The sequence below is a fragment of the Rhodococcus sp. MPR-R1B genome, from assembly GCF_058793255.1.
Window position 1 is genome coordinate 170,843 of sequence record NZ_JBXAFO010000001.1, and the last position, 56,813, is coordinate 227,655.

Annotated in this window: 56 protein-coding genes (2 of these 56 running past the window's edge); 23 read left to right on the forward strand and 33 right to left on the reverse strand. The window is 61.6% G+C overall.

Annotated features, from left to right (window positions below):
• Window positions 1–14 carry the beginning of a TetR/AcrR family transcriptional regulator gene (locus AC1Q61_RS00820; RefSeq protein WP_030536987.1) on the reverse strand. Its footprint begins 613 nt before the window's first position, so only the first 14 of its 627 coding nucleotides appear in the window; the start codon lies at window positions 12–14; the stop codon falls past the left edge of the window.
• Window positions 15–167: 153 nt separating this feature from the next.
• Between AC1Q61_RS00820 and AC1Q61_RS00825 the strand changes: the two genes are divergently transcribed.
• Window positions 168–1,700: an FAD-dependent oxidoreductase gene (locus tag AC1Q61_RS00825; protein ID WP_037128865.1), complete on the forward strand. Its 1,533-nt coding sequence runs from the start codon at window positions 168–170 to the stop codon at window positions 1,698–1,700.
• 79 nt (window positions 1,701–1,779) lie between these two features.
• On the opposite strand, the gene AC1Q61_RS00830 is transcribed toward AC1Q61_RS00825, so the two are convergent.
• From AC1Q61_RS00830 to hsaA, 7 genes are all read right to left on the reverse strand, one after another.
• On the reverse strand, window positions 1,780–2,331 hold the full coding sequence (locus AC1Q61_RS00830) for a pyridoxamine 5'-phosphate oxidase family protein (RefSeq protein ID WP_003939780.1): 552 nt from the start codon (window positions 2,329–2,331) through the stop codon (window positions 1,780–1,782).
• A gap of 30 nt (window positions 2,332–2,361) precedes the next feature.
• Window positions 2,362–3,378, reverse strand: coding sequence for a TIGR03617 family F420-dependent LLM class oxidoreductase (locus AC1Q61_RS00835; RefSeq protein ID WP_118606679.1), 1,017 nt, complete (start codon window positions 3,376–3,378; stop codon window positions 2,362–2,364).
• Between the two features lies 1 nt (window position 3,379).
• On the reverse strand, window positions 3,380–4,261 hold the full coding sequence (locus AC1Q61_RS00840) for an SMP-30/gluconolactonase/LRE family protein (protein ID WP_007732692.1): 882 nt from the start codon (window positions 4,259–4,261) through the stop codon (window positions 3,380–3,382).
• Between the two features lie 81 nt (window positions 4,262–4,342).
• The gene (locus AC1Q61_RS00845; RefSeq protein WP_007732694.1) at window positions 4,343–4,804 is read right to left on the reverse strand and encodes an SRPBCC family protein; all 462 of its coding nucleotides are present in this window, start codon (window positions 4,802–4,804) and stop codon (window positions 4,343–4,345) included.
• Window positions 4,797–5,156, reverse strand: coding sequence for an ArsR/SmtB family transcription factor (locus AC1Q61_RS00850; protein ID WP_007732695.1), 360 nt, complete (start codon window positions 5,154–5,156; stop codon window positions 4,797–4,799). The genes AC1Q61_RS00845 and AC1Q61_RS00850 overlap by 8 nt, the downstream gene beginning before the upstream one ends.
• 65 nt (window positions 5,157–5,221) lie before the next feature.
• A complete protein-coding gene (locus AC1Q61_RS00855) occupies window positions 5,222–6,514 on the reverse strand; it encodes a type I glutamate--ammonia ligase (protein WP_118606682.1) in 1,293 nt (430 codons plus the stop codon).
• Window positions 6,515–6,552: 38 nt separating this feature from the next.
• Window positions 6,553–7,719 (reverse strand): 3-hydroxy-9,10-secoandrosta-1,3,5(10)-triene-9,17-dione monooxygenase oxygenase subunit, encoded by a 1,167-nt coding sequence (hsaA, locus tag AC1Q61_RS00860; RefSeq protein WP_042448427.1) that lies wholly within the window; start codon window positions 7,717–7,719, stop codon window positions 6,553–6,555.
• 237 nt (window positions 7,720–7,956) lie between these two features.
• On the opposite strand from hsaA, the gene AC1Q61_RS00865 reads away from it, so the two are divergent.
• Genes AC1Q61_RS00865 through AC1Q61_RS00880 form a run of 4 tightly spaced genes read left to right on the forward strand, consistent with a single transcriptional unit; the run spans window position 7,957 to window position 10,723 of the window.
• Window positions 7,957–9,120 (forward strand): 3-ketosteroid-9-alpha-monooxygenase, oxygenase component, encoded by a 1,164-nt coding sequence (locus AC1Q61_RS00865; RefSeq protein WP_492650761.1) that lies wholly within the window; start codon window positions 7,957–7,959, stop codon window positions 9,118–9,120.
• Complete coding sequence (locus AC1Q61_RS00870; RefSeq protein WP_003940353.1) at window positions 9,098–9,394, forward strand: hypothetical protein; 297 nt, start codon at window positions 9,098–9,100, stop codon at window positions 9,392–9,394. Before AC1Q61_RS00865 ends, AC1Q61_RS00870 begins: the two co-directional genes overlap by 23 nt.
• 30 nt (window positions 9,395–9,424) lie before the next feature.
• Window positions 9,425–10,213 carry an SDR family NAD(P)-dependent oxidoreductase gene (locus AC1Q61_RS00875; protein ID WP_020909164.1) on the forward strand — a complete coding sequence of 263 codons (789 nt, stop codon included), beginning with the start codon at window positions 9,425–9,427 and terminating at the stop codon, window positions 10,211–10,213.
• 51 nt (window positions 10,214–10,264) lie between these two features.
• Window positions 10,265–10,723 (forward strand): nuclear transport factor 2 family protein, encoded by a 459-nt coding sequence (locus AC1Q61_RS00880; RefSeq protein ID WP_003940631.1) that lies wholly within the window; start codon window positions 10,265–10,267, stop codon window positions 10,721–10,723.
• A gap of 1 nt (window position 10,724) precedes the next feature.
• Here AC1Q61_RS00880 and AC1Q61_RS00885 read toward each other — a convergent pair whose 3' ends face one another.
• Entirely contained in the window at window positions 10,725–11,519 is a 795-nt protein-coding gene (locus AC1Q61_RS00885; RefSeq protein ID WP_192712209.1) for an SDR family NAD(P)-dependent oxidoreductase, read from the reverse strand.
• Window positions 11,520–11,733: 214 nt separating this feature from the next.
• On the opposite strand from AC1Q61_RS00885, the gene AC1Q61_RS00890 reads away from it, so the two are divergent.
• Window positions 11,734–12,312: a GNAT family N-acetyltransferase gene (locus AC1Q61_RS00890; protein WP_042924843.1), complete on the forward strand. Its 579-nt coding sequence runs from the start codon at window positions 11,734–11,736 to the stop codon at window positions 12,310–12,312.
• Here the strand turns inward: AC1Q61_RS00890 and AC1Q61_RS00895 are convergent.
• The 6 genes from AC1Q61_RS00895 to AC1Q61_RS00920 form a co-directional block, all read right to left on the reverse strand.
• Entirely contained in the window at window positions 12,303–12,809 is a 507-nt protein-coding gene (locus AC1Q61_RS00895) for a ClbS/DfsB family four-helix bundle protein (RefSeq protein WP_007732702.1), read from the reverse strand. The two genes, AC1Q61_RS00890 and AC1Q61_RS00895, sit on opposite strands and share 10 nt — an antisense overlap.
• 87 nt (window positions 12,810–12,896) lie before the next feature.
• Entirely contained in the window at window positions 12,897–13,832 is a 936-nt protein-coding gene (locus tag AC1Q61_RS00900; protein ID WP_007732711.1) for an alpha/beta fold hydrolase, read from the reverse strand.
• 32 nt (window positions 13,833–13,864) lie between these two features.
• Entirely contained in the window at window positions 13,865–14,944 is a 1,080-nt protein-coding gene (locus AC1Q61_RS00905) for a dipeptidase (RefSeq protein ID WP_007732718.1), read from the reverse strand.
• A 92-nt stretch (window positions 14,945–15,036) separates the two neighbouring features.
• Entirely contained in the window at window positions 15,037–16,431 is a 1,395-nt protein-coding gene (locus AC1Q61_RS00910) for a serine hydrolase domain-containing protein (protein WP_003940270.1), read from the reverse strand.
• A 217-nt stretch (window positions 16,432–16,648) separates the two neighbouring features.
• Window positions 16,649–17,404: a histidine utilization transcriptional repressor HutC gene (gene hutC, locus AC1Q61_RS00915; RefSeq protein WP_024487384.1), complete on the reverse strand. Its 756-nt coding sequence runs from the start codon at window positions 17,402–17,404 to the stop codon at window positions 16,649–16,651.
• A 109-nt stretch (window positions 17,405–17,513) separates the two neighbouring features.
• Window positions 17,514–22,160: an NAD-glutamate dehydrogenase gene (locus AC1Q61_RS00920; protein ID WP_252194537.1), complete on the reverse strand. Its 4,647-nt coding sequence runs from the start codon at window positions 22,158–22,160 to the stop codon at window positions 17,514–17,516.
• A 234-nt stretch (window positions 22,161–22,394) separates the two neighbouring features.
• Here AC1Q61_RS00920 and AC1Q61_RS00925 point away from each other — a divergent pair, with 234 nt between their 5' ends.
• From AC1Q61_RS00925 to AC1Q61_RS00985, 13 genes are all read left to right on the forward strand, one after another.
• Window positions 22,395–23,564, forward strand: a complete 1,170-nt coding sequence (locus AC1Q61_RS00925) for an acyl-CoA dehydrogenase family protein (protein WP_007732726.1) — start codon at window positions 22,395–22,397, stop codon at window positions 23,562–23,564.
• 11 nt (window positions 23,565–23,575) lie between these two features.
• Window positions 23,576–24,718, forward strand: a complete 1,143-nt coding sequence (locus AC1Q61_RS00930) for a CaiB/BaiF CoA transferase family protein (RefSeq protein ID WP_003940060.1) — start codon at window positions 23,576–23,578, stop codon at window positions 24,716–24,718.
• 37 nt (window positions 24,719–24,755) lie between these two features.
• On the forward strand, window positions 24,756–25,418 hold the full coding sequence (locus AC1Q61_RS00935) for an IclR family transcriptional regulator (RefSeq protein ID WP_003939923.1): 663 nt from the start codon (window positions 24,756–24,758) through the stop codon (window positions 25,416–25,418).
• 119 nt (window positions 25,419–25,537) lie between these two features.
• Window positions 25,538–26,329: an IclR family transcriptional regulator gene (locus tag AC1Q61_RS00940; RefSeq protein ID WP_047270693.1), complete on the forward strand. Its 792-nt coding sequence runs from the start codon at window positions 25,538–25,540 to the stop codon at window positions 26,327–26,329.
• A gap of 109 nt (window positions 26,330–26,438) precedes the next feature.
• A complete protein-coding gene (hutH, locus tag AC1Q61_RS00945; protein WP_007732730.1) occupies window positions 26,439–28,007 on the forward strand; it encodes a histidine ammonia-lyase in 1,569 nt (522 codons plus the stop codon).
• Window positions 28,004–29,077 (forward strand): histidinol-phosphate transaminase, encoded by a 1,074-nt coding sequence (locus AC1Q61_RS00950; protein WP_042926104.1) that lies wholly within the window; start codon window positions 28,004–28,006, stop codon window positions 29,075–29,077. The genes hutH and AC1Q61_RS00950 overlap by 4 nt, the downstream gene beginning before the upstream one ends.
• 16 nt (window positions 29,078–29,093) lie before the next feature.
• Window positions 29,094–30,458, forward strand: a complete 1,365-nt coding sequence (locus AC1Q61_RS00955) for an FAD-binding oxidoreductase (protein ID WP_003940494.1) — start codon at window positions 29,094–29,096, stop codon at window positions 30,456–30,458.
• Window positions 30,459–30,661: 203 nt separating this feature from the next.
• Window positions 30,662–32,098, forward strand: a complete 1,437-nt coding sequence (locus AC1Q61_RS00960; RefSeq protein WP_003940251.1) for a purine-cytosine permease family protein — start codon at window positions 30,662–30,664, stop codon at window positions 32,096–32,098.
• Window positions 32,099–32,140: 42 nt separating this feature from the next.
• A complete protein-coding gene (gene hutU, locus AC1Q61_RS00965) occupies window positions 32,141–33,814 on the forward strand; it encodes a urocanate hydratase (RefSeq protein WP_007732742.1) in 1,674 nt (557 codons plus the stop codon).
• A 37-nt stretch (window positions 33,815–33,851) separates the two neighbouring features.
• Window positions 33,852–35,042, forward strand: a complete 1,191-nt coding sequence (gene hutI / locus AC1Q61_RS00970; RefSeq protein WP_042926102.1) for an imidazolonepropionase — start codon at window positions 33,852–33,854, stop codon at window positions 35,040–35,042.
• Between the two features lie 23 nt (window positions 35,043–35,065).
• The gene (gene hutG / locus AC1Q61_RS00975; RefSeq protein WP_042926100.1) at window positions 35,066–36,034 is read left to right on the forward strand and encodes a formimidoylglutamase; all 969 of its coding nucleotides are present in this window, start codon (window positions 35,066–35,068) and stop codon (window positions 36,032–36,034) included.
• 121 nt (window positions 36,035–36,155) lie between these two features.
• Window positions 36,156–36,314 (forward strand): hypothetical protein, encoded by a 159-nt coding sequence (locus tag AC1Q61_RS00980; RefSeq protein ID WP_155277930.1) that lies wholly within the window; start codon window positions 36,156–36,158, stop codon window positions 36,312–36,314.
• A gap of 391 nt (window positions 36,315–36,705) precedes the next feature.
• Complete coding sequence (locus AC1Q61_RS00985; RefSeq protein WP_157770388.1) at window positions 36,706–36,873, forward strand: hypothetical protein; 168 nt, start codon at window positions 36,706–36,708, stop codon at window positions 36,871–36,873.
• On the opposite strand, the gene AC1Q61_RS00990 is transcribed toward AC1Q61_RS00985, so the two are convergent.
• From AC1Q61_RS00990 to AC1Q61_RS01015, 6 genes are all read right to left on the reverse strand, one after another.
• Complete coding sequence (locus AC1Q61_RS00990) at window positions 36,837–37,745, reverse strand: ABC transporter substrate-binding protein (RefSeq protein ID WP_003940460.1); 909 nt, start codon at window positions 37,743–37,745, stop codon at window positions 36,837–36,839. The genes AC1Q61_RS00985 and AC1Q61_RS00990 overlap by 37 nt on opposite strands.
• 11 nt (window positions 37,746–37,756) lie before the next feature.
• Complete coding sequence (locus AC1Q61_RS00995; protein ID WP_030536962.1) at window positions 37,757–38,497, reverse strand: ABC transporter permease; 741 nt, start codon at window positions 38,495–38,497, stop codon at window positions 37,757–37,759.
• A complete protein-coding gene (locus AC1Q61_RS01000) occupies window positions 38,494–39,144 on the reverse strand; it encodes an ABC transporter permease (protein ID WP_003940005.1) in 651 nt (216 codons plus the stop codon). Before AC1Q61_RS01000 ends, AC1Q61_RS00995 begins: the two co-directional genes overlap by 4 nt.
• Window positions 39,141–40,256, reverse strand: a complete 1,116-nt coding sequence (locus tag AC1Q61_RS01005; protein WP_003940114.1) for an ABC transporter ATP-binding protein — start codon at window positions 40,254–40,256, stop codon at window positions 39,141–39,143. Before AC1Q61_RS01005 ends, AC1Q61_RS01000 begins: the two co-directional genes overlap by 4 nt.
• 99 nt (window positions 40,257–40,355) lie before the next feature.
• Window positions 40,356–41,828, reverse strand: a complete 1,473-nt coding sequence (locus tag AC1Q61_RS01010; RefSeq protein WP_042926097.1) for an aromatic amino acid ammonia-lyase — start codon at window positions 41,826–41,828, stop codon at window positions 40,356–40,358.
• A 198-nt stretch (window positions 41,829–42,026) separates the two neighbouring features.
• Entirely contained in the window at window positions 42,027–42,701 is a 675-nt protein-coding gene (locus AC1Q61_RS01015) for a TetR/AcrR family transcriptional regulator C-terminal domain-containing protein (RefSeq protein ID WP_149357910.1), read from the reverse strand.
• A 110-nt stretch (window positions 42,702–42,811) separates the two neighbouring features.
• On the opposite strand from AC1Q61_RS01015, the gene AC1Q61_RS01020 reads away from it, so the two are divergent.
• Complete coding sequence (locus AC1Q61_RS01020; protein WP_042926095.1) at window positions 42,812–43,186, forward strand: nitroreductase family deazaflavin-dependent oxidoreductase; 375 nt, start codon at window positions 42,812–42,814, stop codon at window positions 43,184–43,186.
• Window positions 43,187–43,195: 9 nt separating this feature from the next.
• Here the strand turns inward: AC1Q61_RS01020 and AC1Q61_RS01025 are convergent, their stop codons facing one another.
• The 4 genes from AC1Q61_RS01025 to AC1Q61_RS01040 all read right to left on the reverse strand — a co-directional run bounded on the left by AC1Q61_RS01025 (window position 43,196) and on the right by AC1Q61_RS01040 (window position 46,681).
• Entirely contained in the window at window positions 43,196–43,747 is a 552-nt protein-coding gene (locus tag AC1Q61_RS01025; RefSeq protein WP_007732757.1) for a TetR/AcrR family transcriptional regulator, read from the reverse strand.
• A 27-nt stretch (window positions 43,748–43,774) separates the two neighbouring features.
• A complete protein-coding gene (locus tag AC1Q61_RS01030; RefSeq protein ID WP_003939803.1) occupies window positions 43,775–44,461 on the reverse strand; it encodes an ABC transporter ATP-binding protein in 687 nt (228 codons plus the stop codon).
• On the reverse strand, window positions 44,458–45,588 hold the full coding sequence (locus tag AC1Q61_RS01035) for an ABC transporter permease (RefSeq protein WP_003940527.1): 1,131 nt from the start codon (window positions 45,586–45,588) through the stop codon (window positions 44,458–44,460). The genes AC1Q61_RS01030 and AC1Q61_RS01035 overlap by 4 nt, the downstream gene beginning before the upstream one ends.
• A gap of 142 nt (window positions 45,589–45,730) precedes the next feature.
• Window positions 45,731–46,681 carry a TauD/TfdA dioxygenase family protein gene (locus AC1Q61_RS01040; RefSeq protein WP_042926093.1) on the reverse strand — a complete coding sequence of 317 codons (951 nt, stop codon included), beginning with the start codon at window positions 46,679–46,681 and terminating at the stop codon, window positions 45,731–45,733.
• Window positions 46,682–46,856: 175 nt separating this feature from the next.
• On the opposite strand from AC1Q61_RS01040, the gene AC1Q61_RS01045 reads away from it, so the two are divergent.
• The 3 genes from AC1Q61_RS01045 to AC1Q61_RS01055 all read left to right on the forward strand — a co-directional run bounded on the left by AC1Q61_RS01045 (window position 46,857) and on the right by AC1Q61_RS01055 (window position 50,137).
• Entirely contained in the window at window positions 46,857–47,624 is a 768-nt protein-coding gene (locus AC1Q61_RS01045) for a MerR family transcriptional regulator (protein WP_030536956.1), read from the forward strand.
• Between the two features lie 78 nt (window positions 47,625–47,702).
• Window positions 47,703–49,259: an alpha/beta fold hydrolase gene (locus AC1Q61_RS01050; RefSeq protein WP_042926109.1), complete on the forward strand. Its 1,557-nt coding sequence runs from the start codon at window positions 47,703–47,705 to the stop codon at window positions 49,257–49,259.
• 92 nt (window positions 49,260–49,351) lie between these two features.
• A complete protein-coding gene (locus AC1Q61_RS01055; RefSeq protein ID WP_042926091.1) occupies window positions 49,352–50,137 on the forward strand; it encodes an IclR family transcriptional regulator in 786 nt (261 codons plus the stop codon).
• A 5-nt stretch (window positions 50,138–50,142) separates the two neighbouring features.
• Here the strand turns inward: AC1Q61_RS01055 and AC1Q61_RS01060 are convergent, their stop codons facing one another.
• The 8 genes in view from AC1Q61_RS01060 to AC1Q61_RS01095 are tightly spaced (at most 58 nt apart) and all read right to left on the reverse strand, a layout consistent with a single transcriptional unit that may run on beyond the window.
• Window positions 50,143–50,898 carry an SDR family oxidoreductase gene (locus AC1Q61_RS01060; RefSeq protein WP_007732761.1) on the reverse strand — a complete coding sequence of 252 codons (756 nt, stop codon included), beginning with the start codon at window positions 50,896–50,898 and terminating at the stop codon, window positions 50,143–50,145.
• On the reverse strand, window positions 50,885–52,615 hold the full coding sequence (locus tag AC1Q61_RS01065; RefSeq protein ID WP_215516092.1) for an IlvD/Edd family dehydratase: 1,731 nt from the start codon (window positions 52,613–52,615) through the stop codon (window positions 50,885–50,887). The genes AC1Q61_RS01060 and AC1Q61_RS01065 overlap by 14 nt, the downstream gene beginning before the upstream one ends.
• Window positions 52,608–53,501 (reverse strand): beta-keto acid cleavage family enzyme, encoded by an 894-nt coding sequence (locus AC1Q61_RS01070; protein ID WP_007732764.1) that lies wholly within the window; start codon window positions 53,499–53,501, stop codon window positions 52,608–52,610. Before AC1Q61_RS01070 ends, AC1Q61_RS01065 begins: the two co-directional genes overlap by 8 nt.
• The gene (gene dhaL / locus AC1Q61_RS01075; protein WP_007732765.1) at window positions 53,498–54,127 is read right to left on the reverse strand and encodes a dihydroxyacetone kinase subunit DhaL; all 630 of its coding nucleotides are present in this window, start codon (window positions 54,125–54,127) and stop codon (window positions 53,498–53,500) included. The genes AC1Q61_RS01070 and dhaL overlap by 4 nt, the downstream gene beginning before the upstream one ends.
• 32 nt (window positions 54,128–54,159) lie before the next feature.
• Window positions 54,160–55,155, reverse strand: coding sequence for a dihydroxyacetone kinase subunit DhaK (locus AC1Q61_RS01080; RefSeq protein WP_042926089.1), 996 nt, complete (start codon window positions 55,153–55,155; stop codon window positions 54,160–54,162).
• Window positions 55,152–55,586, reverse strand: a complete 435-nt coding sequence (locus tag AC1Q61_RS01085; protein ID WP_042926087.1) for a hypothetical protein — start codon at window positions 55,584–55,586, stop codon at window positions 55,152–55,154. Before AC1Q61_RS01085 ends, AC1Q61_RS01080 begins: the two co-directional genes overlap by 4 nt.
• Window positions 55,586–55,942 carry a hypothetical protein gene (locus tag AC1Q61_RS01090; protein WP_128638072.1) on the reverse strand — a complete coding sequence of 119 codons (357 nt, stop codon included), beginning with the start codon at window positions 55,940–55,942 and terminating at the stop codon, window positions 55,586–55,588. The genes AC1Q61_RS01085 and AC1Q61_RS01090 overlap by 1 nt, the downstream gene beginning before the upstream one ends.
• 58 nt (window positions 55,943–56,000) lie before the next feature.
• On the reverse strand, window positions 56,001–56,813 hold the 3' portion of the coding sequence (locus AC1Q61_RS01095; RefSeq protein WP_215516093.1) for a beta-keto acid cleavage family enzyme. The gene runs 108 nt beyond the window's last position; the window shows 813 of its 921 coding nt (coding positions 109–921); its start codon lies beyond the right edge, outside the window; the stop codon is at window positions 56,001–56,003.

A 56,813-nucleotide genomic window follows, 5' to 3' on the forward strand; every position in this document is an offset into this window, starting at 1 on the left:
GTCGCCCCCATCATCGATTCTGTGTCCCGGTCGCGAACGACCTCGCCAATTCTCTCATCTCGACCACCCATCTCGGCATATTGCCCGCTCAGTGGGACCTGGCATGGCCTTCTCTCCCCGTGCGGTATTCCGTGGACACCCCACCCTCTTGGAGTTAGGACGCAATGATGCAGGACTGGACCACCGAGTGCGACGTGTTGGTAGTCGGCTCCGGCGGCGGCGCGCTGACCGGCGCATACACCGCGGCAGCTCGAGGATTGACGACGATCGTCCTCGAGAAAACCGATCGCTTCGGCGGAACTTCCGCGTACTCGGGCGCATCCATCTGGCTGCCGGGAACCCAAGTACAGGAACGTGCGGGACTCCCCGACTCGACGGAGAACGCACGCACCTATCTGCGCGCATTGCTCGGCGACGCCGAGTCCGAGCGCCAGGATGCCTATGTCGAGACCGCTCCCGATGTCGTCGCACTACTCGAGCAGAACCCGCACATCGAATTCGAGTTCCGTGCGTTCCCCGACTACTACAAGGCCGAAGGCCGGATGGACACGGGACGCTCCATCAACCCTCTCGATCTCGATCCCGCCGACATCGGTGACCTCGCCGGCAAGGTGCGTCCGGAACTCGACCAAGACCGCACCGGTCAGGATCATGCTCCCGGCCCGATGATCGGTGGGCGCGCACTGATCGGCCGACTGCTGGCCGCAGTCCAGAGCACCGGTAACGCAGAACTTCGTACCGAATCCATCCTCACCTCCCTGATCGTGGAAGACGGTCGGGTTGTCGGCGCCGAGGTCGAATCCGGCGGCGAAACCCAGCGAATCAAGGCGAACCGCGGTGTGCTGATGGCAGCGGGCGGCATCGAAGGCAACGCCGAGATGCGTGAGCAGGCCGGCACCCCCGGCAAAGCGATCTGGAGTATGGGTCCCTTCGGCGCCAACACCGGTGACGCGATCTCCGCCGGAATTGCTGTCGGTGGCGCAACCGCTTTGCTCGATCAGGCGTGGTTCTGCCCCGGCGTCGAGCAGCCGGACGGCAGCGCCGCATTCATGGTCGGCGTTCGCGGCGGACTCGTCGTCGACAACGCGGGCGAGCGTTACCTCAACGAGTCTCTCCCGTACGACCAGTTCGGCCGGGCCATGGATGCGCACGACGACAACGGTTCTGCAGTGCCGTCGTTCATGATCTTCGACTCGCGCGAGGGTGGCGGACTACCTGCCATCTGCATCCCGAACACGGCGCCCGCCAAGCACCTCGAGGCCGGAACCTGGGTCGCCGCCGACACTCTCGAAGAACTCGCCGCCAAGACCGGACTGCCGGCCGACGCATTGCGCAGTACTGTCGAAAAGTTCAACGATGCCGCAAAGCTGGGAGTCGACGAAGAGTTCCATCGCGGCGAAGACCCGTACGACGCATTCTTCTGCCCACCCAACGGCGGCGCGAATGCGGCACTGACGGCGATCGAGAACGGTCCGTTCTACGCGGCCCGCATCGTCCTCAGTGACCTCGGCACCAAGGGCGGATTGGTCACCGACGTCAACGGTCGAGTCCTGCGTGCCGACGGCAGCGCCATCGACGGCCTGTACGCCGCCGGCAACACGAGCGCGTCACTGAGCGGCCGCTTCTACCCCGGTCCTGGCGTTCCGCTCGGCACGGCCATGGTCTTCTCGTACCGAGCAGCCCAGGACATGGCGAAGTAACCAGCACAACGAGGACGTGGGGCAGGCAATGTCAGAATCACCTGCCCCACACTCTTTCGCACGGCGACGCGATTTTGTATCACTCCAGGTCGATGCCAGGTAAACCGTCCACACTCTTCGCGTTCTTCTCGGCGCGATAGGCGATGAGCCGCTCCGGGCCCTTCTTCTCCGCCACGCGGTCGAGCACGTCACGATCGGATTGGTAGTCCATCAGCGGTACTGCGTATCCGCACGAATCCGAAATGCGCGTCAGATCGACCACGACGATCGACCGCAGCCCCGGGTGCTCAGGGAACCTACCGACAAGCTCGTTGAACGGTTCCGACCCTGCAAGCAGAACGTGTCCGTGACCGTGCAGTCGTACGATCTTCGGTGGTCCGTCAAACGCCATGAACATCAGTGTTATTCGGGAGTTCTCGCGCACGTGCGCGATGGTTTCCACACCGCTGCCGGTGAGGTCGAGGTACGCCACCCGGTTGGATGTCAGCACCACAAACGATCCGACTCCCCCTTTGGGTGAGCAATTGACCAACCCGTCAGCAGACAACGGTGCGGTGGCAACGACGAACAGCGGTTGAGCCTGCAACCACGTGGTGAGCTTTTCATCGATGCCTTCGTAGACGCGCCCCATGTCGAGAGTGTAGTTCGCGCCGACTGGACGTCACGGGGCAGACGCTGCGGCGGCTCGAATCTCCTCACACATCGCTGCGAAGACGCGGTCGTCGGTGGGATTCGCCGGCACCGCCAGTGCAATGCCGTCGCAGAGACTCGCGTATTTCGAACTCAGCACCTCGGGGAGTTCGGCGTAGGTGCATTGCGTGACCAGCCTGTCGAGAACATCGTCGGTGAGGACGGCAGGTAGTCGAGCCCAATCACCTGCCCGCGCCATCACTGTCAGTTCTTCCCCGACCTCGGATAATCCGAGGACCTCCAGCGCGACTCGGTACGCCGGAGTGGAGTAGAGAAAGGCAAGTTCACTGCGCACCGCTTCTCGTTGAGCAAGTATCGCGGCAGGATCTTTGCCGGTGATCATCTTCGGAACGGCAATCAGTCGCGGCTTCCTTCCGCCCGCCGTCAACGATGGAATGATCCTCTCCGCGAGCACCTTCGGATGGGAGCTGGTGGGGTGAGAAACAAAACCGTCGGCGACGGCTCCCGCCAGTGAGCACATGCGCGAGTTCACTCCCCCGGTCCAGATCTCCGGAGCCGGAACATCGAGCGGCCCCGGATTGAAGTAGGGCTGCAGCCGGTCGAAGGTATAGTGCGTTCCCGCATGGTCGAGTTCACCGCCCTCCTGAAACACTCGGAAGATCTCGCGTACAGCGCTGACGTAATCACGCAGTTGCGCAACAGGATCCGTCCACGGCATCGAGTACCGCCCGACGATGTTCCCACGCACCTGCGTCGCAAGCCCCAGTTGAAATCGCCCACCCGAGAAACCCGCAAGATCCCAGGCAGCCAAAGCCGTCACCATGGGACTGCGCGCAAACGCGACAACCATCGACGTCCGGACAGTGAGAGTACTGCTGTGCTCGACGGCCAGGGCCGCCACCGCAAACGGATCACGAATGGTTTCGGAGATGTGCACCGTGTCGAAACCAAGGTTCTCGATGCGTCGGACGTGCTGAGCTACCTGCCGCAGCGGAGTGTCGGCAGGTAGCGAGGTCACCAATTCCATATCAGATCAAAGGCTCCAGGCGAATCGACAGCAGCTTTCCTTCGGTAGCCACCTTGCGAGCGTGTTCATTGAAATCCGGTGCGGCACAAACGAACAGGGTACGACCGTCGGAACCGCCGAGTCCGCAAGCGAAGACACCGCTGTCGAAGGCAATTTCGTCGACTATCTCCCCGCTGGCGCCCACATGAAGAACACGGCTTCCGAGGGCATCGGCCACCCACATCGAATCGTCTCCGTCGATACAACACCCGTCCGCCGCAACGACGATCTGAGCGAGGGTGGTCTCCATCTCGGGTCCACCAGGCACCGGCCCGAACGACGCCCAGTCGCGGCGTTCACCCAGAGAGCCGTCGGCCTGGACGGCAAACGCACTGATTCGATTTCCCAGCGTTTCGTCCACGAGCAGATCTCCGGTCGACGTCAGAGCCATTCCGTTGGGGAAGTGGAGATCTCGCGCGACGACGTGCACCGATCCGTCCGGGTCGACGCGGAGGAGATCTGCCGTCTCGACGGGGGCCAGGTTCATCAGATCGAACCCGAAGTTGCCCACGTACGCTCGTCCCTGTGCGTCGACCAGCATGTCGTTGACGTTGGCACTGACGTACCCGGACAAGTCTGCGTGCACCACCAACTCGCCATCGGATTCTCGCCGCAGAATCTTCTGGTCCCGCATGGAGACGACCAGTAATCTGCCGTCCGGAAGCCACCCCAGCCCGGACGGCTGCCCTGGAACCTCCGCCTCGACGCGTATGTCTGTCCCGTCCTCGCAGGCCGAAATCACCTGGTAGGTGTAGAAGTCCGATACCCAGATCCGGTTCTCGTGCCAGCGCGGGCATTCGAAGTAGGTGTATCCCTCGAGAACTACCGCAACTTCTGGTGCCATCAGGCTCTCCTGCGTCGGTGACGAATGGACTATCAGCCCCATTCAATCACCGGCACCGCTGTCGCGGTGTCCGATTCCCGACTAGTCGCCGGCGCGAACTTCGTCCAACACGTCGAAAGCGGATTCCCATCCGTCGTACGCATTCCCGTCACCCTTGAATCCCGGAATTCCTACCAGGTGGAAGGTCATTTCGGTCTTGTCACCCCGTTCTGCGAGCGTGACCGTTATCCGAGGTGCGGCATCCACTGGATCACTCGGATTTCCCCAGGTGAAGACCAGCCTCTTCGGCTCGTCGACCTCGAGATAGGTTCCGCCGGTGGGGTACTCGGCTCCGTTCTCGTCGTTGATCATCAGGTAGCGGTACGTTCCGCCAACCCGGGGGTCGATCGTGACGTACTCCCGAGGACTGCTGACACCCTTCGGATGCCACCAGCGCGCCGCCTCGTCGGGGTCGGTCCACGCCTGCCAGACAAGGTCGCGCGGCGCATCGAAGATCCGGGTGATGGTGAATTCTGCAGTGGCATCGACGTTCTGGTCACTCATTGTCCTTCTCCTTCTTCGGTCGAGGTTGCTTCAGCTCACGTAGACGCTCGTCGAGGAGGTCGAAGCGTTCGTTCCAGCCTCGCCGGTGTTCGTCGACCCAGGCGCTGGCGTCGTCGAGACCCTCTGCGCGAAGGGTGCACGTGCGCCATTGCGCGGTGGCGGTTCGTTCGATGAGACCGGCTCGCTCGAGCACCTTCAGATGCTGAGAGATGGCGGGTCGACTCATTTCGAACGGCTCGGCCAACTCACCGACGGTCATCGAACCATCAGTGAGGCGAGAGAGCATTTCACGCCTCGTCGGGTCGGCCAATGCGCTGAACACTGCATCGAGTCGGCCACTTCGCTCGTCCATGTAAGCAACTCCTTAATTAAGGAATAGCTTAAACATAGGACTCGACATCTTGCGCGTCAACCCTTTCAGCTCCAGGTATATCGAAGCCGCTCGACGGTTGTCGCCTCGTCCATCTGGGAGAAAGTCTCGCGCTCAACTCCCTTCACTGACACCATCGCTTCGATGATCGACTCCCCGAAGATTTCCTTCGCCACCGAGGAGGAGTTGAACTTCTGCACTATCTCGCGCAGATCGGTGGGGACTCGGGTCACCCCGCGCTCATCACGTTCCGCCTCCGTGAGAGTCGACGGGTTCACCACAATTTCCGGCGGCAATGGCGAGGCATTGCCGATACCGATATGCGAAAGGCCAAGTATCGCAGCGGTCGCCAGATACGGGTTGGCCGATGGATCGACGATTTTCACTTCGGCGTTGGCGCCGTGTGGATTCGACGGTGACTCTGCGCAGAACCTCAGTGCCGCTTCCCGGTTCTCGAGCCCCCAACAGACGTAGGCCCCCGACCAATTGTCCGGTCGCAGCCTGACCCCGGAGAGCGGTGAGGACGCAAAGACGGCCGTGAATTCCGTGAGGTGAGAGAGGATTCCACCCAAAGCTGATGATCCTTTGTCGGTCATCCCGTACTCCTGCCCGCCACCGGAGAAGACGGGCCGCCCACCTGAGTTCAACGAAAAGTGCTGGTGTGCACCGTTCCCTGCACCTCCGATCGTAGGTATCGGTGAAAACGAGGCCGCCAATCCATGGGCTCTGGCAGTGCGGCTGATCAAGATCCGGGCCAGTATCACCAGGTCGGCAGCCTGAACAGGAGTTGCCGGAGCGATGGAGATCTCGAATTGTTCCGGTCCGTACTCTGCATGAACTTGCTCGATATGAAGTTGTGCGCGTTCGGCATTGCGCAGAAGGTCCTTGAGGAAGTCCTCGCGGCGCAGGACTGCACCTAACCCGTACGCCGACCACGCTCCGTTGCACGCATCACCGAAAAGAGCGAACTCGATCTCGTGACCCACCCGAGCTTCCAGTCCGTCGGCGGCAAGCCGCGCCACGACGGCAGTGAGTGCGGACCGAGTACACACGGCAGCCGTCGCACCGTCTTGCTCGTGCAACGTCGCCGGCGCCCACGACACGCCCCCTCCGAGATCACGGAGGTCGGAGCGGTCGATACGCAACCGGAGATCACCCACGACGGAAAAGGAATCGGTGAAGGCAATCCGATCGTCGCTACAGAAGACGTTCCAGCTCGGTGAGACTCCCGCACCGGCTTTCTCGAAGACACCGGTTCGGCCGGCCGGCATCACCTTCGCGCGCGCGACACCCGCCATGTCGACGATCGAGCCGATGGTCAGAGCCGGTACTTCCCTCATCCAAAGGCAAATACCCCACCCGGTGACGCGCCAACCCGTCAGATCAGGTTGTCCTCCACCGGCAGTCCGAACGCCGCCCGGCCGTAGAGCGCCAACGCGCGCTCGGGTTCGTTGGCAACGTGAACGCTGCCCGCATGAACGTCACGCCACGCACGCTCGATCGGGTTTCCGCGAGAGAGGGAGTTCCCGCCTGCCGTCTTGAAAAGCATGTCGATCGCTTCCACCGAGCGTTCCGTCGCACGAACCTGATCACGACGCGCACGCAGCCTCATCGAGAGTGGGAGCTCCTGACCGGCCACAGCAAGTTCGTACATCTCCCGGATATTGCGATCCATCTGCAGAATCGCAGCATCGATCTCCGACGACGCACGTGCGACGGCGACCTGAGCGAACTGATCCTCACTGAACCGTCCACCACCCAAACTCAGACGGACGCGCTCACGCATCACGTCCAGGTACCCCTCGTAACAACCGGCGACGATGCCCACACACGGAGCGGCAACCGTCGAGGTGAAGATGCTCCCGAACGGAAGCTTGTACAGCGGACCAGGATTGACTGCTTGGCCTGGGCCGCGAAGTTGTGCGGTCTCGTAGTTGCGCTTCAATCGGTGCTCGGGAACGAAGGCCTTGTCGACCACGATCTCGTTGCTCGCGGTGCCGCGCATCCCCACGACATCCCAGACATCTCGGATCTCGTAATCCGTACGCGGCACCAACACCGTCATGAAATCGACGGGACGACCATCCATGCCGACCACCATCGCGCCCAGCAATGCCCAACTCGCGTGATCACAGCCGGAAGAGAAGCCCCACTGGCCCGACAGTTCGTAACCACCGTCCACCGCCGTCAGTCGACCGACCGGCGCGTAGGCGGACGAGATGAGCGTCGTCTGATCCTCTCCCCACACGTCGGCCTGCGCTCGGTCGTCGAAAAGTGCAAGATGCCACGGGTGCACCCCCACCACCGACGCGACCCAACCGGTCGAGCCGCAGGCAGCCGAGATGGCCCTGACCACTTCGTAGAACTGAACCGGGTCGCTCTCGGCACCTCCGTATCTTTTCGGCGCCAGCATGGAGAAGACGCCGGCTTCGGACAGCTCCCGGATGGTCCGTTCGGAGATCTTGCGCGAATCGTCGACCTTCTGAGCGCGGGCCGCGATCTTCGGAAGCAGATCACGGACTGAACTCAGAACCTTGTTGACCATGGGAGACACTCCTCGCACCGAACCGTGAGGGAGCGGATCGGCAGATAGACATAACGGCTGCCCCGTCACGATATGTCGGTCACGCGTTCCGGTGATCGGAAGTCCCGGAGGCCGGGATCAGCCGCCGGATCCTCGCGCTCGCCGCTGGTCCCGGCCAGTGAGACGAGACCCCAGAGGCAATTCACGCTCCCCTAGCGTCGGGCGTCGACACTGCCCCTGGAAAGGACGGGACTCATCGTGACGATCACTCAGTCCGACAACGACGAGGTTCGCGAGATCCAAGCTGGAACCGCGCCTACACGCTTTGCGCGTGGATGGCACTGCATTGGACTCACGGAGTCCTTCAAGGACGGCCAGCCGCACTCCATCGAGGCGTTCGGCACCAAACTGGTCGTCTTCGCCGACAGTGAAGGCAACGTCAAGATCCTCGACGCGTACTGCCGTCACATGGGTGGCGACTTGAGCCAGGGCACCATCAAGGGCGACGCCATTGCCTGTCCGTTCCACGATTGGCGCTGGGGCGGCAACGGCAAGTGCCAGAAGATTCCGTACGCACGCCGCGTCCCCCCGCTGGCCAAGACGCGCGCCTGGCAAACCCTCGACCAGGACGGCATGCTCTTCGGCAGGCATGACCCCGAGGGCAACCCGCCGACCGACGACGTGGCTATCCCCCGCATCGAAGGCGCGCTCAGCGACGAGTGGAGCGACTGGGTCTGGTACACCACGACCGTCGACACCAACTGCCGTGAAATCGTCGACAACATCGTCGACATGGCGCACTTCTTCTACGTGCACTACTCCTTCCCGACGTACTTCAAGAACGTCTTCGAAGGCCACGCCGCAACGCAGTACATGCGCGGCGTCGCTCGCTCGGACATGCGTCCCCACGCAGCCGGCACCCCGAAGATGGTCGGCAGCAACTCGGTTGCCACGTACTTCGGCCCCTCCTTCATGGTCGACGACCTGACCTACGAGTACGAGGACTACAACGTCGACTCTGTGCTCATCAACTGCCACTACCCGGTCAGCGCTGACAAGTTCGTGCTCCAGTACGGCATCATCGTCAAGAAGTCGGATCGCTTCCAGGGTGAAGCCGCCGACGCGATGGCCGCGAACTTCGGCACGTTCATCGCCAAGGGCTTCGAGCAGGACGTCGAGATCTGGAAAAACAAGACTCGCATCGAGAACCCGCTCCTGTGCGAAGAAGACGGCCCGGTCTACCAGCTCCGTCGCTGGTACGAACAGTTCTACGTCGATGTCGCGGACATCGCTCCCGAGATGACCGAGCGCTTCGAATTCGAACTCGACACCGCGCGACCCGTCGCAGCCTGGCAGAAGGAAGTCGAAGACAACCTCGCTGCAAAGAAGGCAGACGAAGATGCAGCCTCTTCAGTGCGCTGAGTGCAAGGCTCAGGTCCTGGTCCAGAAGAACAGTTGGGAACACACCACCGTTCAGTGGAGTGACCAGGCCCGCGCCCAGTGCCTCGAAATCGCCGACGACCGTGAATTCGGGCAGCGAGAGGGACGACCCGGTGCCCCTCGCAAGCAGTGCGGCGCCTTGATCGCGTCCATCGTGAACGCTGCAACAGCGGGCGAACTCGAGATCCTCAACGACGAGCCGGTGCCTCAGCCGATCGTCGACGACAGCGAACCCGTACCGACTCCGTTTCACTAGTCAAGCCAACATCTTTCGAAGAAGGTAGTAATGATCGATCCTCAGTACTACGGCCCGTGGGCAGTCATCGCCGGCGGTTCAGAAGGTGTCGGCGCAGGGTTCGCCGACGAGCTCAGCAAGATCGGCATCAACCTCGTTCTCATCGCCCGCAAGCCGGGCCCGCTCGAGGAGACCGCGGCCAAGGCACGCGCCAACGGCGTCGAAGTACGCACTCTCGCATTGGATCTGCTCGTTCCGGACGCGCTCGATCAGATCAAGGCTGTCACCGACGACGTCGAGGTTGGTCTCCTCATTTTCAACGCCGGCGCCAACAGCTACGGCCACGAGTTCGTCACCGGAGATCTGACGGGATTTGCCGGAGTCATCGAGCTGAACATCAACAAGCAGCTCGAACTCTCGCACCACTTCGGCGGATTGATGAAGGATCGCGGACGCGGCGGCATCATGCTGCTCGGTTCGCTGGCCGGATTCATGGGCTCCGAGCACCAGAGCATCTACGCGGCGTCCAAGGCATTCGGGCGCATCTTCGCCGAAAGCCTGTGGCTCGAACTCCAGCCGTACGGCGTTCACGTCGTCGAGTTCATTCTCGGTGTCACTCGCACACCCGCTATGATTCGCGCGGGACTGAACTTCGACATCCCGGGCATGAACGTCGCAGAGCCCGAAGATGTTGCACGTGAAGGTCTCGAACACCTTGCCGACGGCCCGATCTGGGTGGCTGCAGGAAACTACGAAGGCGCCAAGAAGCGCAGTGGCTTCCCCCGAGACAAGATGGTCAAGGGCGCTGCCGAAGCGATGCGCAAGCTGCTCAACCGCTGACATCTGCTGTGCGCCTTTATTAACCCCCCGACGTTAAGAAAGGCGCACAGCATGAGCATCGACATCACCACTCTTCTCGACGAACGCGAGATCACCCGCTCCATCTTCGAGTTCGCCCGAGCCATGGATGCGCGAGAGTGGGATGAACTCCACCGGATCATGACGCCGGACGCTACGGCAGAATTGGGCACCGGAACTCTGCGCGGACCCGCCGAGGTAGTGGCGTCCATCCGCTCGTTCCTCGACGAGTGCGGTCCCACCCAACATCTGATCGGTAACGTGCTGGTCGAGGTGGTCGGCGATCTCGCCACCAGCCGCTCCTATGTCAGCGACATGCATGTGGGCACCGGGAGCAAGGCTCACCTGAACTTCTTCACCCTCGGCGACTACCACGACTCATGGGCGCGGATCGACGGAAAGTGGCGAATGACGCACCGCACCAAGCATTCACACGCCAGTCAGGGATCCATCGAGGTTCTGGGCGCCGGCCCCAGCGGTTGGCGGAGCTGATTCAGCTCAACATCGACGAACGGCCGGTCGCGAGCGGACTCTTGCTGGTGAGTCCGCCGTCGACCACCAGGGTCTGCCCCGTCATGTAGCGAGATTCGTCCGAAGCCAGGTAGACCATGGCATGCGCGATGTCTTCGGGTTCGCCGAGGTAAGGCAGGGCGTTTGCCTGCTTCATGCCGTCGATGACATCAGCGGGGATGTTGTCCACGAGAGCGGGTGTCATGATCGCGCCCGGCGCTACGGCATTGCACCGAACACCGTTTGCTCCGTACTGGACTGCGATGTACTGCGTCAGACGAATGACTGCCGCTTTGGCGGATCCGTAGGCAGACTGCAGGGAATCCCCGATCAATCCACCTACCGAGGCCGTGTTGACGATCGATCCTCCACCGGCACTGTTCATGTGCGGAATGGCAAGTCGTGAAGCGACGACAGTGCTGCGGACGTTGAGCGACATCACGCGATCCCACTCGTCCAAGTCCATCCGGAGCAGGTCGAGATCCTTGCGCGGGTTACTACCGCCCACGTGATTACACAGGACGTTGATGCCGCCGAATTCGGCGACCGCCTTTTCGATCATCGCTGCCAGAGAGTCCTCGTTCATGACATCGACGCCGAAACCCAGTGCATTGCCACCGGTCTCGCGAATCGCCACCGCCGCTTCCTCTGCACGCGCAGGATCGAGGTCGGCGACCAACACCTTGGCGCCCTCTGCCGCCATGAGTTGTGCTGCTGCACGCCCGATTCCACTGGCGGCGCCTGTGATCACTACACTCTTGCTTTCGAGCCTGTTCATATCTGTTCCTTTCGCGGAGAATCGCCGTACCCGGATCTCACGTGCCCGGAGTTGACAGCTCGGCGATTGCCCGATCACTACCAGTCAACGCAGGATCGACAGCCTCGTCCAACTTTCTTGAATGAACTCACAAGTACGTGACCACGGCCCGCGCACCTGCTACACCGCCGAAATCGAGTGGCGACGGAAGACCTCACTGTGCTGAAGTGGCACTATGCAGAATTCTGTTCGACCGCTGTCCATCGACGACCTCGACCGTGCCGCCGAGGTTCTCGGCGAGGCGTTTGCCGACTACCCCTGGACGAACTGGTGCGTCGCCGAAGACTCCCACGTGGAACGCGTCGCGACTCTGCAACGGATCTACCTCGAACACCTGGCACTACCGTTCGGGCGTTCCTACATAGACGATTCCGGCAACGGCGTCATCGCAGTCCTGCCGCCGGACGCTCCAGAGCCTGATGAAGCGACCGTCGAGAAGATCGTCGAACTGCACGGAGATCGGTTCGAGCGCGTTCTTCAGGCTTACGAACAACTGTCTGCGCTTCCCGTCCCCGACAACGCGTGGTCGTTGGCAACGATCGGTACGACGCCGCGCTCACGCGGAACCGGATTGGGTTCTGCGCTACTGAAACATGCTTTGGCGGAACTGGATCGAACCGAACAGAATTGCTGGCTCGATACGTCGACCGAACGAAATCTACCGCTGTACCAACGGTTCGGTTTCACGATCGTCGGCCAGACCTCGCTCCCCGACGGACCGGACGTATGGCGGATGCATCGACTTCAGAGCTGATTGTTCGACTTCAGCACTCGCCGAATCATTTTCGACAACGACGCGTATTGGGTGATCGTGTTGACGGCGATCCACCTCGAGACCGGCCACGTCCGGGTCCACGAGAAAACCCCGACCGACAGCAGTTGATCATCGTCAAGGGTCTCGATGTAGTTGCGCAACATCGCAACAGCAGCTCCCAAGCGGTCACGAAGCTCCTGAGCCGGAATGTCGATGCTCGCGTCGACAACCGACTGGTTCAGTGCGGGTGTTTGCGTCCACTTGTAACCCGCCGCCGGCGTCTGCGGAGCCTCGTCTCGCAGCCCGGCACCTATCCACTCTGCGACGGCCTCTGCCCACCAGACACGCACAGCGAGTACGTCGTGCACCGTCCACGCGTCGACGGCAACGGCGTCGAACGCATCGGCCTCGGCGACGCCGTCGAGTAACGCCTCGAGTTTCGAATACGCCGAGTCCAGCTCGCTCACCAGTTCTTCGCGTGACCAGGTCTGCGCCACAATGCCTCCGAACGATCAGTGGAGAAGAAAGAAGCGGGACCATCTCGACTCGATGGCCCCGCCTCCAACTTTAACGTCCTCCCGGATTCAGTTCAGCTCACCCAAGAACCTTCCGAGGTTCTCGGCGATTTCCTTCGACCTGGTGTGGTGCAGGTAGTGGTCTCCGTCCAGCAAGATCACCTCTCCGTGATCGACGGAGGCTGCCTGCCCCTCGTGCAGCTCTGTCCAGCCCTGAACTTCTGAATTGTTCACGGCGAACAACAGAATCGGAAGATCGGCTGGGAACGTCTTGCCGATTGCTTCAGCGAAGTTACTGGAAAGATGATCCATCTCGTTGAGATAGGTATCGCTGAAGTTGTTCTTCGCAGTCAACTGTCGCATCTCGTCCTTTGCGGCGGGATCGAGGTACTCGTCCGAGGCTTCACCACCGACGACCTTGGACAGCAATTCCGCCAAGCCCAATTGCCTTCCAACTCGGAGTGCGTCGATCGGGAATTTGGTATCCATGTTCGGCTGCCCTGGAACACTGCTGTCGATACCCACGAATGCGGTGACCTCGTCACGGTACTTCGCGGTGTAGTCCAGCGCATAGAGACCAGTGATCGAGTGCCCCATGAGGATGTATTCGTCAATTCCCAGCGACTGTACTGCCGTATGAATCTCTTCGACGATGTTCGCAGTCGTGCGGTCCTTGTCCGTTCCGTCACTGTAGCCGTAACCGAAGGGCTCGATCGTGACGACGCGGTAGTCGGGTGCGAGCTCGTTGACAAGCGGTGTGAAGTCGAGAATCGGTGCGGACGTTCCGAACCCGGGTAACAGCACTATGGTCTGATCGCCGTTGCCGCGGATCGAGTAGCTCATGTTCTTTCCGTCGACGGACACGAACTGGTTGCCCGTCTCCCCGGCCGGAACGCTCGCTTTGCTGGAGCCGACATTGAATACGAGCGCTATCGATACCAGCACAACCAGAACTACGGACACCGAAGCAACCAGCTTCAGTGCAACGGTACGAATCTTCTTCATTCTCATCCTCATCTTCTCGGGCGTCGATACGGCTAGGAAAGGCTCGACATCGAGGCCGCACTGGTCTCGTCGAGCACACGCAACACGTTGTTGCCCATCAGCTTTGCCAAGTCCTCCGCGGACCAACCGCGTTCCGCCAGACGGTCTATCAACACCGCGAAACCGGATACGTCCTGCATACCGTCCGGAAAGTCGTCGAACCCATCGTAGTCACTGCCCAAACCGATGTGGTCGATGCCCGCGACGTCTCGGGCATGCTCGACGTGGTCGGCGAGATGGTCCACTGTCATCGCCGGTCGTGGGCCGACTCGCCCGCCTTTGAACCACTCGTTGTACTCGGCAGAAAGGAACATGGGTACAAAGGCGATCATGATGACCCCGCCGTTGTCCGCGAGCAGTCGCATGACGTCGTCGGGAACATTACGGGGGTGACCGCATAGCTGAGAGCACGACGAATGGCTGAAAATCACCGGCGCCGAAGACGTCTCGATGGCATCTCTCATCGTTTCCACCGAGACGTGCGACAGGTCGACGAGTACGCCGAGCCGATTCATTTCGCGCACGATCTCGCGACCGAAGTCGGTCAGCCCGCCGTGTACTCGAGTGTCCGTCGCGGAGTCCGCCCACCCGGTGTTGTCGTTGTGCGTCAGCGTCATGTACCGAAGACCAAGGCGCGCCATCATTCTCAGGACACCGAGCGAGCTGCCGATGCTGTGACCGCCCTCCGCGCCCAACAAGGACGCGACCTTGCCCTCGCTCCAGATGCGACGCACGTCGTCACCTGTACGCGCGAATTCGAAAGTATCCGGATATCGCTCGATCATCCGGTACACGTAGTCGATCTGTTCGAGTGTGTACTGAACCGCCTCTGGCTCCGTCCGGTCACACGGGGTGTAGACCGACCAGAACTGCGCACCGACGCCGCCGCGACCGAGTTTGTCGATGTCGGTTTGGAAGATGGAATCCTTCTCGAGATTCTCCACCGAGTATGCGGCAGTTTCGCGAGCCGTCCAGGCCAGATCGTTGTGACCGTCGATGACCGGCGCAAGGCCGTAAGCATCGAGTGCCGCGGGGTGATTCACGTCCGGAAAAGGAGCGAGAGGTTTCATCATGAGTTTTCCTCGAAAAGTAGTGCGGGCAGGTCGAGGGCCCTCATCGCCTTCGACCTGCCCGAGATTTCATTCAGCGGAGAGAATCGCCGCGACTAGTCGGAAATCTTCTTGAAAAGCCTTGTCATGTACAGATATTGCTCGCCATCGATCGTGAGATGAGCCATCTCACCCGAAGCGCTCTCGTTACTGATCAAGAACCTGGAGGCGGACAGAGGTACGACCTTGGTGGGCGGAGCCGGCGGCTCGCCGTCGATCTCGACCTTGGCGAAGTTCTGCACCTGGAATCCGCCGTCCTCGCCGCGCGTGAGTTCGATTCGCACGGTTGTCGATTCATAGGTTCCGAGAATGTGCGACAGGTCGATGTCTTCCGCATTCGGCTCGGACTTCGGTTCCGGCAGAACGAGATCGAGCTCCTGGGCGATCTCCTTCTCGATGTCGTGGGCCAGGGCGCCGCCGCCACGCGAGTTGGTCACCACGGCCATGGCGAGACCGAGCTCGGGGAAGGTGTGAAAACGAGTGATCTGGCCGATTGTCGCACCACCGTGCTGCGCGGACGTCACGCCGCCCCAGTCGGACAGGATCCAGCCGAGACCCCAGGCCTGATCGACGCTCGAGACCGCGGTCAGGTCGAATTGCGGAGTGCGCATCAGGCGCGCGGATTCTTCGGACAGAATGCGTTCACCCGTCAATGCGAGTCCGTCACGCATGTGTGCAGCACCGAAGGTCAGGAGCGAGCTGACCGATCCGGTGATGATCCCGGCCGGACCGATACCGCGCGGAAGCAGCCACTGCTTGGTCGGAATCACCTTGTCCGGCGACGTCCGATCCGGGTTGGCCACATGGCCGACGGCCGTGCGGAACAGCGGCGCGTCCTTGGCCTTGGTGATGATGTGCGTCAATCCGAGTGGCTTCCAGAGATATTCGACCAACGCCTCGTCCCACGTCATCTCACGAAGGACCTCGACGATGCGGCCGGCAACGGCAAAACCCGCGTTGCTGTAACTCAGATGCCCGCCGGGCTCGGTGACGCTGATCGCGGTCGCGAGTTCGTCGACGTACTTCTCGACGCAGTCGTCACCGTCACCGGTGTCGTTGAACAGGTCTCCGTCGATACCGCTTGTGTGCGTGAGCAACTGGCGGATCGTGATTTCCTTCGTGTTGGAAGGATCCGCGATCGTGAACTCCGGAAGCACCTCCACCACCAGGGTGTCCAGCGTCAGCTTGCCCTCGTCGACGAGCTGCATGATCAGCGTCGTCGTCCAGATCTTGCTCGCGGATCCGTACTGGAACAGGGTGTCTGCGTCGACGTCGACGCGCGTGTTCAGGCTCGTCACTCCGGTGGTGATGACACGGATGTCCGCCGCGCCGTCTTCGCCCAGCGCGATCACACCGACCTGCGCGCCCGGTACCGAATGCTTGGCTGCCAGTTCGTCGAGGCGTTCCTGCCACTTCGGGGCGACAAGTAGGTCCTTGGGCAAGTCGGTCACAGGTCGAACTCCTTCGATCATGGAAGCGAGCGGCGTAGACGGCGTTGCTGGGATCCGCTCAGGTCTCACTCGTCGGGAAGTGAGGTTGCGGAAGCAATAACCGTCCACCCATGATCTCAGTGTGCTCGCAGTCACGTCCTGGTCGATTGCACCGAAGTCGGCCCCGAAAATGGTGCAATCGGACGAGCGAGTGTTCAGGATTCGCCATTCGAAACGATCAGCGCTCGAAGGTTCCTTCCAAGCGATTGCGTGAACCCGGATGGATCAAGCGCGCCGCGCTGACCAATCCGTTAGCCGACCAGGTGCGGCGGCGAATCAGCAGGCACGGTTCCCCGCGATCGATGCGTAACAGCTCGCATTCGTCCGGGCTACCCAACACCGCTTCCACGACATGCTCGCCGCGAACCAGAGGCGCAACGTCACTCAAGTAGTTGTTGGGGGTGATCGCGGTGAAGTCCTGGCGCAGATAGTCGGGCGCCTCGTTCGGATTCACGAATCGGTCTTCCACCTGAATCGGAGTTTCGTCCTCGAAGTGCACCATCAGCGAATGGAACACCCGTTTGCCCACCGATTCACGAAGGAACGTCTGCCCGTGGTCGGTTTCTTCCTCACGAACGAAGACGACCTCGGTTCGATGACGGTGGCCGCGGCGCTGAATCTCGTCGGCGATGTTCTTGACTTCGAACAGCGGGGACGCGGTCTTCGTGGCGGCGACAAAAGTACCGACCCCCATCATCCGCACGATCAGACCGTCGCTGGTGAGTTCGCGAAGCGCTCGATTGATCGTCATTCGTGACAACCCCAGCGCACTGACCAGTTGATTCTCCGAAGGCAGCTGATCGCCTTCGGTCCACCGACCCGAGTTGATCTGCGAGACCACGAGGTTCTTGACCCGTTCGTAGGCAGGGGCGGACTCGCCGCCTGCCTCGTTGAACAGCACGGCGAGTTCTGCGTCCACTTCGGCAATCGCCATCGCCACCACCCGTTCGTCGAAAACCACCGAGTCGGTTCTCCCGTTCGGCCTCCGAAGTCTATCCGCCTCGTGCACCTTTCCGATCCATCCGCGAGCGTCCGCGCCGGACCTAACCCACCATGCGCCGCAATTGGCTCGTCGCAACCGAAAGCGCAGCAAGATCGTGTTGCCCGGACGCCTCGATCTCTGCGAGCGCGAGAGTGGACCTCTCGATTCTCGACGCATTCCTTTCTTCCCACCTCGAGAGTTTTTCCGCTGTCGTGTCACCCGCTTCCGCGTCGGCCAAGACGTCGAGGGTCAGGGCCCGCACCGTCGAGTACAACTCGTCCCGCAACGACAACCTCGCCAACGCGTTCCATTTTCCGTCCTTGCTCAATGCCGACACTCGATTGAGCATCGGGACGAGCCCAACATGCTCACCGAGCCGGAAATAGAGTTCGCCGGTCTCCGAGATCGTCCGATCGGCGAGGTCCGCGATCTCCACCACGTCGAGCAGTCCGAACTGATCGAGCAATATCTCCACTCGCCTGACCAGGTTCTCCGGCGCGCCTTTGTCCGTGATGAGGACCGTTCGCGCAGCCAGGTTCCGCTGATCTGCGCCTACCAGCCAGCCATCGAGCTCGGCCGACGCCTCCGCGATGCGATCACCGAATCTGCTGATCTCGGCCCCGACGGCCAGCGGTTGCGGACGACGTGTCAGCATCCACCGTGACGCCCGGTCGAGCAGTCGCCTGGTGAGCAGGATCAACTCGTCGGACACTGCGGTCGAGATCGAGGCTTCGCTGATGTCGTGCCACAACTTCCACAGTCCGAACACCTCGGAGACCACAGTGAAGGCACGTACTGCGTCTTCCGGATCAGCGCCGACTTCTTCACCGAGCCGATGCGCATAGGTGATGCCGCCTCGATCGATGACGTTGTTCGTCAGCACTGTCGCGACGATCTCGCGACGAAGTGGGTGCCGGTCGAGGGCGTCACCCCCTGCAACTCGAACGCCCTCCGGAAAATAGTTCGCCAGCACCTGGCGGTAGATCTGGTTGTCGATCGAGCTTCCTTCCAACAGCGTGGATTTCAGATCGAGCTTGACGTGGGCCATCAGTGTGGCGAGTTCCGGCGACGTCAGCCCCGTTCCCGACTTCTCGGCCGCGGCGAACTGCTTCTTGGTCGGAAACCCTTCGATGACACGGTCGACGATCCCGCGCGATTCGAGGTTGGAAATCACTCTGCCGTGCACACCGATCATCGCCCCCGCATCCGCCCGCGTGGTACCCATCAGTTCGTTCTGCGAACGGTTGTCTGCGAGAACGAGTTCTGCGACCTGGTCGGTCAGCGATTCGAGTAGTGCGTCACGACGTGAGTCCGTGACGACGCCTGAGCTGATCAGGGAGTCGAGAAGGATTTTGATGTTCACCTCGTGGTCGGAACAATCGACTCCGGCCGAATTGTCGAGGGCGTCTGTGTTGATCCGTCCACCGCGGCGTGCGTATTCGATCCGTCCGGCCTGGGTGAGGCCGAGATTGCCTCCTTCACCGATCACTCGGGCACGCACTTCGTTGCCGTTCACCCGAACGGCGTCGTTGCTCTTGTCGCCGACTTCGAGGTCGGACTCACCGGAGGCCTTGACGTACGTTCCGATGCCGCCGTTCCACAACAGATCTGCCGGGGACCGCAGAATCGCCCGAACCAGTTGCGGTGGAGTCAGTTCGGTGACGTCGCCCTCGAGGCCCAGGGTTTCTCGCATCTCGTCACTGATCGGAACGCGCTTCGCCGAGCGTTCCCACACTCCGCCGCCGGCACTGATCAAGGTCGGGTCGTAGTCGGCCCACGAGGATCGGGGGAGCGCAAAGAGACGTGATCGCTCGTCGTACGAGCGCTCAGGCGACGGGTCCGGATCGACGAACACGTGCCGATGATCGAACGCCGCGATCAGGCGAATGTGCTTGCTGCACAACATACCGTTGCCGAAGACGTCGCCACTCATGTCTCCGATCCCCACCGCGGTGAAGTCATCGTGCTGGGTATCGACGCCGAGCTCACGGAAGTGCCGCTTGACACTTTCCCAGGCGCCCTTCGCCGTGATACCCATGGCTTTGTGGTCGTAGCCGACCGACCCGCCGGACGCGAAGGCGTCGCCGAGCCAGAATCCGTACTCCGCGGCAACCTCGTTCGCGATGTCGGAGAACTTCGCAGTTCCCTTGTCCGCGGCGACAACAAGATACGTGTCGTCCCCGTCGTGGCGAACGACCCGCCGCGCCGCGACAACGGCCCCGCTCTGCTTGTCGACGTTGTCGGTCAGATCGAGTAGTCCGCGAATGAAGGATCGGTAGCAATCGATCCCGGCCGCCAACGCAGCTTCTCGGTCTGCGTCTGCGCCCAGCCCTGGAACCGGTGGGCGTTTGACGACAAATCCGCCCTTCGCTCCGACAGGCACGATGACCGCGTTCTTGACTGCCTGCGCCTTCACCAATCCCAGTACCTCGGTGCGAAAGTCCTCTTTCCGATCCGACCAGCGCAAGCCGCCGCGAGCCACCGTACCGAAACGAAGGTGCACACCTGCTACATCGGGTGAGTACACGAATATCTCGAACTTCGGTCGAGGGAAAGGCAATACGGACAGCTTCTCCGAATCGAACTTCAACGAGAGCGCGCCGAGCGATTGAGTCGGATACACGAAATAGTTGGTACGCAACGTGTTACGGACCAGTTCGGACAACGCGCGCAGGATCCGATCGGCGTCGAGTCCTTGCACCTGCGCCACGGCCGTTTCCACGTCCGCTGCTGCACGTGCACCTCGATCTCCGTCGACGACGTCAGGATCGAAACGGCTCTCGAACAATTCGCACAATCTGCCGGCGATCTCGGGATGATCGGCAAGTACCTCGGCGACGCGACCGGTGCTGTAAGGAAATCCCGCTTGCTGCAAGAACTCCGCGTATGCCCGCAGCACCACTACCTGTTTCCAGCCGAGTCCCGCGATCGCGACCAATTCGTTGAACGAGTCCGGCTCGGCGTCACCGTTTCGAACCGCGGCAAACGTCGCCGCGAATCGCGCGGCAAAGTTGTCGAAGCCTTCGACCGGAGCACTCGGATAGTCGAGCGTGAACTCGTAGATCCTGGACTGTTCGGTTCCCGCCGGTGCGATCTCGTACGGACGCTCGTCGACCACTTCGACGCCCAGGCTCTGCAATACGGGCAGCACCTCGCCCAGCGAGAGCGGATCACCCGAGACGTACAGCCCGAGACGGTGAGTACCCGGTCCGTCGACAGAACGGGCCAACCTTGGACTTACTTCTCCGGGCGCGAGGCCCTCGAACACCGCCATGTCCTCGGCGGCTCGGACAGCGTCGAAATCCTGCTTGTATGCCACCGGAACGCGCTCGGCGAACCGAGCACGCCTGCGCCGCTCGTCGTAGTGCGAAGCATCCAGAACGAATCGTTCGTCCCACGTCAGGCACGCGTCGACGACGAGGTCCCGAATCTCCCGTGCTTGTCGCGCCGACGCGAAGTTCGCGCCGCCGCCGACTGTGGCCGTGAAATGTACGACGGCCAAGGGGGATTCCGAGACTCGACTGGAGAACTCGATATTGTGGGCACCGAGTGCGTCGGCGAGTACCGACTCGGCCGTTGTTCTGATCGTCGTACTGAATTTCTCGCGCGGAACGAAGAGCAAAGCCGACAACTCTTGATCTCGCCCTGTCACCGGGGAACTTCCCACCGGTTGCAAGAACAGATGGATCGATGTGCGGCCGTCCACGGAAGTGAGTTCGTCCAGCGCGTCCGCGATTCGGGCCGGCTCGGCCGCCAGGAGCACTGTGACCGGAATCGACTGAATCACTGCCAGCATCGATTGTCCGACAAACGAATCGACGGTGGATCCTGAGGCCTCGAAGATGTCTGCGACGCGTCCTCGCACGAGCGGGGTTCGCCTGACGTCGGCGACGATACCGGTCGCGGTGAAGAACCCGACGAATCGGTACGCACGGTCGCCGACGGACACGTCGATCTCGGTGGCGTATTCGGATCCACCGAACCCTTGCCGGAGGTACACCACTGCAATCGCGAGGGGCGCCGCTTTCGAATCCGAAGAGCCGGTTGGATCGGGGAGCACGCCGATGGCGTACGGCTCGTCACTGTCGACAGTTCGCGCACCACCGATGACACTGAAGTTTCCGGCGCTGCACCACCGGAGAAAGTCAGCTTCTTCGGCGTAGCCGTTCGAGTCCAGTTGCTCGCGCGCCTCGTCGACGAGGTCCCGCAGGGGCACGGAATCGCGGAAGGCACGCGCGATACGGTCGAGGATTCCGGCGACGTCGTCCGCGATCACCTGCGCCTGCGCGTCCGAACAGTGTGCGGGTAGTCCTATGTGGATCCATGATTCGGTGTGCTCCCCGGCCCGGGCGTCTTCGGTGCTGTGCGCCGGTTGTACGGCTGTGCGAAGCACGGGGTGCACCACGAATTCAGGTTCCACGCGGGCACGGGCAAGTGTCGCCAAGACCGCTTCGACGAGCTGCGGCATGTCGTCGCCGACGTATTGAATCGCGGGGCCATCCCCTAACTCCCCGGCCGGCGCGAGTCGCGAGATCGACGAGTTGTGTCCTCGTCGACGCGAAAGGTCCATGTGCGCGGCGACAATCGCCAGCTTGCGGTCTTCGGCGAGCGCAGCGTATCGATCCGCCGACAAGCCCTCGAAATACGTACTGGACACCCTCCTCACATTCTCGGAGTCCGGTGTCGTGTCGACTGAAACGAGGCTCATGTCAGCACCTTCCGTCGAAAGCCACGCTGCTTCCGACTTGTAGTGGGTTCGATCCGCAATCAACTTGTCTATACAGGCTTAGACAAGTTGATCATTGCAGAACGTGAGCCGCGACACAACAACTTCACCCCTGGACAAATTCGCCACCCTCGGCCATAGTCAGTCCATGCCAACTAGTGGCAATTAGATTTCATTAGATGAAATTCGTAACTATTCCGCCTCGAAGGAGCCCCCGTGACTACCCAGACCGCGCCCGACACCGACAGCGTCGATCTCGCAGAGTTCCGCAGCACTGTCCGAGCCTTCGCCAACGCCGAGATCCACCCAGGAGCAGCCGCACGCGACGAGTCCAAGGAGTTCCCGGCGCAGCTGGTCAAGCGCCTCGGGCAGCAGGACCTCATGGGCATTTCCGTGCCCGAGGAATTCGGCGGGCTGGGTCTGTCGACACGAACCCAACTGGTCGCCATCGAAGAAGTTGCACGCACCGACGCCGCGCTGGCATCGATCTACACCGCCCACTACCTGGGCCTCGAGCCGATTCTCGTCGGCGGCTCCGAAGAGCAGAAGCATCGCTGGTTGCCCCAGCTCGCGTCGGGCGAACTACTGGCCGGCTTTGCACTCACAGAACCCGATGCCGGCTCCGACATCGCCTCGATGCGTACCGTCGCCCGACGCGAGGACGACGGCTGGCATCTCTCCGGATCGAAGACGTACATCTCCAACGCCAAGGAAGCCGACCTGGTCGTGCTCTTCGCCAAGACGGACCCGAGCGCAGGATTCCGAGGCATCACCGCCTTCGTCGTCCCCAAGGGAACTCCGGGAATCAGCTACTCGGAGCCGCAGGACAAGATGGGAATTCGTTCGGCCCCGACGTACACCGTCTACCTCGACGACGTCGTTCTGCCGCTCGACTCCGTGATCGGCACCGAAGGTCGCGGCGGCAACATTGCCTTGACCGCCCTGAACCGAGCACGCATCGACGTAGCGGCAATGGCAAACGGCATCGCTCTGCGCGCTTGGGAACTGGGACGCGAGTACGCAACGGAGCGAAAGCAGTTCGGCACGCCGATCTTCGACTTCCAGGCAATCCAGCTACTCCTCGGTGGCTGCGACGCGCAACTTGTCGCATCACGCGTCACCGCAGACTGGGCCGCCGACGTCAAGGACGCCGGTCAGGACATCCGCCGCGCCGCATCGATTTCGAAGTACGTCGCCACCGAAGCCTGCTTCTCGATCGTCGATCAAACCGTACAGATCCACGGTGGCGCAGGTTTCATGCGCGAATCGGAAATCGAACGCCTGTACCGCGATTGCCGCATTCTCCGCATCTTCGAGGGCACCTCGCAGATCCAGTTGCTCACCATTGCCGGCAATGCTCCGTCGCCGCGTTCCACCGAGTTCTGAAAGGCGCGGACATGACTGCACTTCCCCCACTCGACGGCATCCGGGTCATCGACCTCTCGCGCGTCCTTGCCGGACCCTACTGCACCGCACTGCTTTCCGACGCCGGTGCGGACGTCGTCAAGATCGAATCCGAACACGGTGAAGACTCTCGGCACCTCGGCCCGTTCCGCGACGGCGAGAGCATCTACTTCAACGTGCTCAATCGTGGCAAGCGTTCGGTGGCACTCAACCTCAAGAACGACGAGGACCGTGAGGCGCTGCTGACGCTCATCGAGACCGCCGACGTCGTCGTCGAAAACTTTCGCCCCGGCGTCACCAAGCGCCTGGGAATCGACTACGAGGCTGCGCGGGCTCGCAATCCGCGCATCGTGTACGCGTCCATCTCCGGTTTCGGACAGGACGGGCCCATGTCCGGAGCCGCCGCCTACGACCTTGTAGTCCAGGCTCTTTCGGGAATCATGAGCATCACCGGTTCGGAGGAATCCGGGCCGACACGGTTGGGTGAGTCGTTCGGCGACCTGGTCGCCGGGCTGTTCGCCGCCTGGGGAATCAGTACCGCCCTGCTGAGTGCACGGGCGAGCGGACTCGGGCAGCACCTTGACGTCGCGATGTTCGACAGCATGCTCGCCATGCTGCCGACAGCACACAGCCAACTGCAATCCACCGGGCTCACTCCCCCACGCGTCGGCAACCGTCATCCGGTGTCAACACCGTTCGACACCTACAAGGCCGACGACGGACTCTTCGTCCTCGCAGTTGCGAGCCAGTCGGGTTTCGAGAAGCTGGCGCAGACGATGAATCGCGTCGACCTGATCGCAGATCCCCGATTTGCCGACGACACCGCCCGGACCGAGAACGAACCGGCACTGCGCAAGGAGATCGAAAACTGGGCTGCCGGAAAGACCGTCGCCGACGTGGTCGGTATTCTCGGCGACGCGGGCCTCGCCGGCTCGGAAATCTGGGACGTCCAGCAGGCACTCACCTCCGCGCAGGCCGAGTATCGCGGAGTCGTCGAATCGTTCGAGCACCCGGTAGCAGGAAAAATCTCCTACGTACGACAACCCGTCGTGTTCGGTGATAGCCGACGCCCCGATGTCCGCCGCAGTCCCCTGCTGGACGAGCACCACGGTGAGGTACTGCCGGGCTCGCGATAGATTCAGCGCAGACATCCCTCGGCACTTGGAGTAGGACATGGCCCCCGGCGACGTGACCCGCAGCGCGAATCGCACGTTCGAACTTCTCGGTGCGATCGTCGAGCACGGCGGGTTGACGCTCGGCGACGCCGCCAAGGCAACCGATCTGGCAACCAGTACCGCGCTTCGCCTGATCAGAAGCCTCGAACAAACCGAGTTCGTCGTCCGCGGCGAGGACAACGTCTATCGCGTCGGCCCGCGGCTACTACAGATCGGGGCTCGCGCACTCGGTGACAATCAACTGTTGCCGAGAGCGCGGCCCGCGATGAAGGCCATCGCCGAAACCACGAGAGAGTCGACCTACCTGTCGACGAAGGGACCGAAAGACACTGCGCTGTATCTCGATCAGATCGAGGGCACGCACGCGATCCGCCACATGGGGTGGGTGGGCCAGAGCGTTCCCCTGGACGGCACCGCCGTCGGCGCAGCGTTGAGCGGCAAGGTAGGCGAGAGCGGGTACGCCATTGCGCACGACACCATCGAGGATCACTCGACCGGAGTTGCCGCGCCGATCTACAACGCGGTCGGTCAGATAGCCGGAGCGCTCAGCGTCGTCGGCCCGACATTCCGTCTGACGGACGAGGTCTGCGCCAGCCACGGTCGTGTCTTGGTGGAGCACTGCGCCCGGTTGTCCGCGGAACTCGGCAGCCAGACACCCTGACCACCCCGAGCACTTGGCGATTCAGTCTCGTATCCGAGCACTTGGCGATTCAGTCTCGTATCCGAGACAATGTGGTTCCCCGCTCCCACCTCAGCCCTACCCGTAAGGACACACCCCACATGACGACGAGCCGCGTGAAATCTGCTGAGCGCGTGCTCGACGTGCTCGATCTCCTGGCCCGCCGGGGTGTGCCGCTGGCGACGGCAGAAATCTCCAGCGCCCTCGAGCTGCCGAAGAGTACGACGCATCACCTCCTCAATGTCATGCGGGATCGACGGTTCGTCTCGTACTGGGCTGATCAACGCGCCTGGACCCTGGGTGTCTCGGCGTTCGAAGTCGGTGCGTCGTACATGCGGTCCGGCCCACTTCACCGTGAGGGCCAACGATTCATGCTGGCACTCACTCAGTCGACCGACGAGACCTCCCATCTGGCGGTACTTCAGGGTTCTGACGTCATCTACCTCGACAAACGTGAACCACTGAAGCCGGGCGTGCGATTGGTGACCGAAATCGGGACTCGCCTTCCGGCGCATCTCACCGCAGTCGGGCGCGCGATTCTGAGCCGTCTGGACGTGGAACAGATCAGCGCGCTCTACGAGGGATACACCTGGCCGACGCGGACCGGAACGGGACCGTCGACGCTCGCCGAACTGCGAGAACTGCTCGCCGCAGCACGTGATAGCGGGTACGCGGTCGAAGAGAATGCGACGACATCCGGGATCAATTGCATCGCCAGCCCCGTGATCACACGGGACGGTCGTCCGGTCGCAGCTCTCGGCGTCACCTTCCTCTCCGGCTCCAAATCGGCCGAGGAGAGTGCCCTGATCGCCGACCGAGTGCGCGCCGTCAGCGCCGAGTTCTCCGCCGATCTCGGAGATCGAATGGTGGAGACCCCGACCGCAGACATGTAGCAAAATTCTCCGTTCCGTACTCTGCGGGCCTTGTTTTCGTCTCATATTCAAGACTAGAGTCTCGTATACAAGACTTGTTGGATCACCACCGCATCATCATTGGAGTCCCATGAACGCCACCCCTGCCACCCAGACAGCCACCCGAACCATCGAGGTCGGAATCGGCGCTGTCACCATCGCCGACGTCGTCGACGTCGCGCGCAACGGATACGGCGTTGCATTGACCGCGGAATCACTGGCCGCGATCGCCGAAAGTCGTGCACGCATCGAAGCGCTGGCCGCAGACCCCACACCGGTCTACGGAGTTTCCACCGGATTCGGCGCACTTGCCACCCGGCACATTCCGGCGCATCTGCGGACACAGTTGCAGCGCAGCCTGATCCGCTCACATGCGGCAGGTTCGGGACCGGAAGTCGAACGCGAAGTGATCCGGGCCTTGATGCTTCTGCGTCTGTCGACGCTCGCCACCGGGCGAACCGGAGTGCGCCCTGTAGTCGCACAGGCGTACGCCGACCTACTCACCGCAGGCATCACCCCGGTGGTGCACGAATACGGCAGCCTCGGATGCTCGGGAGATCTGGCACCACTGGCGCATGTGGCGATGGCAATCATCGGTGAAGGTTCCGTCCGCACCGCCGACGGTGAACTCACCGATGCGGCAACGGCATTGGCTGCCCATGGTCTCGAACCGGTGGTTCTGGCCGAGAAGGAAGGCCTCGCACTGATCAACGGTACCGACGGGATGCTCGGTCAACTGGCCCTTGCGATCACCGATCTCGATCATCTGCTCAAGTTGGCCGACATCGCTGCCGCCATGAGCGTCGAGGGCTTGCTCGGCACCGATCAAGTGTTCGCCGCCGATCTTCAGGCGCTTCGCCCCCACCCCGGACAGGGCGCGGCCGCCTCGAACATGGTGCGCTTGCTTGCCGACTCCCCGATCGTCGCCAGCCATGCGGGCCCTGACTGCACCAGAGTTCAGGACGCGTACTCACTGCGGTGCGCACCGCAGGTTGCCGGCGGCGCACGCGACACCGTCGATCACGCCCGACTGGTTGCCGGGCGCGAATTGGCCAGTGCTGTCGACAATCCCGTCGTCACTCTCGACGGAAGGGTTCGGTCGAACGGTAACTTCCACGGAGCTCCCGTGGCCTACGTCTTGGACTTTCTCGCCATCGTGACCGCGGATGTCGCGGGGATCAGCGAACGCCGCACCGACCGCTTCCTCGACGTAGCACGCAATCACGGTCTGACCCCCTTCCTCGCCGACGACCCCGGTGTCGACAGCGGACTGATGATCGCGCAGTACACACAAGCTGCCATCGTGTCCGAACTCAAGCGACTCGCGAGCCCGGCCAGTGTCGATTCGATTCCCTCCTCGGCCATGCAGGAAGATCACGTCTCCATGGGATGGTCGGGTGCACGCAAGCTCCGCCGGTCCATCGACGGTCTCACCCGAGTTCTCGCGATCGAGATACTGACTGCAGCAAGAGGAATCGATTTGCGCTCCCCACTCGAGCCCTCCCCCGCCACCGGAGCCGTCCTTCGGACCCTGCGCGAGAAGGTGCAGGGGCCGGGTACCGATCGCTTCCTGTCCCCCGAGATCGAGGCCGCGGTGGACTTGGCGGCATCGGGTGCACTTGTTGCGGCTGCAGAGAACGCGATCGGCGCCCTGGCATGAGCGCGCCCGGTGCGCTGAGGCCTCGCCCCCGACCCGAAATCGAAGCGCTTCCTCGATACTCCAAAGCCGCCGGCCTCGAGCAGGTTCGGTGGCGGGCGTCGAGCAACGAGTCGACGGTTGCACCCTCGGCGGCCATTCTCGAGGCCGTCAATCTCGCGGCCTCACACTCACACTTGTATCCGTCGCTGTTCGGCGACACACTGATAGCCCGGTTGAGCGACCGTCTGGGCGTGGGCGACGACCAGGTACTGGTCGGCGCCGGGTCGTTGGCACTGCTCCAGCAGGTATTGACCGCATACACGGGCCCTGGCACCGAAGTCGTCTACCCGTGGCGCAGCTACGAGGCGTACCCGATACTGATCGGAATCGCCGGGGCGAGCGGTGTACCCGTCGCACTCGATTCCGAACATCGGCATGATCTGAGTGCAATGGCGGCAGCCGTGACGCCGCAGACCCGCGCAGTACTCGTCTGCAACCCCAACAATCCGACCGGAAGCGAGTTCTCGACCGCGGAGTTCGTCTCGTTCGCCCGCTCGATCCCGAGCGACGTCCTCATCCTTCTGGACGAGGCTTACCGGGAGTTCGCGACCAGCGACGTCGACGGCGTCGACCTGCTTCGAGCCTTTCCCAACATAGTCGTCTTCCGAACCTTCTCCAAGGCTTACGGATTGGCCGGACTTCGTGCCGGCTATGCCGTCACCAACTCGGCGATCGCAGCGGATCTTCGCAGCGCTGCACCGCCCTTCGGGCTCAGCGCCGTTGCCGAGGCCGCGGCCTGCGCGGCCCTGACCAATCCGGCACACACCGATTCGATAGTCGAAACGGTGACCGAGGGTCGTTCTCACCTACGTGAGCAATTGGCTCTGCGCGGCGTCGAGACGGTCCCGAGCGGTGCCAACTTCGTGTGGATCCCTCTCGGCAAGAGAGCTTCTGCACTCGAAGCGGCCTGCGTCGCGCAGGGTGTCTCGGTCCGGATGTTCCCCGGCGAGGGAGTGCGGGTGACCGTAGGTGAGCGGGCAGCAGAAGACGCCGTGATCTCCGCTGTGGATGCACTCGCACACAACCTTTGACCGACTGGAGAAAAGAATGTCCGTCCACGAACTTGCTCGGTCGATCGGTTCGAGTCGCCTGATCACCGACCCTGCGGTAATGGACTCGTACCGCCGTGACGAGGCCCATCTCGCCGAACCCGGCCATCCGGCAGCCGTCATGCTCGCCGAAACTGCGGCCGACATTTCCGAGGCGCTGAAATGGGCTACTGCTCACCGTGTCCCGGTGGTAACCCGCGGTGCGGGAACCGGTTTGGCGGGCGGCGGGGCAGCCGTCGAGGGCTGCCTGGTCATCTCGACCACTCGCATGCGCTCGATTCTCGAGGTCAATCCGGACGATCAACTCGCTGTCGTGGAAGCCGGGGTGATCAACGCCGACATCAGTCGAGCAGCAGACGAGTACGGGCTGATGTACGCCCCTGATCCGAGCAGTTTCGAGATCTCCACGATCGGCGGAAACATCGCCACCAACGCCGGTGGACTGCGTTGCGTGAAGTACGGCGTCACCCGCGATTCAGTCCTGGGTCTCGAGGTTGTGCTCGCCGACGGTCGGATCGTGCGGACAGGCCGAAGGACCGTCAAAGGTGTTGCGGGATACGACTTGACCAGTCTTCTCGTCGGTTCGGAAGGAACACTCGGAGTCGTCACGAGTGCCACGCTCAAGTTGCAGCCCAAGCCCAAGAGAGCACCGGTCACCGTCGTCGGCAGTTTCGATTCTCTCCGCTCCGCAGCGGACGCGGTTGCCGCGGTCGTTCGCGACGGAATCGGGCCGAGCCTGCTGGAGCTGATCGATCGAGCAACGCTGCGCGCCGTCGACGACTGGAAACGAATCGGATTGGAAGACAACACCGCCGCGATGCTGATCGCACAGGCCGACGGGGTCGATGCCGACGCAGCAGCCGCGGCGATGCAGAAACACTTCGAGAGGGCGGGCGCCGATTTTGTCGCCGTCTCGCAGGACGCGGCAGAAGCCGCACAGCTACTCGAGATTCGCCGACTCGCCTATCCGGCTTCCGAACGACTCGGGCAATGTCTCGTGGAAGACGTCGGGGTCCCGCGGTCGAAACTGCCCGACATGCTCGAGAGTATCGACCGAGCGGCCGCCGAGCACATGGTCAAGATCATGACCGTCGCGCATGCTGGTGACGGCAACGTCCATCCGACCTTCGTCTTCGACCGCGCTGCCGACGGCTCGGTCCCCGAAGCCGTGTGGACCGCCGCGGACGAGGTCTTCCGGCGTGCTCTCGAACTCGGCGGAACTCTGACCGGAGAGCACGGCGTCGGCGTTCTCAAGCGTCGCTGGCTCTCTCTCGAGCTCGGTGAGGACAGCATGCAACTGCACCGATCGATCAAGGCTGCCTTCGACCCGCTCGGAATCCTCAACCCGGGTAAGGGTTTCTGATTTCTCGCGCGGTGTTACACAGCATTTACGCGAAAACGGGTCCCGGGTATTGACGCCTGTATATACAGGCATATACATTTATCCGCAGTGACAGTGACCCAGCGCACAAAGCACAAGGCGCAAAGCACCAAGCACGAAGAAGGTGGGCAATACCCCGACGTCGATTCCGTCGCTCGACGGGCTCGCAGCAGAAAGACAGGCCTATGACTCACGATGGACCGGCCGAGGTCATCCTCACTCCGGAACGACGCACTATCGACGTCGTCCCGGATGCAGAACGACACGGCACCCCGCGCAGCCAGTTCACTCTCTGGTTCGGCGCCAACATGCAGATCACTGCAATCGTCGACGGCGCTCTCGCCGTCGTATTCGGCGCGGACGCCATCTGGGCGATCGTCGGACTTCTGATCGGCAACATCTTCGGTGGCGCTGTCATGGCGCTTCACTCCGCACAGGGCCCGCGTATGGGTCTCCCCCAGATGATCTCGAGTCGCGCCCAGTTCGGCGTCAAGGGAGCAGTCGTACCGCTTGTTCTCGTCATCCTGATGTACCTCGGCTTCGCTGCCACCGGCACCGTGTTGGCCGGACAGGCCGTCAACAAGATCCTGCACATCGACAGCCCCACCGTCGGCATCGTCGTCTTCGGTCTCCTCACCGCATTCGTCGCGGTCACCGGCTACAAGCTGATCCACATCGTCGGCAGGATCGCCACCGTCGTGGGCATCGTCGGATTCTCCTACCTGGCCGTTCGACTGTTCCTCGAGTACGACGTCGCCTCGTACGTCGGCATCAAGGGCTTCGACATAGTCACCTTCCTGCTCGCGATCTCGCTGGGTGCCGGTTGGCAGCTCACCTTCGGCCCGTACGTCGCCGACTACTCGCGTTACCTGCCGCGCAGCACTTCCGAGAGCACCACGTTCTGGTCGACGTTCCTCGGTAGTGTCATCGGATCGCAGTGGTCCATGACCTTCGGCGCTCTCGTCGCGGCCTGCGCCGGCGACGCGTTCCTGGGTAACCAGGTCGGCTTCATGGGAGATCTGGCCGGACCCGCTGCCATCGCCTTCCTGATCTACTTCGTCATCCTGGTCGGCAAGCTGACGGTGAACGTGCTCAACGCCTACGGCGGATTCATGTCGATCCTGACCACCGTCACCGCCTTCAACGGACAGTCTCGAATCTCGAGCACCGCGCGCACCCTCTACATCCTCGGTTTCACTGCGGTCTCGGTCTTGATCGCCATCGCCGCCAGCGCCGACTTCCTGGACAACTTCAAGAACTTCGTCCTGGTGTTGCTGATGGTGTTCACGCCGTGGAGTGCGATCAATCTGATCGACTACTACCTGATCTCCAAGGAACGCATCGACATTCCGGCGCTGTACGACGTCAACGGTCGATACGGAGCATGGAACTTCACCGCATTGGCTTGCTACGCCGCCGGCGTTCTCGCCCAGATCCCGTTCCTCGCCCAGAAGATGTACACCGGCCCCGTCACGGACATGCTCGGCGGCGCCGACATCTCGTGGCTCGTCGGCATCGTGTTCACCGGGCTGATCTATTACCCACTCGCCAAGCGCACGAGCAATCCCCCTTCGTCGATGATCTACCCCGATCACACCGCGATGACCGACTCTCGCGTCTGATCCCCCAACGTCTTTCGAACTTCAGCAAGCTAGGAGAACACAATGGAAATCAGCACCCCCGGCCACGAGCCGCGCCCCGTCCGCGCTCCCCGCGGCCCCGAGCTCACGACGCTCGGTTGGCAGCAGGAGGGTGCCCTGCGCATGCTCATGAACAACCTCGACCCCGATGTTGCCGAGCACCCGGACAGCCTCGTCGTCTACGGCGGAACCGGTCGCGCAGCGCGTAGTTGGGCTGCCTTCGACGCCATGGTCGCCACGCTGAAGACGCTGAAGAACGACGAGACCATGCTGGTGCAGTCCGGCAAGCCGGTCGGTGTCTTCCGCACCAACGAGTGGGCACCGCGAGTGCTGATCGCCAACTCCAACCTGGTCGGTGACTGGGCGAACTGGGAAGAGTTCCGCCGTCTCGAAGACCTCGGCCTGACCATGTACGGCCAGATGACCGCAGGCTCCTGGATTTACATCGGCACCCAGGGAATCCTGCAGGGTACGTACGAGACCTTCGGCGCCATCGCGAAGAAGCGCTACAACGGCTCACTCGCCGGAACGATCACCCTCACTGCGGGTCTCGGCGGCATGGGCGGCGCTCAGCCTCTCGCCGTCACCATGAACGACGGCGTCGCGATCTGCGTCGACTGCGACATCACCCGCATCGACCGTCGTATCGCCCACAAGTACCTCGACACCAAGGCAGACAGCATCGAGCACGCGCTCGAACTGGCGACCGCGGCACGCGATGCCAAGAAGCCACTCTCCATCGGCCTCGAAGGCAATGCGGCAGAGATCTTCCCGGCGCTGCTGGAGATGAAGGCCCCCATCGACATCGTGACCGACCAGACCTCGGCGCACGATCCCCTCGCCTACCTGCCGATCGGCATCGACTTCGGCGACATGAAGACCATGTCGGAGAAGGATCCGCAGAAGTTCACCGAAGATTCCCGCAACGCGATGGCCGCACACGTCAAGGCCATGGTCGGATTCATGGACGCCGGCGCCGAGGTATTCGACTACGGCAACTCCATCCGCGACGAGGCCCGCAAGGCCGGCTACGACCGTGCATTCGACTTCCCCGGATTCGTTCCCGCCTACATCCGTCCGCTCTTCGAAGAAGGCCTCGGCCCCTTCCGCTGGGCAGCGCTCTCGGGTGATCCCAAGGACATCGAGGCCACCGACAAGGCCATCCTCGAACTCTTCCCCGAGAACGAGCACCTGCGCCGCTGGATCACCATGGCCGGCGAAAAGGTTGCCTTCGAAGGCCTTCCGGCTCGTATCTGCTGGCTCGGATACGGTGAGCGCCACCTCGCCGGCCTCAAGTTCAACGAGATGGTGGCCTCGGGCGAGCTCTCCGCACCGATCGCCATCGGCCGCGATCACCTCGACTCCGGATCGGTCGCCTCGCCGTACCGCGAAACCGAATCGATGATCGACGGGTCCGACGCGATCGCCGACTGGCCGCTGCTCAACGCCCTGGTCAACACCGCGTCCGGCGCTTCGTGGGTTTCACTCCACCAAGGCGGCGGCGTCGGGATGGGGCGCTCCATCCACGCGGGACAGGTGTGCATCGCCGACGGCACCGAACTCGCAGCCAAGAAGCTCGAAGCAGTTCTCACCAACGATCCCGGGATGGGTGTCATCCGGCATGCGGATGCAGGATACGACCACGCCATCGACACGGCAGCCACCCGCGGCGTCCGCATCCCGATGACCGAGAACTGAAACAGCTCCACGACCTCACCCTGAGTTAGGAATTACATTGACCACGAATGGTTCTCGAACCACCGTTCTGACCAACATCGGAACCCTCGTCACCAATGACCCGACTCTGGGTGAGGGCAAACTCGGCGTACGACACGACGCGGCAATCGTTTTCGACGAGGGCGTTGTTGCTTGGGTCGGCGATTCCGCCGACGCCCCGGCTGCCGATATCGGTCAGGATATCGGCGGTCGGGCCCTGCTCCCCGGATTCGTGGAGAGTCACTCGCACCTGGTGTTCGGTGGCGAGCGGGCCGAGGAATTCGCAGCTCGCATGGCGGGCGAGAAGTACGCGGCGGGCGGTATTCGCAACACCATCGAAGCGACGCGCTCGGCCACCGACGAACAATTGCAGGCCAATGTTCGACGCCTACTCGACGAATCCCTGCGCTCGGGCAGCACAACCGTCGAATGCAAGACCGGATACGGGCAGAACACCGAGAGCGAACTACGCAGCGCACTGATCGCCGGACAGTTCACCGACGAGGTCACACTGCTGGCCGCCCACGTTCCACCACCCGAATATGCCGGCCGCGCCGATGACTACGTCGCCATGGCGTGCGACGAGATGATCCCTGCCTGTGCGCCACACGCGAAGTGGATCGACGTCTTCTGCGAACGAGGGGCGTTCAACCGCGAACAGGCACATGCAGTCCTGAGCGCAGGCGTCGCCGCTGGACTGATCCCCCGCGTCCACGGCAATCAACTCGGCGAAGGGCCAGGAGTTCAGCTCGCCGTCGAGATGGGAGCCGCGTCCGTCGATCACGTCACCTACGTCACCGCCGAGGACATCGACGCCCTGGCTCAGAGTTCCACCGTCGCAACACTGTTGCCAGGTGCCGACTTCTCCACCCGCAACAAGTACCCCGACGCCCGCGCACTGCTGGACGCCGGCGTCACAGTAGCTCTCGGCGCCGACTGCAATCCCGGCACCTGCTACACCACCAGCCTCCCGTTCTGCATAGCAATTGCGGTGCGAGACATGCACATGACACCCGCCGAGGCAGTCTGGGCAGCCACTGCAGGAGGCGCCCGGGCGCTGCAGCGCACCGACGTCGGAACCCTTTCTCTCGGAACACGTGCCGACGCCATCGCGCTCGATGCACCGTCGTACCTCCACCTCGCCTACCGCCCGGGCGTCCCTCTGGTGCGCGAGGTCTGGAAAAACGGCGCACTCGCCACAAGCTACTGAAATACACTCACCGGGAGGCCGTCGTGGCTCATCAGATCGCAGTCGACATCGAACCCAAGCCGTGGACCGGGCGCTCCGACGGCACCACTGCCGAGCATCTGCGGTGGCATCATGCCGTGCAACCGTATTCAGCCGAAACAGCTCCCGGCGACTGTGTTCTGATCGGATTCTCCAGCGACGAAGGAGTCCGCCGCAACAAGGGCCGCCGCGGCGCCGCGGATGGCCCGGACGCGTTGCGAGCCGGGTTGGCTTCCATGGCGCTGGCCGAACCACTGCAGATTCAGGACGCCGGAACCGTTGCCGTGTCGGGTGAAGAACTCGAGGCCGGTCAAGCCGCACTCGGGAACGCCGTCAGCGCTGCGCTTGATTCGGGACACTTCCCCGTGGTTCTCGGGGGAGGACACGAAATCGCCTACGGCACGTATCTCGGCGTCGCGGGCTCCGAGTTGCGAACCGCTGGAGCCAAACTCGGAATCCTCAACTTGGATGCGCACTTCGACCTGCGGGGCGATCCGATACCCAGCTCCGGCACACCCTTTCGTCAGATCGCCGAGGACGAAGCCGCGGCAGGCACCTCGCATCAGTACAGCGTGATCGGAATCAGCCAACCGAGCAACACCACGGCACTGTTCGACACGGCTCACCGCCTCGGTGTTCGCTATCTGCTCGACGAAGAATGCGGAGCGATCGGCCGAGGCGTCGTGGATCAGTTCCTCGCAGACTTCCTCGACGACGTCGATCTGGTCTACCTGACCATCGACCTCGATGTCCTGCCTGCAGCTGTGGCGCCGGGCGTCAGCGCACCTGCGGCCTACGGTGTCAGCCTGGAAACCATCCAATACGTATGTGATCGAGTCACGTCCAGCGGAAAGCTCGCGGTTCTCGATGTCGCCGAACTGAACCCGAGCCTCGACGTCGACAATCGCACTGCCCGAACGGCTGCTCGTCTGATCCACCGGATAGTCACGAAGCACGTGCCGGTTCAGCGCTAGCCTCGGCGCGCCTCCAGCAGATCTACGGGACTGCCTGAAAACTGATTCCACGAGTTCTGTCCGAGCACTCCAAACTATGTCCTTTGCCACCTCACAAGTGATGCCGCCTTGCAGATTGCCGATGGCGGCGACAACGCCTGTCTCGGGGTACGTGATCGTTCCGCACCCCTCGGATGTGGATGCCGTCGGCAATCGTGAAGTCGAAGTCGACGAATTGCCCGAGCAGTACTCGAAGCCGGGGACACCACCGATCACAGGAGGCCCGACCGTACCGTCGTGAATCGAAAAGCCGATCAACCCTCCGGGGTCGCCATTACCGACTTGCCCCGGATCACCGGTGGTGACGAAGATCGATTGGCCTGACTCAGTCTGAATCGTCCGTGTCGAATGATCGTTGCCGTAAACCGATTCGATCTGAGCGACGGTGGAGCCGTCACCGACGCCGCGGTCGGTCAGCGTTCCCGGCGGTGATTCGATGACGGTGACGCCCTCGCTGGTGAGAATTGCCCGTCCGGTGCCACCAGGCGTCGTGAACGGAACTACAGCGCAACTCGGAAACTGCATGGGCGTTCCAGCCTGATGCCAGACACACGCCGGCCACTACAACCGTGGTTGTAGTGGCTGCGCCGTTCCGAACTCGTCCAATGGGTGTGCGCGGTCGGCTTCTCGGCATGTCGGCATCCTTGGTCGGAACGGCTCGCCGCGAGGTCGAGGCATGCCTGACTTCGCGACGCTACCCCGAGCGGGGTCGAATCGATATCGTCTGTTCGACCGACGACAAGGACGCCACCCCGGCCTTCGATCATGGCACCAAGGAGTTCTTCTGCAACCAGTCCTGAGCGATGTCACTCATGTCGTCGAGATCGGCAACGCGCTGGTTCATCTCGATGAGGTCTTCAGTGGTCAGTGCCGCCGAAACCCCCGCGAGCACGGATCGGACGTCATCGCGAGCCTTCAACTCGTTGATGATCGGCGTGATGTTCTCCGCGAGGAACAGGTGCTTCGTATCCTCGAGTGCAACCAAGTTCTCCGAGCGCATCGCAGGATCGGTACTGAAGACATCGGCAACCTGTATCTGCCCGCTCAGAAGCGCATTGAGCGTGAGGGGTCCACCTGCATCGAGAGCCAGGAACTCCCGGAATGTCAGGCCGTATTTGGTCTTCAAGCCGGCGACGCCGTTTTCACGCGTCTTCCATTCCGGCGGTCCGCCGAGAGTCAACTCGTCGGCATGCTGCACCAGATCCTCGACGGTCTCCAGCGAATACTTTTCCGCCGTCTCCTGTTTGACGGCAAGTACATCCTTGTCCTCTGCGGGCGAGGGCTCGAGAGCCACCAGACCCTTGGGCAATTTCGCATCGATTTCAGCGGATACTTCATCTGAAGCCGTCGCCGTTGTCTTGCTGTCCAGATATTGCAACAAGGCGCCGGAATACTCGGGGATCAGATCGATGGAACCGTCGCGCAGTGCCGGTACATAGAGTTCTCGGCTACCGATGTTCAACTTCTCGGTAACGTCGATACCGTTGGCACGAAGCGCTTCGGCGTAAATGGTCGCAATCAGTTGGCTCTCGGGAAAATCGGCGGAACCGATCACGATGGCGCCCTCAGCACTACCGCCGCCGTCCGTAGCCAAGGGGTCCTTGCCGATTCCGCAGCTGGACAACGCAACCGCTGTCACGCCGACCAACGCGGCGATCAATACCTTCTTCATGTCGAACGTCCTCAGATCGGTGCGGGCTCAGGCACAGCGGTGCGCTGTGAGGGGGCGGCGGTCTTCTCGGTCTTCTTCTTCCGATCGCGCCTGGTCAGGCCAGGCGAAACGACCCGCGCAGTCAGTGCTCCGATTCCGAGATCGAAAACCAGGGCAATCAGCGATACCAGTACGGCTCCGGCCGCCATCTGGCCGTAATCGCTCTGAGCTTTTCCGTCGATCAACAACCGGCCGAGTCCGCCCAAAGAAATGTAAGCGGCGACAGTCGCAGTGGAGACGATCTGAAGCACGGCACTTCTGATGCCGGACAACATGAGTGGTAGGGCACATGGAATCTCGACCTCGGTCAAGATCCGCATCGACCGAAATCCCATCCCCCGCGCGGCGTCGACTGCAGCCTGATCGACCGCTCGAACTCCGGCGTACGTGTTGGTGAGAATGGGAGGGATCGCGAGAAGCACCAGGACGATGAGGCTGGGGATCAGATACGCGAGTTTGTTCGGGAATGACGGCGCGATGATGAGAACCAGTAGGATCAGCAGACCGATGGTCGGCAGCGCTCGTAGCGAGTTGGCCAGTCCAGCAACAACAACGGAGCCACGGCCCGTATGTCCGATGTAGAGACCGAGCGGGATCGCGATAACCGCAGCCACCGCCAGCGCGGCGAATGTGTACATCAAATGCTGAACGAGAAGGGTGGGGATGCCGTCCGGCCCGGTCCAGTGGGATCCGTCGAGAAGGAAGCTGATCATGATGTAGTCACTTTCGGGGTCCACGGCGTCAACAGCCGATTCGCCAACATGATGAGGAGATCAAGGATCAACGCCAGCACCAGACACAGAGCGATACCCGCGATGATGGGCGTGTAGAAACGCAACTGAAATCCCTGGGTGAACAAGGAACCTATCTGCGGAATACCCAGGAGTGCGCCGAGTGAGACAAGACTGACGTTCGAGACGACTGCGACGCGCAAACCTGCACAGATCACCGGAACTCCTACTGGCAACTGTACTTTCAACAGCGTCTGATACGGCCGGTAACCCATCGCCGTCGCTGCCAGAACCGTCTCCGGCGGAACCGAATCGAGCGCGTCGGCCACTACCCGCACGAGCAGAGCAACGGTGTACACGGTGAGCGCCACGATGATGTTCATCGGATCCAGAATCTTGGTACCCAGAATTGGAGGCAGGAGCACGAAGAGCGCGAGCGAAGGGATCGTGTAGAGCAATCCGGCCGTCCCCACCACGTAGGGATGCAACCGACGACTGCGATAGGCGACCCAGCCGATCGGCAACGCGACCACCAAGCCGATCACCAAGGGAATCAACGACAGCAGAACATGCCATCCCACCAAGTCCATGATCCGGTCGGACTGACGTCCGAGCCATTCGAAGTTCATCGAAGCGCCCTCCCCGCGTCAGCCAGATCGGCAGCCTCGATGGCTTCCACTGCAGCATGCGCAGTGACGGTTCCCACCAGGCGTCCGGCGTCGTCCACGACAACGCCCCGCTTGCTCGGCGCTGACAGCGCCGCATCCAGCAGAGCGCGCATCGTCCCGGTGGAATCAGCAAGTGTTCCACTGAGATTCAAGTCATCCGGGCGGATACAATCCGTGAGCGCGTCCGGCCTCACCCATCCGAGCGGCTTGTTCGCGGGATCCACTACCAACAGCCACGTATCGCCGGTGAGTGCGCGGGCCGCCGCAGCGGAATCGCCCAGATGCGCAACGGGTTCTGACACCGTCGGTAGGTCGCCGTCCAATGTCGTGAACCCCAACGATCGGTACCCACGGTCACGTCCGACGAAGTCGGCAACAAATTCGTCGGCAGGTTGAGTCAGCAATTCGAGGGGCGTCGCCGCCTGCGCAAGAATGCCGCCGGTACGCAGAACCACCACTTGATCCCCGAGTTTCAGCGCTTCGTCGATGTCGTGGGTGACGATGATGATCGTTTTTCCGATTTCCTTCTGCAGACGGAGAAACTCGTCTTGCAGCTGGCCGCGAACAACCGGATCAACGGCGCTGAACGGTTCGTCCATCAGCATGAATGACGGATCCGCAGCCAATGCTCGCGCAACACCGACTCGTTGCTGCTGCCCTCCGGAGAGCTGCCACGGATAGCGGTCGGCGAAGTTGGTCGTCAGACCAACCGTTTCGAGCAATTCCATAGCGCGAGTGCGAGATTCCTTTTTACTCGCACCGAGCAATCGAGGCATGGTCGCTATGTTGTCGACGATGGTGCGATGGGGAAAGAGACCCGCGTGCTGGATCACGTACCCGATGCGTCGACGCAGAAGGGCCGGATCCATTCCCGCCGTGGACTCGCCGTCGAGCGAAATCGTGCCTGACGTCGGTTCGATCAGCCTGTTGATCATGCGGAGTGAGGTCGTCTTGCCGCAGCCGGAAGGACCCACCAACGCGGTGATCTTTCCCGTCGGGCATTCCAGATCGAGAGCATCGACCGCAATGGTTCCGTCTGGATACGCCTTGGTGACCTTGTCGAATTTGATCATCTACGAACTACTTTCGTGTCGACCTGAGTCCGGACGCACCCAGGAGAAATGGTCGAGTTCCGTTCGAGCACACACCTACTTGTGATTCGGTCCACCTGCTTACTGGTCGAGCGGTTGAGAAAGAAAGTTCACGGCGGCACTCAGATCTGCACTGAGTGGCCGGTCTTCGGTCCTCGTGTCCAGCACCAAACGCGCACGCGCGAGGTACGCGCCGAGCTCGGTCGCCGGATCCAGCTCACGCTGTTGTTGCGAGAGTGCGCGAACTGCCGAGATCAGTTCACACGCCAGCACCAATCGAGATTGGGCAAGAATGTCCGCCAATTGAGTTGCAGCTTGGGATGCGAAACTTGCGTGATCCTCGGTGCCGCGCGAAATTACCGTGTGGCCCAACGACCCCGGTGCCGCCGACGAGCGGATCTCGGCAATGGCAGCAGAAGTCGTGTATTCGAGAAGCATGGTTCCGCTGCTGCCGTCGGGACCGTCTGCAAGGAACCCACGAAGGCCGGTGACTGCGGGGTCGGAGAGGTTGGCGAGCCGACATTGCGAGAGCAGGGCAGCACTGGCGACCGCCAACTTCGCCTCGTCGACTGCAAGGGCTATTGGCATTGCGTGGAAATTTCCGTTGTGGAACACCATGTCGTCTTCGACCGACACCAGCGGATTCTCCGAAGACGAATTCATCTCGATACTCAGCGTGTTCTGCAGTCGATGCACCGCTTGCCAGGTGGCACCCAAGATTTGCGGTAGGGCGCGAAACCCGAACGAGTCCTGAACTCTCACGGGTGTGATGTCGTGTGGTGCCAGCAGATCGCGAACCCGCTCTGCGACTTCCGCTTGACCGAAGTGCATTCTTGCCGACTGTACTTGTGCAGCAAACGGTTCGACAGAACTACGCGACGCAAGCACGGAAAGAACACTGACAACCAAGCAGTGCTGAAGCCACCCCGCGACTTCGATACTGGTGTCGCCGGCGATCGCCACCGTCATCGCGTTGGTGGAGATGAACGGAAGTGCATCACCGTGGTGCGGAGTCCAACCGATTCCGGTGCGTCCGTCGCGAAGCGGGCTCTCACCGATCAGCCCCATGGCGATTTCGGAGAACGCACTCAGGTCACCCGTTCCGATCGCACCGCGTGCGTGCACTGTCGGCAGGTTCTGCGAAGCAACAGCAGCAACCAGACCGTCGATGATGTCGGGATGCATACCTGAGCCGCCGTTGAGGATCTGGTTGGTGCGGATGACGATCGCGGCGCGCACCACCCGGTCGGGGAGCCTGGGGCCCGATCCCGTTGCGTGACTTCTCAGAAGCCTCAGATCCTGCTGCACACCGTCGGAGACGGATGTTTCGCGATTCCCGCCCACCCCGGTAGTGCGCCCGTACACCGCTTGACGGGAGGAAACCCGAACCGCGGTCTCCCATGACCGCCGTGTGAGCTCGAGAGCCGCGTCGGCAGGTCGAATCACGGCCGGCTCTCGCGCGATTTCGTTCACCCGGTGAACCGACAACCCTTTCCCGTCGAGCAGGACATTGTCGTCTTCCGTCCGGTCTTCTCCAGGAAGACGTTCAGTCATCAGAACTCCATCGATCGAAGGACTCGGCCACCGCGGTCGGCGTGCATCACATCATCTACGTAATGTGCCTTGGGTCACTTTTGATGAATGTATAGTCCTGTATATACAGCCACCTGTCAATAGGGACACTGCAGCTCATCCGCGTGCACACACCTTGCGTTACCCCAGTACGAGTGAGCAACTGGGCACGAATCCTTGCTATTCGAGGACCGGTGCCGCCGATGCGCGACGCGCCTCGAGCGCATCGAGGATGAGATCGAGACCGTAGGCGAACTCACTCGTGTGGTCGTAAGCCGGACTCAGACCGTGATCGACGATCATCTCGTGAAGGAAGGGCAACTCTTCAGCCGGAAGGTGCTCGAGGATGTCACTCGCAACCTCTTCGACGTCGACGGGCCCGCTGATCGGCAGATTCGCCTCCTGGAGAACATATCCGCCGATGTAGCTGTCGATCAGCGAGGCTCCGTGGGCGGCCATCGGGAGTGTGAACCCGGCCTTCCGGAGCACTCCGAGCACAGCGTCGAGATGACGCAGGGTCGCCGAGCCAGGGTTGCGTCGCGAATCCAGCAGACCGAGAGCCCAACGGTGCTGCGACAGGACTGTGCGAGCGGAAAAGGCGCGTCCACGGATTGCATCTCGCCAATCCGCACACTCAATGTCGGGCAGGTCGATCGCCTCGAAGACCGCATCGACGAGGCCGTCGAGAATCGCATCTTTGTTGGGCACGTGGTGGTAGAGCGACATCGCCTCGATGCCCAGCTCCTGGGCCACCCGTCGCATCGTGACGGCTTCGACACCACCCGCGTCGGCAACGCGGATCGCACCCTCGATTACGCGAGTCCTGTTCAGCGACTGTCGCGGTTGCCGTGACACACAGACTCCCCTCCGAGGAACGAATACGTTGACAACCTTACATGCGTAAGTCACCCTTACAGGTGTAAGCCAGCCTTACGTTCGTAAGGCGCTCGCGAAGGGAGATCGCAATGCCGATGCCGAGATGGTGGGGACATGTCAACAAGCGAGTGTTCAACCCGCGTGCAATTTCGAGCGGTAAATGGCCGGTACTGACTCACGTCGGACGCACATCCGGCACGACCTACCGGACGCCCCTCGACGCCTATCCGGTCGAGGGTGGCTACGTCTTCATTCTGGTGTACGGATCAGGCTCGGACTGGGTGCAGAACGTCCTGAAAGCGGGAAGCGCTCGACTGTCGGTCGACGAGACGGAGGTGAGCCTCGGCACCCCACGCCTCGTCGCGAAAGACGAAGCATTTCAAGCACTTTCCTCAGACGTGTCCCAACCCCCGAGGCTGCTCCGCATCACCGAGTACCTTCGGATGGATCTGATTACGGCCTGAGGGTGCCCGTCACGCGAGGACCTCACGCACGGCGGACCTGACTTCGTCCATGCTGCAACCGGATTCGATCAGTTCAGTACCCGTATGCACCAGCGAGTTGATCAACTTGGCGGTGAGCTTCGGGTCCGACACGCCACGGAGGCGAAGGGCCTCGACCAGCGGAAGCACAAGACTGTCGTGCATTTCCATGATCCGCGAATCTCGAAACGTTTGCGGGGTCAGCGTCGCCAGCGCTCCGACTATCGCATGCTCCCCGTCGGCAACCAGTTGGAGGTTTGCCTCGACGTACGCCCATACCGGATCGTCTGCGCCTGCCATCGCCTCGACGATCTTGTCGTTCCAGCGCGGGAACATGTCTTCGACGACGGCACTGAGGAGATCTTCCCGGGACCGGAAGTAGTGGTAGGCACTCGACCTGGCGAGCCCTGCCTTCGCTGCCACCTCACCGAGCCCCGGCGGCCGGTCCGGGGCCTCGGACAGAAGAGCGTGTGCAGCGTCGAGGAGAGCACGGCGCTGAGCAGCACGATGCTCGACCACAGTGGGCGCATCGATCCTCGGCACCGAATCTCCTCCAGTCCCCTCGCGGGCTTACTCGCTCTGACGCAACCGACCGTCAACCATTTCGAGGATGCGGTCGCAGTGCCCGAGCACGTCGTGATCGTGGGTCACCATGATCGTAGCGACGCCTGCCTCGTGAGTTTCGCGCGAGAGCAGTTCGACCACCTCATGGCTGCGTTTGCGGTCGAGAGCAGCCGTCGGCTCGTCGACGAGCAGTAGCGAGGGATTGCTCATCAATGCCCGAGCGATACCGACGCGCTGGCGTTCACCGCCGGAGAGTTGACCGGGTCGACGATCTGCACGGTGACTCATACCGACCGAGTCGAGCAACTCCTCGGGATCGCGACCCGGCCGCCCCGTGAGCTTGGGAATCAGCCGAAGCTGATCGCGCGCCGTCAGCGCTGGAATCAGGTTGCCGGACTGAAAGACGAAGCCGACCTTGTCTCGTCGAAGTTTGGCGAGAGCACGGGCCGGCATCGCCGACACGTCCACGCCGTCGATGACAATCGTTCCACTCGACGGCCGACCGAGTCCGCCGGCCACAGCGAGCAAGCTCGACTTTCCAGCGCCTGACGGTCCGACGATCGCGACAAGTTCGCCGCACGAGACCTCCAGGTTCACGTTGTCGAGGGCGAGCACGGTGGAGTCACCGTCACCGAATCGAAGACTGACAGCGGTCAATACCAATCCGGTTGTGGTCTTTTCGACTGTGGTCATCGGTTTTCTCCCAATGCGGTGAGCGGGTTGACACGGGTAACACGGACGATGGCAACGGCTGCGCCGACCAGCCCGAGTACCGCCAAGAGCACTGCGCCGTTGACGACTGGGCCGGACTCGAGGGCGAACGGCATCCCCCCGCCTTCGAGCCCCGAACCGAGCCCCAAGCCCAGCAACACACCGAGGCCGATGGAACCAAGCAGCACTACCAGTGCCTGCGCCATGCCGTCACGAAGCAGGAAGCCGGTAGAGGCTCCCATCGCGCGCAACACTGCGAGTTCACGACCGCGCTGAACCGTCCAGATACTGAAGAATGCACCGACCACCAGCGCCGAAATCGCGTACAGAAACGCCTTGATCATCGACATTGTCATCATTTCCGCAGAGAAGCCTGGTGAGGAGTCGAAAGATTCCTCGAGCGTCTTTGCGGACGTTCCCGCCGCCGCATCGCCCGACACGAGGTCCGGCAACGCGCCACCAACGCCCCGAATCGCAACAACACTTGCTTCGGAATAGGCACTGGCATTGGCGGTTTCGCCGATCTTGGCACCGGCGTGAACCTCCTGCCAAGTACGCAGGGGCAGGTAGGCGACGTCGACGTGACCGAAAGTGCGCTTGTCTTCGGTGAATCCGACAACTGTCAGCTCCGTACCGAGTCGATCGAGTATCACGGTGTCACCGATCGCAACACCGTCGTCACGGAAGGTAGAGCTGACGATGATGTCCGTGTCGGCATGCAGCCCCCTCCCGTCGGCGGAGACGGGCTCGAGGAAGGAGCCAGGTTCGATGCCGAAGAGCGTGAGATCGACAGGCGTGCCACTGCGAGTTTTTGCATTGACGATCATGTTGCCGAAGAGCTCGGCGTCTTGGACATCGGGTTGCATACGCCATGCCTGCGCCTGCTCCTCGGTGACGACCGAGCGCGAAAACGCCGAGTCGGCTTTGGTGTCCGGTGCGAAGGCAAACGCCTGAATCGGCGTCCGCTGCAAAGCGGAGACACCGTCATTTACCAGTCCGGACGAGAGGCCGGACAGAATCACCATCAGGATCGAGATGAGGGCAACCACGGCACCCATCAAGAGGAATCGATTTCGCGCAAACCACAGTTCACGCAGGGCGAGGAACATTCGGGAAGCTCCAAAGTCGTCGATACGAGTCACGCCGACTTTTATCGACGCCTTGTCGAAATCATATCGACAAGGCGTCGAAAAACTATGTGAGATGCGTTACTACTTCCCGTAGTAGACACTCGAGGCACTGAGCGTCGTATCAGCCCCCGACGCCCACCGGTCGATCCCCGACAATCGAGATTCGATCCATCACACGACGAGCCGGGAAGTAGTCACTGGCCGCGTAGTGCTGGCAGGTCCGATTGTCCCAGAAGGCAACAGTATTCGGCTCCCACTTCAAACGGACCTGAAATTCCGGACGATTGACGTGGCGATACAGCATCGTGAGAAGTCCGTTCGATTCTTCTTCTGACACACCCAAGATCCGTTGCGTGAAGGTCATGTTGACGAACAACACCCGCCTGCCACTTTCCGGAATGATCCGAACCACCGGATGCTGCACAGCGGGGAACTTCGGACGCAACATCTCGACCGCATCCACCGGCATCGACCTGCCGAACGAGTTGATCCAATCGTGTTCTGCAACAAGCGGGTCGATACGCTTCTTGATGTCTTCAGGAAGCAGATCGTAGGCAGCTGCAGTATCGGCCCACAAAGTGTCACCACCCACCTCCGGCACCTCGACCGCACGAAGAACTGCTGCGAACGAAGGAAACTCGTGCCACGTAACGTCGTTGTGCCAGTTGTTCTCGACTCCGCCGACCATCGCATCCTTCGCCAGTGTCGTAACATCGACGTCCGTCTGCCCGGGCTGCGTGTACTTGAAGAACGGATGCTGTTCGAGATCGCCCCAACGCTCGGCAAAAGCTCGATGTTCCGCTCGGTCGAGGTCCTGATCGCGGAAGAAGAGGACTTTCCATTCGAGGAGAGCTCGGCGGAGTTCCGCAATCACGGCATCAGACAGACCCCCACCGAGTCGAATACCGGAGATTTCCGCTCCGATCGTCGGCGCGACCGCCTTGACCGCAAAGTGTTCGTACGGTGCCGGAACTACCGACTCGGGATTCCGGCGAGCAACGAGTGGACCGTACGCAGCAAGCGGGTCGGTGGGGATCGGAAAGATTGTTGCCGCAGGAAAAAGGGTAGCCATCAGGGCACTTCCTCGAAATCGCCGATGTCGTAAAGGACAAAAGTCAGATTAAGTCCGTCTCCTTAAAGTGTCAACGGTCACGTTCTCCGGCGCGAATCTTGACCCTGACGCCGCGTCAAGGTTGGAGAATGGTTTTCACAGACGGAATCCGATTCGATCACGGGAGGGCAGGGCGATGATGACCATCGGCGAGCTGGCCAAATTGGCCGGCACCACCGTCAGATCCGTGCGCTACTACCACTCGAACGGCCTTCTCGAAGAACCACAACGCCAACCCAACGGCTACCGCATGTACCGGGCGGTGGACCTGGCACGACTGAGTCGCATCCGCCGCCTGCGCGATCTGGGGATTCCTGTTGCCAAGATCGCCGAACTACTCGACGGCGACGCTCACGACACTCGGACCGCACTCGATGCCCTCGACAAGGAATTGGCGACGAAGGCCGAACAGATCGCTGTTCAGCGTGCGCACATCGAGTCGCTACGCCGCAATGCCGATCCTGAACTACCCGACGCGTTTTCGGAAGTGCTCGCACAGTACGTCGTTGCCGGTGCGCCGACAGCGTGGATCGACAACGAGCGTGAACTTCTGATCCTCGCACTCACGGTCTCCGGGGGCGATCCCGAGGTCTGCGATTCACTCCTGTCCGCCCATCGCCGGGTATTGGCCGAGCCGAACCGCGAGCAGGCCATCGAATTGATAACTCGCATGTATGCCCTCGCCGACGCACCGGCTGACGCGGACACGATTGCGGCCCTTGCCATTCAGTTCTGCGACTTCACCGAGAGCGTGCTACCCGAACAGGCTGCACCGGAGGACGCTTCCCCCACCCGGCTGGTAGCGGTACTGCGCGAACACCAAGCGGATCGACGAACCGTCACCCAGGAAAGATTCGCGAAGGCTGTGGCCGCGGAATTCGCCGCCCGTCAATCCCGCCTCTGAAAACCCCTGATTAACCCCCACATTCGAAGTGGGGTGACCAACACTGCCCGAAAATGGGCTCAACGCAAGGACACGACAATGACTGGATTCACCATGCCCAGATCACGCATGCCTCGACCACGAAGGTGGCTGGCTACCACAATCGCCGCTGCCGCGCTCGCCGTACCTGCATTGGCGGCGTGCTCGGATCCTGCTACTCCGCAGGAAGATCCACAATCGAATCTCAGCGCGTTCTACGAACAGGATCTCGAGTGGGGGCCATGCGCCACAGACACCGGAGCGTCGACCGCAAGTGAATGCGCCATGGTCACAGTACCTTTGGACTATTCCGTCCCTGACGGCAAAACGATCGAAGTGGCGATCTCGCGGGTCGCATCCACCGACCCCGCACAGCGACGCGGGATCCTGCTCACCAACCCCGGCGGCCCGGGTGGCCGAGGACTGGGATTGCCCGAGATTCTGAATGCGGGCATGACACCGGAAGTCGCAGCGGCATACGACGTCATCGGCATGGATACCCGAGGACTCGGCAAGAGCACACCGATCGACTGCGGCGTCGAACAGATGACATGGATGCGGTCGCCGGGCACCACGGACGAGGGATGGAACGAGAGTGTTGCGCTCGCACGCGAGGCCGCTGACACATGCTGGGACAAGTACCCGGACTATCTGCCGCACATCAATACTCAAAACATCGCCCGAGACCTCGACGTGATTCGTGGCGCCCTCGACCAGGAGAAGGCGTCGTACTTCGGGTGGTCGTACGGTACATACCTCGGTGCAACCTATGCTCAAATGTTCCCGGACAGGATCGACCGTGTGGTTCTCGACAGTGCACCGGATCCGAAGAAATACGGATACGAGATGTTCCAGGACATGGGCCCGGCCAACGAGAAAGCGATCGACGGATTCTCGCAGTGGGCAGCAGAACACAACTCCACCTATGCACTCGGATCGACGCCCGCCGAAGTTCGCGCCCTCATCGAGAAGCTGATCTCGGACGCGGCCACCACTCCGATACAGATCGGTGACCATGCCGTCGACGATCACGTCCTTCCATTCCTGATGTACGTCAACGGAACCGGCGACACCGAGAAGGAAAGTGAGGCATTCGCACAGGTATTGGTTCAGTTGCGCGATCTCGCCGCAGGCAAGACCGTCGAGAACATCCATCCCCAGCTGACGGGATTGATGCAGGCATGGTTCCAGACCGAACTGGGAACCGGTCCTGACTATGCCGGGACAATCGCCATCGTCTGCGGAGACGTATCGATGCCGAGCGATCCCCAGTGGTACCGCAACAAGTTGGAGGAGCACCGTGATGATCAGCCGATCTTTGCCGGCACACACAACACGATCATGCCGTGCGCGTTCTGGCGCAGTGAGGCCCCTACGCGGATCGACATCGACAACAACGTTCCGGCATTGCAGATCCAGGCAACCGGTGACACCCGCACGACGTACGACGAAGGCCTCGGCATGCATGAAGCGATGAAAGGCTCACGGCTCGTGACAGTTCCAGGCCGCACTCATGCGGTGTTCCCGGGCTACGCGAATACTTGCGCGAACGCCGCCGTCAACTCGTACCTGCTCGACGGCTCACTGCCGGCCGAAGACGTGGTGTGCGAGTCGTGACGATATCCGGCGATCCCATCACCGGAAGACCTGCGTGATCTGATGCGCGATTGCCCCTCGACAATCGCGCATCAGGCAGACAGAATAGTTCGGTGAGTCCCATTCATCGGGCCGATGGCGAGGTTTCCGCAATTGGTCGTTCCACCGAGATACTGAAGACTTTTCGTGACAGCTCAGGCGTTCTCAGCGCAGCAGCGCTTGTTCGACGGACAGGCATGGCCAAAACAACGGTGTATCGAATGGTCGACGATCTCGTCCGAGTCGGGTTGCTCGAACGGCAAGGAACCAACTACCGCTTGGGCCTCCTCCTGTTCGAGATCGGCGAATCTGTTCCACGGCAGCGAAACCTCCGCGAAGCAGCGCGGCGCCACCTTTCGGCCTTGCGTGAAGCAACGGGACACAACGTGGGACTCGCTGTATTGGACGGTTTCGACGTGGTTTACCTTGATGTCTTCCGTGGCGACGACGGACCACGCCTTCCGCAGCAAATCGGTGGTCGGTGGCCTGCACACGCAAGTTGTTCCGGCAAAGCAGTATTGGCGTTCACCAACTCTGCGGATTTCACGATGCCCACTGTCCTCGAAGTACACACCGAGAACACCATCACCGATCCCGAACTCTTCCACCGAGAACTGGATCGTGTTCGCAAGCGTGGTGTCGCCTTCGACCGCCAGGAAGCATTTCCCCGGATCGTCGGCGCCGCAGCACCAATATTCGGCCCGGACGAAGGCGTCCTCGGCGCAATCTCCATTTCCGGTATGGCAGGCCGAATAAATCTGACCCGTATCGACGCGGCGGTGCGGACGACGGCAATCGCCATCTCACGTGATCTCTCGAGTGCCCAGTCCGTCGTCCGCCCTGTCCTACAACGACGCTGACGCCGTCAACCGCGCCCGACGTACGGCATCCGGTTTGCCATGATCGTCAGAGTCGGGACATTCACGTCGAGTGGTAGATCTATCAGTTGCACAACGGTGTTCGCGACATGACGAGGATCGAATGTCGGCTCGGGCCTGGTGGTGCCGTCAGCTTGTCTTGCCGAGTGGCCGATTCCGGCTGTCATGTCAGTTGCCGCATTGCCGATGTCGATTTGACTGCAACAGATGTCGAACTCTCGGCCGTCGAGAGAGATCGACTTCGTCAAACCTGACACACCGTGTTTGGTCGCCGTGTAGGCGGCACTGTCGGGCCGGGGCGTGTGAGCGGAGAGCGACCCGTTGTTGATGATCCGGCCTCCTCTCGGATCCTGTGTTTTCATGATACGAATCGCTTCACGCGCACAAAGGAATACGCCGGTGAGATTGGCTGCGACTGTCGCGTTCCACGCTTCAGGATCGATCTCGTCCACACTCCCCGACGGCCCGAATGTCCCTGCGTTGTTGACAAGCACATCGAGTCTGCCGAAACGCTCAGTCACGGATGTGAACAACCGGTGAACCGATTCGGGCGAGGACACATCAGCGGGAATTACCACTGCGCGCTCGTGACCCCCACCTGTCGCTTCCAAGCTCACGCTGTTTCGACCAGCCAATACAACGTGGTGTCCTGCATCGAGTAGACCTCTGGCCATTGCGCGGCCGAGTCCCGACCCTGCACCGGTCACGACCACGACTCGGCCGACACGCTCAGTGATTGTCACCGTGTACCTCCGTTCCACGCCTGCCCACCAGGAAATCGAAATCGACTCCGCGGTCGGCCTGCATCACATGATCCACGAACAGTCGTTGATACCCACTCGGACTCTTTTGTACGCGTGGCGGCAACGCCTCGAGACGCCTGGCCAGCTCGTCGTCGTCGACGAGTACACGCAAGACCCCACGAGCAACATCCAACTCGATCAAATCACCATCCCTGACCGCGCCGAGAGGCCCACCGGCTCCCGCTTCAGGCGCAACGTGCAAAACGACTGTACCGAAGGCTGTTCCGCTCATTCGCGCATCCGAGATCCTGACCATGTCTCGCACACCCTGCTCGAGCAGCCTTCGAGGGAGTGGCAGATTACCTACCTCTGGCATACCCGGAAACCCCTTCGGCCCAGCACCGGTGAGGACGATGACGTCGTCGGCTTCGATGTCGAGATCCGGCGAGTCGACGCGCGCCGTGAAGTCGTCCATTCCGTGAAACACGACCGCACGACCCACGTGGCTGAGCAACTCGGGCGACGCCGCAGACGGCTTGATCACTGCACCGTTCGGCGCGAGGTTGCCGGTCAATACCGCTATGCCGGCTTGCTCCAGCAACGGTGCCGCCGTGCTACGAATTACGTCGTCGTCCCAAATCGTCTCGCCGGAGTTGTTCTCACCGAGAGTCTTTCCGGTAACCGTGGCGGCATCCAGATGGAGGATGTCCCCGAGTTCGGCGATCACCGCGGGCAGTCCGCCTGCGTAGAAGAAATCTTCCATCAAATAGGTACCCGAAGGCATGAGGTTGGCGAGCAGGGGAACGCCACGACTCTGCTCAGCGAAATCGCTGAGTTCGAGGGGAATTTCCAGCCTCCCGGCGATGGCAAGCAAGTGCACCACAGCGTTGGTGGACCCACCGATAGCCGTGTTCACCTTGATCGCATTCTCGAGAGAATTTCGGTCGACGACCGAAGACATCGTCAGATTCTCGGCGACCATCTCCACAATTCTCACGCCGCTGTCGCGTGCAAGTACACGTCGCCGTGAATCCACTGCCGGGATCGCAGCATTACCGGGGAGCGTGAGGCCCAAAGTCTCGACAATCGACGCCATCGTCGACGCGGTGCCCATAGTGTTGCAGTGACCAGGCGATCGAGACATCGCCGATTCCGCTGCTCTGAACTCACATTCGCTCATGCACCCGGCTCGCACTGCTTCACTCATCTCGAACACCGAGGTTCCAGATCCGACAGTTTTACCTTGATGGCGGCCGTTCAACATGGGCCCACCGGATACGACAATGGTGGGAAGGTCACAACTGGCTGCGCCCATCACCAGCGCCGGGGTGGTTTTGTCGCAGCCGCAGAGCAGTACGACGCCGTCGATCGGATTGGCTCGAATCGACTCCTCCACGTCCATGCTGACGAGGTTCCGATAGAGCATCGTGGTGGGGCGGATGATCGTCTCACCCAATGACATCACCGGAAACTCAACTGGAAATCCGCCTGCTTCGATGACACCCAGTCGCACCTGCTCGGCCAGATCTCTGAAGTGAGCGTTGCACGGCGTGAGCTCGGAATACGTGTTACAGATACCGATAACCGGTCGGCCGTCGAACATCCGATCAGGGATACCCTGGTTCTTCATCCACGAGCGGTGGATGAATGCATTGAGATCATTGCCTCCGAACCAATCCTGCGAGCGAAGTGTTCTACTCGTCGGTGTTCTACTCATCCGAACCCTCCAAACCAAGGATTGCCCTTGCCTCCCCAGGTGTTGCAGGCTGCATTCCGAGTCGCTGGACGATGTCGATGATGTTCTCCACCAAACGAACGTTCTCGGCCGGCTCTCCATTCGCGAGAAACGGATAGTCTTCGATTCCCACACGCACGTGCCCTCCGAGCAGGAGTGCATGAGTCAGACCACGCAGTTGATCTGGCCCGCTGATGCTCACGGAGAAGACCGATTTCTCCGGTAGGTGTTCCACCATCTGCTGCAAGATCTGCGGGGAGTACGGCATCGCATTCTGAAAAGTTCGATCAAGTCCCAGTACAAGATTGACGAGGTGCGGGCCAGGCTGCCCTTCGGTCAACGTACGTATCTCCTGGAGCAGATGTGACGGGCTGAAGGCCTCCCACTCAGGTTTGATTCCTAGTTTGCGCATTGACGCTGCCAGTTCGGCGGCACGACTGGGCGGCGTGTCCATCAGTACCTCACCGACCGGTGAGGTCACATAGGCCGTGATGGCATCGAGCGTGCATGTGTCTGCGCCGCCATGCAGGCCCTGGAGCCTCGCGTCCCAGTCCACGATGCGCGCACCGTCACTGCGAACACTCACCATGTCACCGTTGACTCCGCCGCCGGTCGAGTTGTTGATCACGATGTCGCAGCTTTGGCGGACAAGCGTATTCATCTGCCGATAGATTGCGGCATCACAGGTCGCTTGATCGTCCGGTCGTCGAGCATGAAGTGCTGCCACGCTGGCTCCAGCGCTGTGGCAGCGTGCCACATCCGCCGCAATCTGCTCAGGCTGAGTCGGAATGAACGGATTGTCGGCAACAGTGAGGAAGCCACCCGTCGGGGCAACTGTGACGATGACCTTGTCTCGCAGATCGCTCATGCCGGAACGCTCCTGTAGCTGGATGCGGCGAAGAACATGGCAATCGCCGATGCCCCCGGGTCCTCGACGCCCCTGGCGTGTTCTCCCACGTAGGTCGCGCGTCCGCGGCGGGCGAGCATCGCGCGAGTCGATTCGGCGCCGAGCCTCGCAGCCGTGGCCGCAGAGTTCAAGGCAGCGGACAAGGTTGCCCCGCTGACTGCCGCCTCGGTCAATGCGCTGGTTGCGGGGACCATGGCGTCGACCATGGTCTTGTGACCCACCTGGGCATTGCCGAGACGCTGCACCGCAGCTGTCGCCGTACCCAGGGCAGAAGCCAAGTCTGTTGCGGTCACTTCAACTCCAGAGACTGCTCCGATCCGGCCGAACCACAGACCGAGAAGTGGTCCGCTTGTCCCACCGATGTCGAGAAACGCATCCGACGTACGGGCGAACACTTCACCAGGACTGGTCGGCGGGTCGGAACGAAGTCGTTGCACCGCACTTCGCAGGCCCGTCCGCAGATTCATTCCGAAATCGCCGTCTCCGACAAGCCGGTCCAAATCTGTGAGGGAATCGAATTGATCTTCGGCGGCATCGGCAAATCGATCGATCCACGCCCGAGTGTCCCCGACGCTCAACATTGTCATCATGAAACTCTTTTCAGTAGTGCATATTCGAGTTACCAAGCGAGTGCGGGAGTGCGTACCGTTGCATCCCAGAGATCCAGAAACTCCTCGGTCGAACGGAGAAGGGTGATAGAGAGCCCGTGCATATCCAATGCAGTGACGAAAGAACCTGCAATCACACGATCCAAACCGATACCGGCATCCTCGAGGAAAGACTTTAATTCTGCAGTGGCAATGGATAATTCGAGTCCATGGGTTGCCCCTAGCCCATTCACTATCGCTATCACACCGTCCCCGCGCTCAACCCCGACAGCATCGAGGATCGGCTCCGACAACTGCGCCACGAGTTCGGCGGCAGGAACCGTCGGACGCGTCTCACGTCCACGCTCGCCATGGATTCCGATGCCGAACTCCATCTCCCCCGGCGCCAGTTCGAAGGACGGACGATCCTGTCCGGGAGCCGTGCACGAGCGGAAAGCTGCACCCAACGTCGCCGACGCCGCCACCACCCGGCGCCCCAGGTCAGCGATCTCGGAAAGCGCCCCGTGCCGTTCCGCGGCCGCCCCACAAATCTTCTCCACGGCAATTACCGCAGCGGTACCACGACGTCCAGGTCCACCCTCGTCTGCAGTCGTCGTCGCGAGGTCGTCGTCGACCATCACGATCTCCACTTGCCGCTCAGTTCCGAGTAACTCGGCCGCGATCGAGAAATTCAGTTTGTCTCCGGTGTAGTTCTTCACGATGAGAAGTGCACCCCGTCCGGTCTCGACAGCATTGACCGCAGCGCGGATCTGAAAGGCTGTGGGACTGGCGAAGACCGACCCAGGAACTGCGGCGTCCAACATGCCGGATCCGACGAACTCCGCGTGTAACGGCTCATGCCCGGCCCCGCCACCTGAGACCAACACAACTTTGTCTCGGGCGACACCCGCGCGAGTCACAAACAACGGATCTCGGTGGTAGGAGAGCATTTCCGGGTGCAGGATCTGAAGTCCTTCGAGCGCTTCGCGGACTACATCCTCGGGCCGGTTGACCACATGGCCGATCATGACGAACTCTCGGACGCCAACATTGGGCCGACAGGGAAGCGAACCGCAAACGCACTCACACACGTGCGAACGTTGTCACCGACCCGTATCCCAGCCGCCGCTGCGGGCTCGTTGACATACGAAATAGTTCCGTTGTGCCACATATCCATTCCATTGCTGATCTCGGCAGAGTCGTGACTGACCGCTACGCCGGCAAGTCCCGAATCTCCCATGCGGACGATTCCGATGATCCCCGCGTTGTCCTTGCCGATTCCGGCATCGTTCAGCACCGCCAACGCACAGCCCGTCGCAATCGCCATCCGCCCTGACTCTTGACCGCCGTTGGATGCCGCAACGACGATGCGGTCGCGGTCCGACCGTTCGATCTGCGACATACTGTCCATGACGACAATCTGTCTACCGTTCTCCACACCGACAATGTTCCGAAACATCAGTCGACGCTCCTCTCTATCAGTGCCAGCACTTCTTCGGAAACGCGGCTGCCCACACGCACACCCGCTGCGACTGCAGTCGGATTGGCATACGTCACGATGCCGCACTCCCACACGTCGTTGCCATCTCCGATACGCGAACTCTCGTGTCCGACTGCAATGCCGACGATCTTCTGGGCGTCGATCGCAGCCAAACCTGCGATTCCGGCCTTGTTCTTCCCTATGCCGGCGTCATTGCACACCACAACACGAACCCCTAACCCGACGGCGTACTCTCCAGCACTCGTCCCTCCGTGTGATCCGGTCACGATCACATCACCGGCCTGAGCCGAGGAAGCAAACGCAATCGAATCCATGATCCACACTCTCTTTCCGTTAGAGGAATGAACCAAAGTAGGTTCGGCACCTTCGGTTTCAACTACTCGCATGGACATCCACCCCTAGAATTCGACGTGCCTGATCAGGACTTGCGGGTTCACGCCCGTACCGCCGAGCGATCGAAACAACTTCGGCGACCAGATCAGGTGTGGAGGGGTATCCCAGTTCTTCGTAGTGGTAGTCACCGGCACCGATTGCTACATGGCCCCCGCGCTTGATCGACTCCTCCGCTGCTGCAAGAACATTGCCTCGGTAGGCCGAGACGATCCACTCCACTGGAAGATCAGCCGGCAGGAGGTCCAGTTGCGCACGTAGCCCTGCTGCTGTCGCCGGATGTGCAGCCGGAAACTCGTCACCACCGAGAATGAAAGCGATTACCAATGGTGACGACGGATTCCGCACCCTTGCGTGGGCGAAGATCGCGCGCGTCCAACTCACGTTGAATGACGTCTGATACGGCACCAGACCCAATTCACTAGCGCGCGAGAGTAATTCGATCTGTGTTCGAGTGTCGTTGACGAAGACCCTGGAATCGGTTGCGAACAAGCCTGTCGTCGCATCGATCAAGTCCATCGCCGCACAGCCCATGTCGACGACCAAGAAGTCCGAACGTCGTTTCGGATCACTTTGGTTCGGGGCAAGATTCGACAGCCGCTCGTCTATCGTGTAGCCGGGAACATTGGCCATCGACGGCGCAAGCAGCAGATTCGATACCGCCCGAACCCGCTCGACGATCTCTCCGTAGGTCGCCGCCGAGTGATCCACGCCGCCGTCCACGGCTCGACCGTGAAAATGCATCAACGACGCCCCCGCATCCTCACAAGCGAGGGCAGTGTCGGCTATTTCGCT

Coding starts and splice junctions, on each gene's coding strand:
- AC1Q61_RS00825 (WP_037128865.1), top strand. CDS start 168: ATGCAGGACTGGACCACCGAGTGCGACGTGTTGGTAGTCGGCTCCGGC.
- AC1Q61_RS00830 (WP_003939780.1), bottom strand. CDS start 2,331: ATGGGGCGCGTCTACGAAGGCATCGATGAAAAGCTCACCACGTGGTTG.
- AC1Q61_RS00835 (WP_118606679.1), bottom strand. CDS start 3,378: ATGGAATTGGTGACCTCGCTACCTGCCGACACTCCGCTGCGGCAGGTA.
- AC1Q61_RS00840 (WP_007732692.1), bottom strand. CDS start 4,261: ATGGCACCAGAAGTTGCGGTAGTTCTCGAGGGATACACCTACTTCGAA.
- AC1Q61_RS00845 (WP_007732694.1), bottom strand. CDS start 4,804: ATGAGTGACCAGAACGTCGATGCCACTGCAGAATTCACCATCACCCGG.
- AC1Q61_RS00850 (WP_007732695.1), bottom strand. CDS start 5,156: ATGGACGAGCGAAGTGGCCGACTCGATGCAGTGTTCAGCGCATTGGCC.
- AC1Q61_RS00855 (WP_118606682.1), bottom strand. CDS start 6,514: ATGAGGGAAGTACCGGCTCTGACCATCGGCTCGATCGTCGACATGGCG.
- hsaA (WP_042448427.1), bottom strand. CDS start 7,719: ATGGTCAACAAGGTTCTGAGTTCAGTCCGTGATCTGCTTCCGAAGATC.
- AC1Q61_RS00870 (WP_003940353.1), top strand. CDS start 9,098: ATGCAGCCTCTTCAGTGCGCTGAGTGCAAGGCTCAGGTCCTGGTCCAG.
- AC1Q61_RS00875 (WP_020909164.1), top strand. CDS start 9,425: ATGATCGATCCTCAGTACTACGGCCCGTGGGCAGTCATCGCCGGCGGT.
- AC1Q61_RS00880 (WP_003940631.1), top strand. CDS start 10,265: ATGAGCATCGACATCACCACTCTTCTCGACGAACGCGAGATCACCCGC.
- AC1Q61_RS00885 (WP_192712209.1), bottom strand. CDS start 11,519: ATGAACAGGCTCGAAAGCAAGAGTGTAGTGATCACAGGCGCCGCCAGT.
- AC1Q61_RS00890 (WP_042924843.1), top strand. CDS start 11,734: ATGCAGAATTCTGTTCGACCGCTGTCCATCGACGACCTCGACCGTGCC.
- AC1Q61_RS00900 (WP_007732711.1), bottom strand. CDS start 13,832: ATGAAGAAGATTCGTACCGTTGCACTGAAGCTGGTTGCTTCGGTGTCC.
- AC1Q61_RS00905 (WP_007732718.1), bottom strand. CDS start 14,944: ATGATGAAACCTCTCGCTCCTTTTCCGGACGTGAATCACCCCGCGGCA.
- hutC (WP_024487384.1), bottom strand. CDS start 17,404: ATGGCGATTGCCGAAGTGGACGCAGAACTCGCCGTGCTGTTCAACGAG.
- AC1Q61_RS00920 (WP_252194537.1), bottom strand. CDS start 22,160: ATGAGCCTCGTTTCAGTCGACACGACACCGGACTCCGAGAATGTGAGG.
- AC1Q61_RS00930 (WP_003940060.1), top strand. CDS start 23,576: ATGACTGCACTTCCCCCACTCGACGGCATCCGGGTCATCGACCTCTCG.
- AC1Q61_RS00935 (WP_003939923.1), top strand. CDS start 24,756: ATGGCCCCCGGCGACGTGACCCGCAGCGCGAATCGCACGTTCGAACTT.
- AC1Q61_RS00940 (WP_047270693.1), top strand. CDS start 25,538: ATGACGACGAGCCGCGTGAAATCTGCTGAGCGCGTGCTCGACGTGCTC.
- hutH (WP_007732730.1), top strand. CDS start 26,439: ATGAACGCCACCCCTGCCACCCAGACAGCCACCCGAACCATCGAGGTC.
- AC1Q61_RS00950 (WP_042926104.1), top strand. CDS start 28,004: ATGAGCGCGCCCGGTGCGCTGAGGCCTCGCCCCCGACCCGAAATCGAA.
- AC1Q61_RS00955 (WP_003940494.1), top strand. CDS start 29,094: ATGTCCGTCCACGAACTTGCTCGGTCGATCGGTTCGAGTCGCCTGATC.
- AC1Q61_RS00960 (WP_003940251.1), top strand. CDS start 30,662: ATGACTCACGATGGACCGGCCGAGGTCATCCTCACTCCGGAACGACGC.
- hutU (WP_007732742.1), top strand. CDS start 32,141: ATGGAAATCAGCACCCCCGGCCACGAGCCGCGCCCCGTCCGCGCTCCC.
- AC1Q61_RS00980 (WP_155277930.1), top strand. CDS start 36,156: ATGGCGGCGACAACGCCTGTCTCGGGGTACGTGATCGTTCCGCACCCC.
- AC1Q61_RS00985 (WP_157770388.1), top strand. CDS start 36,706: ATGTCGGCATCCTTGGTCGGAACGGCTCGCCGCGAGGTCGAGGCATGC.
- AC1Q61_RS00990 (WP_003940460.1), bottom strand. CDS start 37,745: ATGAAGAAGGTATTGATCGCCGCGTTGGTCGGCGTGACAGCGGTTGCG.
- AC1Q61_RS00995 (WP_030536962.1), bottom strand. CDS start 38,497: ATGATCAGCTTCCTTCTCGACGGATCCCACTGGACCGGGCCGGACGGC.
- AC1Q61_RS01000 (WP_003940005.1), bottom strand. CDS start 39,144: ATGAACTTCGAATGGCTCGGACGTCAGTCCGACCGGATCATGGACTTG.
- AC1Q61_RS01005 (WP_003940114.1), bottom strand. CDS start 40,256: ATGATCAAATTCGACAAGGTCACCAAGGCGTATCCAGACGGAACCATT.
- AC1Q61_RS01010 (WP_042926097.1), bottom strand. CDS start 41,828: ATGACTGAACGTCTTCCTGGAGAAGACCGGACGGAAGACGACAATGTC.
- AC1Q61_RS01020 (WP_042926095.1), top strand. CDS start 42,812: ATGCCGATGCCGAGATGGTGGGGACATGTCAACAAGCGAGTGTTCAAC.
- AC1Q61_RS01030 (WP_003939803.1), bottom strand. CDS start 44,461: ATGACCACAGTCGAAAAGACCACAACCGGATTGGTATTGACCGCTGTC.
- AC1Q61_RS01035 (WP_003940527.1), bottom strand. CDS start 45,588: ATGTTCCTCGCCCTGCGTGAACTGTGGTTTGCGCGAAATCGATTCCTC.
- AC1Q61_RS01040 (WP_042926093.1), bottom strand. CDS start 46,681: ATGGCTACCCTTTTTCCTGCGGCAACAATCTTTCCGATCCCCACCGAC.
- AC1Q61_RS01045 (WP_030536956.1), top strand. CDS start 46,857: ATGATGACCATCGGCGAGCTGGCCAAATTGGCCGGCACCACCGTCAGA.
- AC1Q61_RS01050 (WP_042926109.1), top strand. CDS start 47,703: ATGACTGGATTCACCATGCCCAGATCACGCATGCCTCGACCACGAAGG.
- AC1Q61_RS01065 (WP_215516092.1), bottom strand. CDS start 52,615: ATGAGTAGAACACCGACGAGTAGAACACTTCGCTCGCAGGATTGGTTC.
- AC1Q61_RS01070 (WP_007732764.1), bottom strand. CDS start 53,501: ATGAGCGATCTGCGAGACAAGGTCATCGTCACAGTTGCCCCGACGGGT.
- dhaL (WP_007732765.1), bottom strand. CDS start 54,127: ATGACAATGTTGAGCGTCGGGGACACTCGGGCGTGGATCGATCGATTT.
- AC1Q61_RS01080 (WP_042926089.1), bottom strand. CDS start 55,155: ATGATCGGCCATGTGGTCAACCGGCCCGAGGATGTAGTCCGCGAAGCG.
- AC1Q61_RS01085 (WP_042926087.1), bottom strand. CDS start 55,586: ATGTTTCGGAACATTGTCGGTGTGGAGAACGGTAGACAGATTGTCGTC.
- AC1Q61_RS01090 (WP_128638072.1), bottom strand. CDS start 55,942: ATGGATTCGATTGCGTTTGCTTCCTCGGCTCAGGCCGGTGATGTGATC.